64 protein-coding genes and 1 pseudogene (1 of these 65 only partly in view) are annotated in these 54,721 nt (G+C 55.1%); 30 read left to right on the top strand and 35 right to left on the bottom strand.

What is annotated here, in order from left to right; all coding sequences use genetic code 11:
- Positions 1-3 precede the first annotated feature (3 nt).
- The 5 genes and pseudogenes from ACESQ2_RS08840 to ACESQ2_RS08820 all read left to right on the top strand — a co-directional run.
- Positions 4-1,083, top strand: a complete 1,080-nt coding sequence (locus ACESQ2_RS08840; protein WP_224293820.1) for a phosphotriesterase — start codon at positions 4-6, stop codon at positions 1,081-1,083.
- Positions 1,084-1,096: 13 nt separating this feature from the next.
- Positions 1,097-1,852, top strand: a complete 756-nt coding sequence (locus ACESQ2_RS08835) for a glutamine amidotransferase (RefSeq protein ID WP_014838512.1) — start codon at positions 1,097-1,099, stop codon at positions 1,850-1,852.
- Positions 1,852-2,964, top strand: coding sequence for a M20 family metallopeptidase (locus tag ACESQ2_RS08830; RefSeq protein ID WP_048252245.1), 1,113 nt, complete (start codon positions 1,852-1,854; stop codon positions 2,962-2,964). The genes ACESQ2_RS08835 and ACESQ2_RS08830 overlap by 1 nt, the downstream gene beginning before the upstream one ends.
- 144 nt (positions 2,965-3,108) lie before the next feature.
- On the top strand, positions 3,109-3,537 hold the full coding sequence (gene tolA / locus ACESQ2_RS08825) for a cell envelope integrity protein TolA (RefSeq protein ID WP_046877944.1): 429 nt from the start codon (positions 3,109-3,111) through the stop codon (positions 3,535-3,537).
- Positions 3,538-3,686: 149 nt separating this feature from the next.
- Positions 3,687-3,764: pseudogene (locus ACESQ2_RS08820) on the top strand (hypothetical protein); the annotation flags it as partial.
- A 59-nt stretch (positions 3,765-3,823) separates the two neighbouring features.
- Here ACESQ2_RS08820 and ACESQ2_RS08815 read toward each other — a convergent pair.
- The 14 genes from ACESQ2_RS08815 to ACESQ2_RS08750 form a co-directional block, all read right to left on the bottom strand.
- A complete protein-coding gene (locus ACESQ2_RS08815) occupies positions 3,824-4,678 on the bottom strand; it encodes a hypothetical protein (RefSeq protein ID WP_025106315.1) in 855 nt (284 codons plus the stop codon).
- A gap of 27 nt (positions 4,679-4,705) precedes the next feature.
- Positions 4,706-5,206, bottom strand: a complete 501-nt coding sequence (locus ACESQ2_RS08810) for a fimbrial protein (RefSeq protein ID WP_025106314.1) — start codon at positions 5,204-5,206, stop codon at positions 4,706-4,708.
- Between the two features lie 18 nt (positions 5,207-5,224).
- Complete coding sequence (locus tag ACESQ2_RS08805; protein WP_046877951.1) at positions 5,225-5,710, bottom strand: fimbrial protein; 486 nt, start codon at positions 5,708-5,710, stop codon at positions 5,225-5,227.
- Between the two features lie 20 nt (positions 5,711-5,730).
- Complete coding sequence (locus tag ACESQ2_RS08800) at positions 5,731-6,258, bottom strand: fimbrial protein (RefSeq protein WP_025106312.1); 528 nt, start codon at positions 6,256-6,258, stop codon at positions 5,731-5,733.
- 1 nt (position 6,259) lies between these two features.
- Positions 6,260-7,015: a molecular chaperone gene (locus ACESQ2_RS08795; protein WP_046877952.1), complete on the bottom strand. Its 756-nt coding sequence runs from the start codon at positions 7,013-7,015 to the stop codon at positions 6,260-6,262.
- Between the two features lie 209 nt (positions 7,016-7,224).
- On the bottom strand, positions 7,225-8,199 hold the full coding sequence (locus tag ACESQ2_RS08790) for a LuxR C-terminal-related transcriptional regulator (RefSeq protein ID WP_064404990.1): 975 nt from the start codon (positions 8,197-8,199) through the stop codon (positions 7,225-7,227).
- 136 nt (positions 8,200-8,335) lie between these two features.
- The gene (locus ACESQ2_RS08785) at positions 8,336-9,658 is read right to left on the bottom strand and encodes an FKBP-type peptidyl-prolyl cis-trans isomerase N-terminal domain-containing protein (RefSeq protein WP_227634423.1); all 1,323 of its coding nucleotides are present in this window, start codon (positions 9,656-9,658) and stop codon (positions 8,336-8,338) included.
- A 32-nt stretch (positions 9,659-9,690) separates the two neighbouring features.
- Positions 9,691-10,080: a hypothetical protein gene (locus ACESQ2_RS08780; protein WP_025106308.1), complete on the bottom strand. Its 390-nt coding sequence runs from the start codon at positions 10,078-10,080 to the stop codon at positions 9,691-9,693.
- Between the two features lie 183 nt (positions 10,081-10,263).
- Positions 10,264-10,791, bottom strand: coding sequence for a fimbrial protein (locus ACESQ2_RS08775; protein ID WP_046877955.1), 528 nt, complete (start codon positions 10,789-10,791; stop codon positions 10,264-10,266).
- Positions 10,791-11,339 (bottom strand): fimbrial protein, encoded by a 549-nt coding sequence (locus tag ACESQ2_RS08770; RefSeq protein ID WP_373170306.1) that lies wholly within the window; start codon positions 11,337-11,339, stop codon positions 10,791-10,793. The genes ACESQ2_RS08775 and ACESQ2_RS08770 overlap by 1 nt, the downstream gene beginning before the upstream one ends.
- 77 nt (positions 11,340-11,416) lie before the next feature.
- Entirely contained in the window at positions 11,417-12,151 is a 735-nt protein-coding gene (locus tag ACESQ2_RS08765) for a fimbria/pilus periplasmic chaperone (RefSeq protein WP_025106305.1), read from the bottom strand.
- Positions 12,152-12,170: 19 nt separating this feature from the next.
- Positions 12,171-14,672: a fimbria/pilus outer membrane usher protein gene (locus ACESQ2_RS08760; RefSeq protein WP_373170305.1), complete on the bottom strand. Its 2,502-nt coding sequence runs from the start codon at positions 14,670-14,672 to the stop codon at positions 12,171-12,173.
- Between the two features lie 106 nt (positions 14,673-14,778).
- Entirely contained in the window at positions 14,779-15,312 is a 534-nt protein-coding gene (locus ACESQ2_RS08755; RefSeq protein WP_046877959.1) for a fimbrial protein, read from the bottom strand.
- Between the two features lie 67 nt (positions 15,313-15,379).
- Positions 15,380-15,925: a fimbrial protein gene (locus ACESQ2_RS08750; RefSeq protein WP_025106302.1), complete on the bottom strand. Its 546-nt coding sequence runs from the start codon at positions 15,923-15,925 to the stop codon at positions 15,380-15,382.
- 892 nt (positions 15,926-16,817) lie between these two features.
- Here ACESQ2_RS08750 and ACESQ2_RS08745 point away from each other — a divergent pair.
- On the top strand, positions 16,818-18,140 hold the full coding sequence (locus ACESQ2_RS08745; RefSeq protein WP_373170304.1) for an NAD(P)/FAD-dependent oxidoreductase: 1,323 nt from the start codon (positions 16,818-16,820) through the stop codon (positions 18,138-18,140).
- A gap of 49 nt (positions 18,141-18,189) precedes the next feature.
- Here the strand turns inward: ACESQ2_RS08745 and map are convergent, their stop codons facing one another.
- From map to ACESQ2_RS08730, 3 genes are all read right to left on the bottom strand, one after another.
- Positions 18,190-18,969, bottom strand: a complete 780-nt coding sequence (gene map / locus ACESQ2_RS08740; RefSeq protein WP_046877961.1) for a type I methionyl aminopeptidase — start codon at positions 18,967-18,969, stop codon at positions 18,190-18,192.
- Positions 18,950-19,168: a ParD-like family protein gene (locus ACESQ2_RS08735; RefSeq protein ID WP_004102160.1), complete on the bottom strand. Its 219-nt coding sequence runs from the start codon at positions 19,166-19,168 to the stop codon at positions 18,950-18,952. Before ACESQ2_RS08735 ends, map begins: the two co-directional genes overlap by 20 nt.
- A gap of 113 nt (positions 19,169-19,281) precedes the next feature.
- A complete protein-coding gene (locus tag ACESQ2_RS08730) occupies positions 19,282-19,749 on the bottom strand; it encodes a helix-turn-helix domain-containing protein (protein ID WP_014229412.1) in 468 nt (155 codons plus the stop codon).
- A 61-nt stretch (positions 19,750-19,810) separates the two neighbouring features.
- Here ACESQ2_RS08730 and ACESQ2_RS08725 point away from each other — a divergent pair, with 61 nt between their 5' ends.
- Positions 19,811-20,041, top strand: a complete 231-nt coding sequence (locus ACESQ2_RS08725; protein ID WP_014229413.1) for a tautomerase family protein — start codon at positions 19,811-19,813, stop codon at positions 20,039-20,041.
- 72 nt (positions 20,042-20,113) lie between these two features.
- On the opposite strand, the gene ACESQ2_RS08720 is transcribed toward ACESQ2_RS08725, so the two are convergent.
- A complete protein-coding gene (locus ACESQ2_RS08720; protein ID WP_047723800.1) occupies positions 20,114-20,992 on the bottom strand; it encodes a LysR family transcriptional regulator in 879 nt (292 codons plus the stop codon).
- Positions 20,993-21,100: 108 nt separating this feature from the next.
- On the opposite strand from ACESQ2_RS08720, the gene ACESQ2_RS08715 reads away from it, so the two are divergent.
- The gene (locus ACESQ2_RS08715; protein WP_286116322.1) at positions 21,101-22,408 is read left to right on the top strand and encodes a serine hydrolase; all 1,308 of its coding nucleotides are present in this window, start codon (positions 21,101-21,103) and stop codon (positions 22,406-22,408) included.
- A gap of 53 nt (positions 22,409-22,461) precedes the next feature.
- Here the strand turns inward: ACESQ2_RS08715 and ACESQ2_RS08710 are convergent, their stop codons facing one another.
- Entirely contained in the window at positions 22,462-23,130 is a 669-nt protein-coding gene (locus ACESQ2_RS08710; RefSeq protein WP_275050869.1) for a class I SAM-dependent methyltransferase, read from the bottom strand.
- 71 nt (positions 23,131-23,201) lie between these two features.
- Entirely contained in the window at positions 23,202-24,089 is an 888-nt protein-coding gene (locus ACESQ2_RS08705) for a LysR family transcriptional regulator (protein WP_025106296.1), read from the bottom strand.
- A gap of 97 nt (positions 24,090-24,186) precedes the next feature.
- Here ACESQ2_RS08705 and ACESQ2_RS08700 point away from each other — a divergent pair, with 97 nt between their 5' ends.
- Both ACESQ2_RS08700 and ACESQ2_RS08695 read left to right on the top strand, forming a co-directional pair.
- Positions 24,187-25,242, top strand: coding sequence for an SDR family oxidoreductase (locus tag ACESQ2_RS08700; RefSeq protein WP_049070554.1), 1,056 nt, complete (start codon positions 24,187-24,189; stop codon positions 25,240-25,242).
- A gap of 195 nt (positions 25,243-25,437) precedes the next feature.
- Complete coding sequence (locus ACESQ2_RS08695; protein WP_345911260.1) at positions 25,438-25,563, top strand: helix-turn-helix domain-containing protein; 126 nt, start codon at positions 25,438-25,440, stop codon at positions 25,561-25,563.
- On the opposite strand, the gene ACESQ2_RS08690 is transcribed toward ACESQ2_RS08695, so the two are convergent.
- Genes ACESQ2_RS08690 through ACESQ2_RS08660 form a run of 7 tightly spaced genes read right to left on the bottom strand, consistent with a single transcriptional unit; the run spans position 25,560 to position 30,864 of the window.
- Complete coding sequence (locus ACESQ2_RS08690) at positions 25,560-26,315, bottom strand: GntR family transcriptional regulator (RefSeq protein WP_373170303.1); 756 nt, start codon at positions 26,313-26,315, stop codon at positions 25,560-25,562. The genes ACESQ2_RS08695 and ACESQ2_RS08690 overlap by 4 nt on opposite strands.
- Before the next feature lie 14 nt (positions 26,316-26,329).
- Complete coding sequence (locus tag ACESQ2_RS08685; protein ID WP_025106291.1) at positions 26,330-27,070, bottom strand: sugar isomerase domain-containing protein; 741 nt, start codon at positions 27,068-27,070, stop codon at positions 26,330-26,332.
- A gap of 16 nt (positions 27,071-27,086) precedes the next feature.
- Positions 27,087-28,397, bottom strand: coding sequence for a PTS ascorbate transporter subunit IIC (locus ACESQ2_RS08680; RefSeq protein WP_004851013.1), 1,311 nt, complete (start codon positions 28,395-28,397; stop codon positions 27,087-27,089).
- Positions 28,394-28,681: a PTS sugar transporter subunit IIB gene (locus tag ACESQ2_RS08675; protein ID WP_004851015.1), complete on the bottom strand. Its 288-nt coding sequence runs from the start codon at positions 28,679-28,681 to the stop codon at positions 28,394-28,396. The genes ACESQ2_RS08680 and ACESQ2_RS08675 overlap by 4 nt, the downstream gene beginning before the upstream one ends.
- 25 nt (positions 28,682-28,706) lie before the next feature.
- A complete protein-coding gene (locus ACESQ2_RS08670; protein WP_046877970.1) occupies positions 28,707-29,150 on the bottom strand; it encodes a PTS sugar transporter subunit IIA in 444 nt (147 codons plus the stop codon).
- Positions 29,143-29,883: a creatininase family protein gene (locus ACESQ2_RS08665; RefSeq protein WP_373170302.1), complete on the bottom strand. Its 741-nt coding sequence runs from the start codon at positions 29,881-29,883 to the stop codon at positions 29,143-29,145. The genes ACESQ2_RS08670 and ACESQ2_RS08665 overlap by 8 nt, the downstream gene beginning before the upstream one ends.
- 9 nt (positions 29,884-29,892) lie before the next feature.
- Positions 29,893-30,864, bottom strand: a complete 972-nt coding sequence (locus ACESQ2_RS08660; RefSeq protein WP_373170301.1) for a phosphotriesterase — start codon at positions 30,862-30,864, stop codon at positions 29,893-29,895.
- Positions 30,865-31,305: 441 nt separating this feature from the next.
- Here ACESQ2_RS08660 and ACESQ2_RS08655 point away from each other — a divergent pair, with 441 nt between their 5' ends.
- The 4 genes from ACESQ2_RS08655 (at position 31,306) to ACESQ2_RS08640 (ending at position 33,337) form a co-directional block, all read left to right on the top strand.
- Entirely contained in the window at positions 31,306-31,998 is a 693-nt protein-coding gene (locus ACESQ2_RS08655) for a hypothetical protein (protein ID WP_373170300.1), read from the top strand.
- Between the two features lie 2 nt (positions 31,999-32,000).
- Entirely contained in the window at positions 32,001-32,171 is a 171-nt protein-coding gene (locus ACESQ2_RS08650; protein ID WP_311776537.1) for a hypothetical protein, read from the top strand.
- A gap of 60 nt (positions 32,172-32,231) precedes the next feature.
- Positions 32,232-32,711, top strand: a complete 480-nt coding sequence (locus ACESQ2_RS08645) for a type VI secretion system tube protein TssD (protein ID WP_046877975.1) — start codon at positions 32,232-32,234, stop codon at positions 32,709-32,711.
- A 377-nt stretch (positions 32,712-33,088) separates the two neighbouring features.
- Positions 33,089-33,337, top strand: a complete 249-nt coding sequence (locus tag ACESQ2_RS08640) for a hypothetical protein (RefSeq protein ID WP_004120166.1) — start codon at positions 33,089-33,091, stop codon at positions 33,335-33,337.
- A gap of 36 nt (positions 33,338-33,373) precedes the next feature.
- Here the strand turns inward: ACESQ2_RS08640 and ACESQ2_RS08635 are convergent, their stop codons facing one another.
- Positions 33,374-34,267: an oxidoreductase gene (locus tag ACESQ2_RS08635; protein ID WP_373170299.1), complete on the bottom strand. Its 894-nt coding sequence runs from the start codon at positions 34,265-34,267 to the stop codon at positions 33,374-33,376.
- 146 nt (positions 34,268-34,413) lie between these two features.
- Here ACESQ2_RS08635 and ACESQ2_RS08630 point away from each other — a divergent pair, with 146 nt between their 5' ends.
- Positions 34,414-34,632: a YdcH family protein gene (locus ACESQ2_RS08630; RefSeq protein ID WP_004102179.1), complete on the top strand. Its 219-nt coding sequence runs from the start codon at positions 34,414-34,416 to the stop codon at positions 34,630-34,632.
- 41 nt (positions 34,633-34,673) lie between these two features.
- Here ACESQ2_RS08630 and ACESQ2_RS08625 read toward each other — a convergent pair whose 3' ends face one another.
- The 5 genes from ACESQ2_RS08625 to ACESQ2_RS08605 all read right to left on the bottom strand — a co-directional run bounded on the left by ACESQ2_RS08625 (position 34,674) and on the right by ACESQ2_RS08605 (position 38,603).
- Positions 34,674-35,510, bottom strand: coding sequence for an alpha/beta fold hydrolase (locus ACESQ2_RS08625; RefSeq protein WP_014838530.1), 837 nt, complete (start codon positions 35,508-35,510; stop codon positions 34,674-34,676).
- Positions 35,511-35,744: 234 nt separating this feature from the next.
- Entirely contained in the window at positions 35,745-36,173 is a 429-nt protein-coding gene (locus ACESQ2_RS08620; protein WP_046877976.1) for a cyclophilin-like fold protein, read from the bottom strand.
- A 4-nt stretch (positions 36,174-36,177) separates the two neighbouring features.
- Complete coding sequence (locus ACESQ2_RS08615) at positions 36,178-36,978, bottom strand: carboxymuconolactone decarboxylase family protein (RefSeq protein ID WP_046877977.1); 801 nt, start codon at positions 36,976-36,978, stop codon at positions 36,178-36,180.
- 21 nt (positions 36,979-36,999) lie between these two features.
- On the bottom strand, positions 37,000-37,596 hold the full coding sequence (locus ACESQ2_RS08610; RefSeq protein WP_046877978.1) for an NAD(P)H-dependent oxidoreductase: 597 nt from the start codon (positions 37,594-37,596) through the stop codon (positions 37,000-37,002).
- Between the two features lie 98 nt (positions 37,597-37,694).
- Positions 37,695-38,603 (bottom strand): LysR family transcriptional regulator, encoded by a 909-nt coding sequence (locus ACESQ2_RS08605; RefSeq protein WP_046877979.1) that lies wholly within the window; start codon positions 38,601-38,603, stop codon positions 37,695-37,697.
- Between the two features lie 209 nt (positions 38,604-38,812).
- Between ACESQ2_RS08605 and ACESQ2_RS08600 the strand changes: the two genes are divergently transcribed.
- The 3 genes from ACESQ2_RS08600 (at position 38,813) to ACESQ2_RS08590 (ending at position 40,514) form a co-directional block, all read left to right on the top strand.
- A complete protein-coding gene (locus ACESQ2_RS08600) occupies positions 38,813-39,412 on the top strand; it encodes a dienelactone hydrolase family protein (protein ID WP_154919130.1) in 600 nt (199 codons plus the stop codon).
- Positions 39,412-39,984: a DUF1349 domain-containing protein gene (locus ACESQ2_RS08595; RefSeq protein WP_004851043.1), complete on the top strand. Its 573-nt coding sequence runs from the start codon at positions 39,412-39,414 to the stop codon at positions 39,982-39,984. Before ACESQ2_RS08600 ends, ACESQ2_RS08595 begins: the two co-directional genes overlap by 1 nt.
- 137 nt (positions 39,985-40,121) lie before the next feature.
- On the top strand, positions 40,122-40,514 hold the full coding sequence (locus ACESQ2_RS08590; RefSeq protein WP_014229433.1) for a VOC family protein: 393 nt from the start codon (positions 40,122-40,124) through the stop codon (positions 40,512-40,514).
- 133 nt (positions 40,515-40,647) lie between these two features.
- On the opposite strand, the gene ACESQ2_RS08585 is transcribed toward ACESQ2_RS08590, so the two are convergent.
- Positions 40,648-41,256 carry a DJ-1/PfpI family protein gene (locus tag ACESQ2_RS08585; RefSeq protein ID WP_048252267.1) on the bottom strand — a complete coding sequence of 203 codons (609 nt, stop codon included), beginning with the start codon at positions 41,254-41,256 and terminating at the stop codon, positions 40,648-40,650.
- Positions 41,257-41,445: 189 nt separating this feature from the next.
- Positions 41,446-42,072: a DUF1062 domain-containing protein gene (locus tag ACESQ2_RS08580; protein ID WP_064374665.1), complete on the bottom strand. Its 627-nt coding sequence runs from the start codon at positions 42,070-42,072 to the stop codon at positions 41,446-41,448.
- A 366-nt stretch (positions 42,073-42,438) separates the two neighbouring features.
- Here ACESQ2_RS08580 and ACESQ2_RS08575 point away from each other — a divergent pair, with 366 nt between their 5' ends.
- The 12 genes from ACESQ2_RS08575 to ACESQ2_RS08520 form a co-directional block, all read left to right on the top strand.
- Positions 42,439-43,458 (top strand): LacI family DNA-binding transcriptional regulator, encoded by a 1,020-nt coding sequence (locus ACESQ2_RS08575; protein ID WP_046877982.1) that lies wholly within the window; start codon positions 42,439-42,441, stop codon positions 43,456-43,458.
- 286 nt (positions 43,459-43,744) lie between these two features.
- A complete protein-coding gene (locus ACESQ2_RS08570) occupies positions 43,745-44,698 on the top strand; it encodes an ABC transporter substrate-binding protein (protein WP_014229437.1) in 954 nt (317 codons plus the stop codon).
- A gap of 65 nt (positions 44,699-44,763) precedes the next feature.
- Positions 44,764-46,296 carry a sugar ABC transporter ATP-binding protein gene (locus ACESQ2_RS08565; protein WP_049070539.1) on the top strand — a complete coding sequence of 511 codons (1,533 nt, stop codon included), beginning with the start codon at positions 44,764-44,766 and terminating at the stop codon, positions 46,294-46,296.
- The gene (locus ACESQ2_RS08560; RefSeq protein WP_004851056.1) at positions 46,283-47,302 is read left to right on the top strand and encodes a ribose ABC transporter permease; all 1,020 of its coding nucleotides are present in this window, start codon (positions 46,283-46,285) and stop codon (positions 47,300-47,302) included. The genes ACESQ2_RS08565 and ACESQ2_RS08560 overlap by 14 nt, the downstream gene beginning before the upstream one ends.
- Before the next feature lie 77 nt (positions 47,303-47,379).
- Entirely contained in the window at positions 47,380-48,750 is a 1,371-nt protein-coding gene (locus tag ACESQ2_RS08555) for a hypothetical protein (protein ID WP_373170298.1), read from the top strand.
- Positions 48,747-49,667 carry a carbohydrate kinase gene (locus tag ACESQ2_RS08550; RefSeq protein ID WP_025106272.1) on the top strand — a complete coding sequence of 307 codons (921 nt, stop codon included), beginning with the start codon at positions 48,747-48,749 and terminating at the stop codon, positions 49,665-49,667. Before ACESQ2_RS08555 ends, ACESQ2_RS08550 begins: the two co-directional genes overlap by 4 nt.
- 239 nt (positions 49,668-49,906) lie before the next feature.
- Positions 49,907-50,047 carry a hypothetical protein gene (locus ACESQ2_RS08545; protein ID WP_004851064.1) on the top strand — a complete coding sequence of 47 codons (141 nt, stop codon included), beginning with the start codon at positions 49,907-49,909 and terminating at the stop codon, positions 50,045-50,047.
- A 314-nt stretch (positions 50,048-50,361) separates the two neighbouring features.
- Entirely contained in the window at positions 50,362-51,153 is a 792-nt protein-coding gene (locus tag ACESQ2_RS08540; protein ID WP_004851066.1) for a class I fructose-bisphosphate aldolase, read from the top strand.
- A 14-nt stretch (positions 51,154-51,167) separates the two neighbouring features.
- Positions 51,168-51,719 carry a glycerol-3-phosphate responsive antiterminator gene (locus tag ACESQ2_RS08535; RefSeq protein WP_004851068.1) on the top strand — a complete coding sequence of 184 codons (552 nt, stop codon included), beginning with the start codon at positions 51,168-51,170 and terminating at the stop codon, positions 51,717-51,719.
- Between the two features lie 20 nt (positions 51,720-51,739).
- The gene (locus tag ACESQ2_RS08530; protein ID WP_046877985.1) at positions 51,740-53,278 is read left to right on the top strand and encodes an FGGY-family carbohydrate kinase; all 1,539 of its coding nucleotides are present in this window, start codon (positions 51,740-51,742) and stop codon (positions 53,276-53,278) included.
- Positions 53,279-53,289: 11 nt separating this feature from the next.
- The gene (locus ACESQ2_RS08525) at positions 53,290-54,051 is read left to right on the top strand and encodes an SDR family NAD(P)-dependent oxidoreductase (protein ID WP_046877986.1); all 762 of its coding nucleotides are present in this window, start codon (positions 53,290-53,292) and stop codon (positions 54,049-54,051) included.
- A gap of 16 nt (positions 54,052-54,067) precedes the next feature.
- A protein-coding gene (locus ACESQ2_RS08520; RefSeq protein ID WP_285925052.1) for a 2-hydroxyacid dehydrogenase crosses the window boundary here: on the top strand, positions 54,068-54,721 show its 5' portion. 342 nt of this gene lie beyond the right edge of the window; the window shows 654 of its 996 coding nt (coding positions 1-654); the start codon lies at positions 54,068-54,070; the stop codon falls past the right edge of the window.

Genomic DNA, 54,721 nt, shown 5'->3' with positions numbered 1-54,721 from the left:
CTGATGAAAGGATCAATTTTTCGCCACCCCACTCCGCTGCCGCTTGGCGTCAGCAGCGGTTACGTGATGACGGTGCTTGGCCCGCTGCCGATTAGCGAAATGGGGGTTACCCTGATGCATGAGCATATACTGCTGGATGCCTCCGGGAAATGGGTACCGCCCTGCTGCTGTAGCGATCGCCATCTTGCCGAAATGCCGGTGAAAATGGAAAACCTCGGCGAACTGTCGCTGAATCCGCTGATGAGCCGCGATAACTGCCAGCTGTTTGACGTCGACGTCGCGATTGAAGAGCTGACGAAATATCGCGCCCTTGGCGGAGAAACGGTGGTCGACCCGACCAATATCGGTATCGGCCGCGATCCCAACGCGCTGGCGCGCATCGCGCGCCTGACCGGTCTGAACGTTATTATGGGCACCGGCCTCTATCTGGAACCTTCGCACCCCGAGTGGGTAAGAACCAGCAGCGTCGAACAGCTGACCGAACGGCTGATTTACGATCTGGGCGGCGCGGAGGAGAAACCGGAGGTTCTCGCCGGGCTCATCGGCGAAATCGGGATCTCGAGCCGCTTTACCCCGGATGAGGAGAAATCGCTGCGCGCTGCGGGCCGGGCCAGCGCCGCGACCGGCGTGCCGATCGAGGTCCATCTGCCCGGCTGGGAACGGCTGGGCCATCGGGTGCTGGATATTCTCGAACAGGAAGGCGCCGATTTACGCCATACCGTCCTGTGCCATATGAATCCCAGCTTTGCCGATAAGCGCTACCAGCGGGAGCTGACGCAGCGCGGGGCGTTTCTCGAATACGACATGATCGGCATGAGCTATTACTACGCCGACGAGTCGGCGCAGTCGCCCTCCGACGAGGAGAACGCCCGCGCGATTCGCGAACTGATTGACGACGGCTATATCCAGCAAATACTGCTGTCGCAGGACGTCTTCCTGAAAACCATGCTCACCCGCTACGGCGGCCACGGTTACGGCTACATACTCAAGCATTTTGTTCCCCGCCTGCGGCGCCACGGCGTCAGCGGCGAACAGCTTGAAACCTTGATGATTGGAAATCCCCAACGGGTCTTTGGCGGATAAAAGGAAAGTCATAATGCAGAAAAAAATCTTACTGGTCGGTGAATCCTGGACCAGCACCTCAACGCACGTTAAAGGCTTCGACCAGTTTGCCACCGCCACCTGGCACACCGGCGCAACGGATTTTCTGGCCGCGCTCGCGGACAGTGCCTACGCCATTACCTATATGCCCGCCCACGCGGCGGCGACAGACTTTCCGCTGACGCTGGAAGCGCTGCAGCAGTGGGATGCGATTATTCTTTCGGATATTGGCGCCAATACGCTGCTGCTGCATCCGGACACCTGGCTGAAAAGCCGCCGAACCGCCAACCGTCTGACGCTGCTGCATGACTACGTGGCCGGCGGCGGCTCGCTGATGATGATTGGTGGCTATTACAGCTTCCAGGGGATTAACGGCGGCGCGCGCTATCGCCATACCGCGGTGGAGAAAGTTCTGCCGGTCCGCTGTCTGGCGTGGGACGATCGCATTGAAACCCCGGAGGGTTGCTATGCCGAAGTGACGGAATCCCACGCCCTGTTCAATGATATTCCGGGCGAATGGCCGTGGCTGCTGGGCTATAACGAAGTAGAAATGCATCCGGAAGGTAAACTGCTGGCGACCGTGGCCGGTACCGGTCATCCGCTGCTGGCTATTCGCGAATATCAGCAGGGTCGCTCGCTGGTGTGGACCAGCGATATGTCGGCACACTGGCTGCCGGAAGAGTTTGCTCAATGGCCCGGCTATCGCCAGCTGTGGATTAACTGCCTTGACTGGCTGACGGAACGTCGCTGATGGCCGCCACCCTTGAGCTCGCCCGGCAGCTGCTGGGCTTTAACACCATCAACCCGCCGGGCAGCGAAGCAGACTGCATGCGGTTCTTCGCCGACTGGCTTAACGATCGCGGTTTTGCGGTTTCGCTGTCGTCGTTCGGCGAGGGACGCTGCAATCTTATCGCCAGGCTGCCCGGGGCGAAGACCGGTAAACCGCTGGCCTTTACCGGTCATCTGGATACCGTGCCGCTGGGAAATGCCCGGTGGCAGTACGATCCTTTCGGCTCGCAGATAGAAGACGGGCGTCTTTATGGCCGCGGGTCCAGCGATATGAAAGCGGCGATAGCGGCGTTTGCCGTCGCCTGCGTTCATCAGCGGGAAACGATCCTCTCCGGACGCGGCGCGGTATTGCTGATTACCGGCGGAGAAGAGACCGGCTGCGACGGCGCACGGGCGCTGATCGCCTCCGCGACGTTGCCGGACGTGGGCGCGCTGATCGTCGGTGAGCCCACCGCCAACTATCCGGCGATCGGCCATAAAGGCGCGCTCTGGCTACGCTGCGAAACGCGGGGAAAAACCGCCCACGGCGCGATGCCGGAGCTGGGGATAAATGCTATCTATCTTGCGGCGGATGCGCTGGGTAAGATTCAGCATTTTTCCCCTGGCGCGGCGCACCCGCTGATGAAGCAGCCCACCCTCAACGTCGGACGCATCGAAGGTGGACTCAATATTAATTCCGTGCCGGACCGCACGCGTTTTGATGTCGATATCCGCAGCGCGCCCAATTTACAGCACGCCACTATCCGGCAGCGCTTGACCACGCTGCTTGGCGAAAGCGTCACGGTATCCACGCTGGTCGACCTGCCCGCCGTACTGAGCCGGGAGGATCATGCGTGGATTAAACAGGTTTATCAGCGCTGCCAGCCGCTGCACGCTAAGCCGATTGAACCGCGCGTGGTGCCCTACTTTACCGACGCCTCGCTGCTGCTGCCTGCATTGGCCGATCCACCCTGTATTATTCTCGGTCCCGGCGAGCCGTCTATGGCCCATCAGACCGACGAGTACTGCCTGCTCAGCCGGCTGGAGGAGGCTGAGCAGCTATACGGAGACATTATCCGCGACTGGATGGCGTAGCCGCCCGCGGCGAAGGCAAAGAATGAGTGACAGTGTCACTTTAAAGCGCATACCAGGCGATCGGCGTTTGAATAATATCGCGGAATAACAGAGGATAACCGTCTCGCGTCAGAAACGCATCATCACCAGCAAGGAGGCATTACCATGTCCGTGAAAATCCGCCCGGTGCTCATTTGCACTCTCTCTTTACTTCTTTCCGCCTGCTCGGGTAGTGCTTCTGCGCCGGATAGCGCCGAAGACGCGAAAGTATCGGCAGAAGTGGATAAGATGTTGCGCGATTATCAAACGGGTTCAGATCAATCACCGCAGGCCAACGTCTCACGCTATCTGACGCAGGTTCAGAGGGCTATCTTCGCGAAAATAGACCAGCCGGCGTCCTGGCAGGGGCAAAAATGCTCGGTGCGCTTAACGCTACAGCGTGACGGGACGGTGCATAATCCAGCGGTCGAGAGCGGCGATCCGGCGTTATGCGCGGCGGTAATGTCCGCGCTGAAAGAAGCCAAAATTCCGCCCGCGCCAGATGAAAAAACCTATCAGACATTCAGTCATGTGGTTCTGGACTTCAGGCCCTGAGAGCTTTTTTTGCATTTTATCGCAGGGGCTATTCGGCCCCTGCACGATTTTCAGAACTCCACGCGGCCGCCGAAATTATAGCGTCGCCCTTCCAGCATCGCCTTCGTCCACAGCGCCTCCAATACTATGGCCAGCTCCTCGACGGTGAGGTCAGCAATACCTGGCTGGACTGGGTCTCCGGCGCGGCGGTGCGTCAGGGGCTGCCGGCAAGGATTGAGCGGGTGTAGACCGCTTCGGTACGTACAGGGTTGTGCTCCTTAGCGTACCGGTATCGAGGCGGCCATGATTAGTTATAAACCACCATCATCACGCCGGTTCCGTTGAAGGCGCCGGTCGAGGTTGGCGTCCCAGCCAGCGTTCCTCTTAACCGTAGCGAGGACTGAGAGCCGGAGTAGGTGGTATTACCCGGCGCTGAGTTAGCTGCCCCAAGTCCCAGATTGGCACGCATGCCGTTGCTGAGCGGGATATAGGTATTGCCTGTTTGTAGCTTTAACACATAGCTAACCGAGGAAGACGTGCAGGAAACGCCCACCGTACTATCAGCCGTTTTGCCCGCCGCCTGGTCAAGCATTAGCGTACCGAAACTTAGCGTTACCTGAGGCACAGACATGGCGCACCACTCGTTTAGCGGTGGCGCCGTCATGCAGTTTATACCGCTACCGGCTCCCGGCGGATAAACAAGGTCGGAAAAATTAAAGTTACCATTAGCTTCACGAAGCGTGTATCCAAAGCAGACGGTGGAAGAGCCTCCCACGACACTGTAATTTCGGATGGAAATTTGATTTCTGACGCTATCGACGCTCGCGTTAAGCACTTCTCGCCAGGTTCCCTTATACGGGACGCCGGGCGGAGGATAACTCGTGGCAACATCCGATGTCCCCCAAAAGTCGCCATTCGCAGTCAGCGCGTTTGCAACCAAAAGCCCGCCATTACTGCCTAAGTTCGCTGGTGTATCCAGGCTGACGCTACCTGAACTCACGGTAATATCACCTGTGGTGATAATCCACTCAGTACCCGTACCGAAAGGGACCAACCTTACTGCGGTGACCGTTTTCCACCGATAGTTTTCACCGTACACGGGTACAGAAACCGGCACGATCATGGCTGCCGCTAAGACTGCCTGAAATAGCTTTTTCTTCACCTGCACTCTCCTGTGCATAAAATAGCGTTACTGGTATTCGGCCCGCAGGGTTGCGGTGGCGCTAAATAATCCTTCCACCAACTCCACCCCGTTGCGCTGAACAAGGAGAGCTTCAATACTCGGCAGCGTCACGCTATTGATGTTGATGGCCTCGCCCAGCTTAAACGGCTGGCCGTTCTGGTAGATTTTCACGCCAAGATTGGCCTGCTCAGGGGTCACCACGGTGGCATTGTCGGCATCAAACCCGGCCGCGTTACCGCGTACGCTAAGCCGCAGCTGCCATGCAAGGGTGCTGTCTTCACATTTCAGGGTTAGTGGAACGGTTTCACGGTATTTTCCCTCCACGATTTTTTTTATTCGGACATCACCGAAATCCACATACACAGGGCCGCCTTCGCTTATTGAGCAAGCCGGCGGCGTCACCAGAGTGCCGATAAACTCGAGGTTTTCCGGGTCTGCCGCCTGAAGAGATGACGTCATCATCAGGCCGACCAACAGCAAGGGGGCATATCCGCTCAATTTCATCATGTTGTTTCCCTGCGCCATTTACTGATACTCCACGACAAGCGAAGCCATGACCCTGAACGGCCCACCGCTCAGAGTCACTCCGCTTTGTTTGATGGGGGCGGCGTAAAGCTTGGGGATATTGGGGTCGGTGAAATTTAGCCAGGTGCCAACGTTAAGGCGGGTATCACCATTGTACAGGGCGATGCCCAGCCCGCTTTGACCTCCCGCCAGCGCCGTGTTGTCAAAGCTTGCCGCTGTCCCCGTTATGCGCACTTTCTGTTTCGACGATACCGCCATGGAGCAATCTAAATCGAAATCAATCAGCTTCCGGTATTGCGTCCCGTCGATACGGGTGGTCATCACCTCGTTGCCAAAGTTGACGGTGATAACGTTATTGTTATGTACCACGCACGGAGGCGCTTCTATTAAGGTGCCGCTAAAGTTAACCGTTGCGTCGGCCAGCGCGCTGGTGCCAAAGCACAACGTAAGGGGAAGCACCAGGCCACGCAGATTTATGGGGGTCACTATGTCTCTCTCCTCTCGCGTCACTGGTAGTCAATGACCATGGTGCCTGTGCCGAAAAACGGACCTGCGGTAAGCGTGGCGTTATTCTGAGCCACGGGTACGGCCCACAGCCTGGGTTTATTGGCTGTGCCATTGAAGTTGACATAATTGCCGGGAGTCATGAGCGTGGTGCCGGCACTTCCGCTGTACAGCCGTATGCCCAGGCCCCCTTTACTGGTCAACAAAAGACCGCTGCCAAAACTCGCCAGAGACCCTCGAATCGTCAGTTTGAGGGCATTACTGTTCAGGCCAGTACAGGTGAGGCCATATTGAATCTCTTTCTTATAATTCACTCCGTCTACCAGACGAGTAATCAGATCATCACCAAACTTCACGTCTACGGTGTTGTTACCGTCAATAACGCACTGCGGCCCATCGATCAGGGTGCCGTTGACGGTGATAGTGGTGGTATCTCCTTCAGCGGCCTTCGCCTGTCCGCCGGAAAAAAGCAGTAAGGCTCCAGCCATCATCAGATACGCTCGGGATGTTATTGAGTGTTGGCGCGTCATATCAGCCTTCCTTTGGTAGTGCCACTTTTCCCGCCCGGCACAGCGTCCCGGTGCAGGTAAACGGTAATAATCGCGCGCTGCCATAATCATTAATAAACATCAGCGTCGGATTATTTCCCAACCGCAAGGTGGGTAGCGTCAGCGCCGCTTTATCTTTTGGAGAAACCATCACGGGCTCGAAATCGTCCAGCGCTTTTCCGTTCAGGCTGTCACGCGCTTCAACAAATGAAAAATGGTACGGTGTCGGATTATTAACCTCATAGCGGTCCCCCTTACGAGCGAGGGTCAGCGTTTCTACGCCGGGCACCGCATCAAGCAGGGGATCCACCTTAATCCCCTTTGGTCGCCAGAACACTTTCATTCGCGTCTGCATAGCCAGCATCAGAACGTTAGGCTTGTCGGATTTTGGCGGGATCTCGCGTAAGTTAAGCCAGAATACGCTTTCTCTGTCGTTGGGCAGTGAAGAGGCATCCGCAACCTGCTGTACCCTGATCATCGTTCTACCGTCGGGCTCAATACGCTGTACGGGCGGTAAAATCATCAGAGGGCCGTTTATTTTTTCTTCTTTCTCATTTTCCATCCACCCCTGGGCGAGATAGGGATCCTGCGTATTATTATTTTTCACGCTCAATCCGACAGATTTCTCCCCTTCATTGAAAATAACCCGGGAGCGTTCCACAGATAATGCAGCCTGAGCTGAATGCTGGCTTCCGGTAAACAGTAGAATACCCAGAAAAGACGTTAATTTAAGTTTCATACTTTCACCTGTCGTATCACTTACAGGACCAGAGTTATTTCATCTAGCAGATAATTTACATTTTATGTCTATCTGTACATATGCGTTTTTAAGGGGGAGATCCATTTTCAGAAATGGCATGATGAACATTCCTAAATTTGCACCCCACCCATTATTAATATTCATTTTCGTCCCTGCTTATTAGCCGAGACAGTTGTCCTGGACAAGAATTAACTTGCCAGCTTCCAGCGGAGAGTATGACTTCTCCCTTTTCCGGTTTTGATACTGATCACTTTACCGTTTGATTCCATCTGGCATAATAAATAACGCATGCTGTAGATACTGATATCCATCTCATTGGCTATTTCTCGCGTTGTCAGCCATACCTCATCATCCAGTTCGCTTTTTCGTAACCGTTTTTTGGTCAAGCGTTTTATACTTTGTAAAGCTCGCTCTTTATCATCGAGCTGTCTCTCCATATCACCGGACAACGTGGTTTTCCATATTAGCTGATCTTCATCCGCATCACGTTCGTGATTATTAACAACCTCAGCATATTTATCAGAAACCGATTTGGTACCCAGCCACGAAACGAAATCACTGTATCTGGTGATATTGACTTTCCGCATAATCGAGCGTCGATAGCCACTGAGCGCCTTAATACTACAGCCCATTTTGCGAGAAATTTCATCGTGGCCTAAGCCCTGGCTCAAATAGCCTAGCATTAGCTGTTCACGCCATGTCAACTGGTAGGGACCAGGACATTTATTACAATTTGGTTTACGTAAGTCCGGAGGCCCGCACATGAGATCGGCGAAAAACAGCATGAACAGTTTGCGCCGGATGGTCGCCACTGAGTTCCTCATCGCGAGAACTGAACTAACAACCGGGCAATGAAAGTTTTTATCATAGTGTTCACTACGTGGATAAACGCTTAACCACTTTTTCTTGAGGAGCTTAAATTTATAGTCATTGTGGGCGCGAAATCGTTGACAATCGACCCAGTCAAAGGCTTTTTCCCCAGGAGATTGCACTTGCACAATGAGATCGGCTTCCTGCGATTTTTTGACTAAGGATACGGTAATATTGCCGCTAAACTCATCCTCAAATAACTCCTCAAGGAGAAAGACCACCCCCTGAGAAAAATAATTATTCTCAGTTGCCACATAAACCGGCAAATAGGTACCTCTGGTGTCATCCATCATATTTTCTCCTCTTTCCCGAACAATTAATATCTCTACATAAATAAACACTAAAATAATTATACAATTGATGCCCCACTCACTCTCTCGGCCATGCGAGCTATATTTTAAAAGTAACGTAAATTTTGCCTGAAATTATTTACATTGCATGCGATTCAATTACCCGAATGCGCCAATGTTCAATATAATTCCCGTGTTTTCGAGGATCGCCATACTCATCAACCTTAACGGCTAACTCTGCTTCACCATGAAGACGAATATCCTTCACCACAATCTGAAGCCATCCAGGAAGATCGGACAACTTTTCCTGTAATACCAGGCCCGTCAGATCGGTGTCCGCAATCACGGTACCATCTGACAGACGGCGATTGACCGAAATGGTTAGCGCCGCTTCAGAGTGCTCATCCTCGAACAGCGGCTCACCCGCATGGATGACTTTATACCAGGCCTGCTCACCCGCAGTTTGTATGCCCTCCTCCTGGCGAAATTTCGCCAGCCATGCGTTATCCCGCGCTTCCTTTTGCTGCTTGATCTTGTGCATCGCATCCTCGACTCGCTGATTGGCGCGGTTAAGATGGCGCTCAAACTCCTCCTGAGATAACCGGCGTTCGCCGCGTATCGTTTCGCTAATGCCGGCCAGAAAGGCCGCCTTATCAACATGAACATCTTGTTCATTCCGCTGTTCGAGTACGCCCAAAATGTCAAACCCCATCGCCATCCCGGCGGCAAAATCGGCCAGTTCATCATCGGTTGCCGGCAGTGCGGGATGCTGTGCTTGCTTAAGGCTCGATTGCAATTTTCTGGTTACTACTTGCCACTGCGCATTTTTCTCTTCCAGCTGATTGGCACGCACGGTGAGCGCCTGGAGCTCCTGTTGTTGCTTGCCATTGTTCTCCATTGCCGCGGCGAGCTGTCCAGAAGCCGCCTGGAGGGCAACGAACTGCTGCTGTACTTCCCGGTGTCGCAAAGCGAGTTGAGCCTTCAATCTCTCTACCTCATTGCGCGATAGCTGGAAATTTTTGCGTAAATCAATCTCTGCGGGACTCAGTGACGCATGTTGCCTTAACGCCTTAAACCAGCGCCCCAAAATCTGGGGATCGGGTAAAGAGGGATTCTTACTGGCCCCAGCCACTAACTTGTCCCGGTCTTCCGCTACCGTTGGCGCCTGCTTATCCGTCGGTTTAGAAGGCGTAATCGCAGGTGATGTCATTCGCTTATCGGCGGCAACAGCCGGTGGTACTCTTTTTTTTCTTGTTGCCGCCGGAGGCGGAGCTTTAGATTTCTCACCGGGCAGCGATCGCTGTACAGCAGATTTTTGACGTGGCGCAGAAGATTTGTCTTCCTCCGCTTGTGGCTGAGACGGGGATGTAATGGCTTTATTTTCATCATTGCGTGACGTCCATTCACGAGCATAGTTCAACACATCCGCCCGTGAAGATGAAATCAAAACGATACCCATCATCAGGACCAAAACGTTCCCTGCTCTACGATCCATTAAATATTCTCACCCGTTGGCTTCACGGCGAGGCTATTGAGCATTTCGGCGCGGACCTCCGAGCATAATTTTACCGCCTGAAACTTATACAAAGCGTCAATGGCATTACGCGTTTCAGGATTAACGGAACTTCGTACGTTGGTATAGCCGGAAGCGCCGAGCATCACTCGCTCAAAGCGAGACTTGAGCTCGACATGTTTAATAGGGTTAATCGACTCCAGCGCCCTGAGTTCTTTTTCGCACTGCACCATATCCAACTCCCCGTCTGAAGTCGTGGGGGGATCCACGGATTCCATGGAAGAGGTAACCTGTGACGGAATGTTTTTTGCGACGCAACCCGTTAAAAATGTACCTGCGATGATCGCTGCTATACATCCTGATTTAAACATTATTTAATGCACTCCAGTATATGACTTATTAATGCCTCTTTCCTGAAAATAAAGCAACAGGAAGCAAGCAGATTCTTATAAAGAACATTCAAATGGTTATTTGATCCATGAATAAATAGCAGCCCAGAAAAGTTAACCAACTGACATTTTGCGTAAAGCAGTAATAACTCATCAGCCCGGATTTTAATCATATTCCAGAAGAAAAGTGGTGACGCATTCAAAATCTCCTTCTCTGACCAGATGATGTACTGGTGCGGAAATAAAGGTCTGAAAATTTAAAAAAGTATCTCCCGCCTTCAATGCTGCCGGCCGCATAGGGACATTGGGTTTTACCGGCGTACCGTTCTCATCTTCCAGCGCAATGGCAATACCACTCGCCGTTCCGCTGACGGCGAATAGCCCTGGCTGAGCGCTATCCTCAGTTCCCATAAAGGTTACGGTCACCGTGTCGCCCAGCGAGAGATCGCACTCCGTCAACCAGATTGAAAAACGCTCGCGTTCGCTGCGGGGATATTTCATAAATGTCTTAGAAGGCACGTTACGAAAATCGACAATCTGATCTTCCGAATCCACGTGTAATTCACAAGGGTCGGCAATCAGATTCCCGGAGAAATGAACGTCAGTATCGGCATGAGTGACCGACACACCAGCCAGCAAAAGCAGCAGAGGAAAGCTTGCCAGGCTGAGTACGCGCACGATATTTTTTTTCATTATTCGTACTCCAGGCCGATATTCACCACGCTGCGCCATTCATTAGCCATCAGCGGCGCGGGAAGACGCCATAGCTGTGCCTGCACCACCAAATCGTTGCGTCCCGGATAGAGAATCTGCGGTCGACTCTGGATCGCGGGTTGTAAGAGTTCTCCCTGTCGGTCGCTAAGGCGCAACGCGACCCCTTCTACGCCACCATGCACCCGGAAAAAGCGGTCATCCATCGGTTCTGCTTCCCCATAGATAGTCAGTCTTACCGCAGACTGTCCGTTTAACATCGTGGCGCCGCGCATCATTTGGCGATCGCGCATAAACGAGTATTCTCCCGGGCAACGATCTAATTTGATGTACACCAGTACTGATGGCGTAACGCTACCCGGCCGTTCCAGTCCCCAGGCAACGGTGCTGCCCAAATCGATCTCTTGTTCTGCCGACTCAGGCAGCAGCGCGCACGGTGACGCAACAAGCGTTCCGCTTGCGCGAATGCCGCCATTCAGGCCATCGGTATCCCAGTTAGCGGCGCTCGCCGCGGAAACGACTCCAGCCATCAAAAGCCACAACATGAGGGTGGTATGACCAAATCCTTGTTTCATCAGGCTTCTCCTGTGTTCAGCTTCGGCGTCCATCAGCTTGCCGGGGTATCCGCAGCCCGGCAGATGTTACCGCTGCAGCTAAACCGCAGGGTTGGCTTACCGCCGAAGTCGTTAATCGTGGTGACATGCGGCACGGTATAGTGCGCGCTATTGACCATCGAGGTGGACTTCGGCGGTACCATCACCGTTTGAAATCCGCTGGCCACCGCCACTTTCGGCGCAGCGGTAATCCCGATCACCGTCATGTAATAGGGCGTCGGGTTTTCTACCCGATAACCGCCGTTCACTTTATGCAGCACCAGTTGGTTATCCCAGCGGCTATACTTCTCCGGCAGAATGGCTTTGGGGCGATAGAACAATTTTATTTTGGTGTGTAACGCCAGCTGCATCACGTTGGGTCGCTCGCTTTTTGGCGGCACCTCGCGCACGTTGAAATAAAAAATGCTCTCTCTGTCCTGAGGTAACATCGCGGCATCCGGCATGGCGTTGATACGCATCATGCTCTTCCCTTTCGCTTCAAGACGCTGCAGCGGCGGAACAACCACCAGAGGACCGCTGATTTTTTTCCCGTGTTCATCCTCAATCCATCCCTGCGCCAGGTACGGCATTGACGTACTGTCGTTAGTAATACTCAGGGAAATGCTCTTTTCCGAACCGGGGAAAATCGCCCGCGTTCTGTCCAGCGCAATCGCTGCCCCGGCTTCGTTAACCAGACCTGCCGCCAGGCTTGCCAGCACTATCGTCATCGCTATCTTTTTGCTTTTCATTACATCACCATTCACTTTCTCAGCCGCGAGTGACCGGCTTGCACGGCAGCAATAGCTGCTGTGCAGGGATAACCCGTGGCAGTACGACTTCACACTGAGCGGAACCACTCCAGTGCACGGTTAAGCGTTCATCCGGATTTACGCCGGTCAACCAGGCCAGTCCGCTGTCGCTGACCATCCCCAGTTCGCGATCTTTTGCGTTATGTACCGTGGCGCCGAATGGCGGATGGCGCCCATCTTCCTGGCTGAGGATGGCCACGACCTTAGAGCCTTTCAGCACATCAAAACGACGGAACCCGATGGCCCCTTCAGTCAGGGCGAGTTCAACAACCGGCGTTCCGCCAGACTCGACATCGTCTGGCAGACGATTAACGTCAATCTCAGCGCGGGTTCGATAGTAATTTGGCACCCCAGGGATTACCGCGATGCCAAAAGCATTGGTATGGCCCTGAAAGCCCACCGGAACACCGCTTACCCCATCAGTACTGACCATCAGACGAGTCCCACCCTGTACCCCACCAGGGTGCAGCGCCACACCTTCAGCGGTCGCGGTCATACCGCCGCTGGCGGAAATACCAAACGAGGAGTACTGGCTTTGCGCCCAGTTAAAGTTGGTGGTGACATCCGCCATATTGCCCAGGTGCGAGTAGTACCCGCTCATCTGGCTGCGAGTTCCTTCCCCACCGCCGACGCTGTTGCCGGCGTTGATGCTGTAATAGTCGTTGTTATCCAGCCTTTGGCTCCAGCTGGCATTTTGTGTATAGCGGTCGCGGCTCATGCTGCCGTTATAGCCAACGGTTCCCGATCCAAACGGCATCGTCAGTGAGATATAGGCGCTGTCGTCCTTACGCCCGTTAAATTCACTGCGGGCGGCGTTGAGGGACAACGACAGATGCCGCCAGTCGCCGAGGTCAAAATATTTATTCAGCGACACGCTGTAGCGATCGGTCGCCGGGCGGTTCCAGTAAGTCTGATGCGACCAGTTGATGTGCGTCGACAGGCGCAGGTCTGAGAAATTTTTGGTCGCCTGGAGGGTATAAAGCTCTTTGCTATTCCCGACGTAGCCTTCCCGATAGCGCATATCCAGATATTCACCCATGGTGAGATAGTTGCGCTCAGAAAAACGGTAGCCGGCAAACGTCACTTCACTATTGATTTCATCAAAACGTTTGGAGTAGCTCAGGCGCCAGGATCGCCCTTGCCTGTTTTTATCATCCGGGAAACGCGCGCTGGCATGAGTCACGTCAGCAGAAAGTGTCCCGAAGGCGTTCATATCACGACCCGCCCCCACCGCCAGGCTGTTGTAGTCCTGGGAAAAAATGCCACCTCCGTACAGCGACCACGCGTTGGTAAGCCCCCACGAGAGCTCACCTGTGGCGAAGTATGGTCCCTGAGTGCTGTGGTTATAATCGCGTGGACGACCGGTGGTCATTTTATAACGCAGCTGGCCGGGGCGCGTCAGATAAGGAACCTGAGCCGTTTCAACCGAGAATGTCTGCACGGAGCCATCCTGCTCTTCAACGCGAACATCCAGACGTCCGGTCAGGGCGCTGTTGAGTTCCTGAATACGAAACGGGCCAGCGGCAACCGTCGTTTCATAGATGACTCGACCCTGTTGGCTGACCGTCACTTTGGCGTTGGTACGGGCAATGCCGGAGACTTCAGGCGCGTAGCCTCGAAGTTTAGGCGGCAGCTGGCTTTCATCGCTCGCCAGCGACAAACCGGTATAGCGCCAGGAGTCAAAGAGATCGGAAGAGAGATAATCCTCACCAACGGTGAGTTTCGACATCATTCCAGGTAACGCGCGATAGGCGTAGAAACGACTCCAGTCAAAATTACGTGAATTTTTATCCGCGCGTCCGGTCGTATTGTAATAGCTCCCCTGATAATCCCCCCTCAGGCGCCAGGCACCCAAGTTAACGCCTGTTGTACCGCTGATACTGGCACTCTGGCTCTGATTACCCTGACGAGGCCAGGTGACGTTGGTATTCAGGTTATAGTCAACCAACATCCCGGGGATGCCCTCTTCCCAGCGGGAAACAGGCAGCCACGAAGCATCCTGATATTCCAGCCAGGCCTGGGGGACCGCAATTTGCAGGGAAGATTCTGACAGATCGCCGCGCAGGACGACGCCTTCAAGAGCGGAAAAATCAGCGCAACGCCCCTCGTCGAGCCATTGAATCATGTTGAGCGCGTCATCCCGCAGACCGAGAAGTTCGACCTGCGCAGGCGTCAGACAGGTTTCTACAACCACCCCATCGTCACGGGTTCTTTCAATAAAAGAAATTTCCTGGTCAGAAATACCGTGCTCATTTAAACGCATGCTGAGCGTATAGGTTCCGGGCATAATATAACCGGCCCGGGAAAAGCGCGATAAGTCGATATTTTCCCGGTCTTCCGAGTCCAGAATATCAATATTAAATTCTACCGCCACTACCGGTGATGTAGAACCCAAAATGGCAATAGCAATGTAAATACCCAGACGTCGCAGGTAAAAAGCTGGTGGTCTGCTTTTTTTCATTTTTTAAAATCCGTTTATTGCCTGGTAGAATTCACCGGCGGGAAGCGTCAATCCCGGAAATAATTTAGATGAGAGGCTCATCTGTTTTTATCATTCATATTTCCCGCTACTGATAGGTCACCATGAAACGAATAATTCCGTACCAGTCGCCTTCTGACAACGTTTTTCCACCGCGCACTAACGATAATAAATAACGTAATTCATTATTTTCATTTTGGATCATGACGGCAGGCATCGGTATTCCATCACGCGCCACATCGCCAGCCTGATTGTGGATACGCAGTCCAAGCCCCTGCGCCTCGCCATTGACTTTAAAAATATCCGGGCGGAATATCTCCGTTTCGCCACTAAAGGTAATATTCACGCTTTGCCATAAACCGCCGCGACTCCGTTCCAGTGAGCAATTCACCAGCCGAACCGCAAAAGGTTTGATGACCGCTTTGCCTTCCTGATTAAGATCGCTATACGAGATCACGCCGAATGGAATCTCCTGCCAGATATCGTCGGTATGAATAGAACAGGCCGACTCCTGAATTTGACCATTCATTGTAACCAGGCCCCGCCCCTGGTCGGATGCCTGAGACAGCGGTGATATGCCTAATAACAAACTCAACATCAGAGAACGCGATATATTTACCATGACTGTGCTCCTGAATATCGGGCTGCAAATGCAGCCCGAATAAAGCTACATGAGAACAGGACTCACCTTATTCATAAGCCAGGGTAAAGTTGGTCACCGCTTCAAAATCACCCGGAGTGACGTTGGTTACGGTAGAGATTTTTTCGAGGTAAGCGCTGAAGTTTAGGGTATTGTCGCCAATGCCCAGGCCGCGACCGCTAGTAGGTACCAATAAAGTCACGGGTTGGCCAGAACCATCTTCAATACGCACGCCGGCGCCAGCGGCCTGACCGGAAATAGCCAACATGGTCATATCTCCTGGGACGTTACCGCCAGCAAAGGTCACTTTAACGGTGTTATACATCGGGTCGCCGTTTGAATCCTTCTCGAAGGAGCAGTTTTCCAGCTCGATGTCGAACGGACGAGGAGTGGATATACCGCCGTTATCTAAATGAGTATTGGAAATCTGACCCAGTTCAATACGCTGATCGCCGTAACCATTTTTGATTGAGCATGGTGCATCAATAATGGAACCCCAGAAAGTCACCTTGCCGCTTCCCTGATCGGCCTGAGCTGCGAAAGAGGCGACACCCATAGTGAGAACAACAGCAGATGCAATTTTGCTAATTTTCATAATACATTCCGTTATATTAAAAGTTACTGGATAACCATCCTGAAAATAACATCAGAAGATAATAACGCATATTTATGCTGACAAAATACCGCTATATCCTCTTGAGTTATGTGTATTCCTGATAGCGAAATTATACTAACTTGAAAAAGCTTACAATTGAACATAAGCATCTACCACATGGGGAATTACGAGCTAATAATTTCATTAAAAAATAATTTACAGGATAAAATCTCGCAAAAGAAGTTTAATACGACAATGTATGTAAAAATATTACCAATAATTTAAAAAAATATATGCGCAACCTAAAAAAATTTCATCGACAGCATCACGCAATTAAAAAAACCATGTATTTCATGCAATTGCAAAAGTTCGATGCGCTTGTGGAATATTAGGACTCATCCGTAAGAAAATTCCTAATACATATTGTAGAAAGCGAAGTTTAAAAGCTGAAAAATCCTATGAAAGGGCAGGATTTCTTTATAGAGAGGAGCGCGCAGAGGCTATATTTTACCAGTTGGTCAAAATCCCCTCTGCGGAAGAAATAACCATATAGGGATGTTGGTCATGCGATCATGATCCACAGCAATATCTTATGCGGTATCTTGCAGGGTTAGAGGAAAGGAATAACCAGGTACCCGACTCGCTGCCGTAGTGAACCGTCAGGGTGATATCGCAGGCCAGAGAAAACCGCATACCCCTACAGCAAGAGGTGTTATTTTGCCTGTTCCTTGTTATTCTGCTGAATTGTTGTCCAGGTGATTATCATTCAGCGTGGTGATTCTTCAGACGCTGCCCTGGCGCTTGCCGACTCACACTCCAGACCAAAAACGCGGAGAGCGGCAACCCCATTCACACCTGCCCTGCAGGTGTTTTTTCCACAGGGAGATTAACCGTGAGATTTGCATCAGTGCCTTTCAATCAAAATCAGGTGGGATGGCCGCTTAATGAAGAAGATCTTTATCGACAGCCCTCGCTGAGCGGCGACATTAAAGCTGACTGGGTGATTATCGGCTCCGGCTATGCCGGCGTAAGCTTTGCCCGCAGGCTGGCCAGCCTCAATCCGCAGCTGAACATCGTGCTCATCGACGCCGAATGCGCCGCGACCAGCTCCTCGGCGCGAAATTCTGGCTTTATCATCGGCCTGCCGCACAATATCGGCAGCTCTACCGCCGAGCTGAAAAAAGCGCAGGATTACCGCGCCCTGCTCCAGGAGGGGATCCGCCTGCTCGATGAAACGGTGACCGAGCACCAGATTGCCTGCGAATGGGAAAACGTCGGGAAATACCACTGCCAGATAGATCCGTCCAGCGAAGCCATTATGCAGGAGTATGTGGATAACCTGCAGCTGATGCAGGAGCCTTACAGCCTGCTGGACGGCGAAGCGCTGTACCAGAAGCTGGGAACCCGCCTTTACAGCAAAGGAATTTACACCCCCGGCTGTATTCTGGTGAACCCGGCGAAACTGATTGCGGGCCTCTCGCGTCATCTGCCGGAAAACGTCACGGTTTACCATCAAACCCCGGCGCTGGCTATGCGCCAGGAAAACGGCGGCGTCAGGGTGACGACGCTGCAGGGCACGATCCGCGCCGACCAGGCGATGCTGGCGACCAACGCGCTCTCGCGCGAACTCTCGCCCACCGTGAGCCGCCAGGCGTCAATGGCGACCTACGCCAGCATTACCGCCCCGCTCACCCCTGAACAGCGCCAGCGTCTGCCGGCAATGGAAAGCTGGGGATTAACGCCGGTCAACGCGATCGCCGGCGCCACGCTACGCTATACCCACGATCATCGTTTTCTGGTCCGCCAGCATGTCGATCCGGCATTGCGGGGAGTGATTACCGCCGGACAGACCGCCAGCGCCGCGCGCCAGCATCTGGCGCTGTTCCATACGGCCTATCCGCAGCTGCAGGATGTGCCGCTGGAGCGAACCTGGTCCGGGACCATCAGCGTCACCCGCAACGGCGCGCCGGTCTGGGGGCGTCTTGCGCCGCAGATCTGGACCGCCGGGGGCTGTAACGGCGCCGGCGTATCTAAACAGACTATCGCCGGGACGCTGCTTGCCGATCTGGCGATGGGCCAGGACAACCCGCTGATCGCCGCGATGCAGTCGCTCGGCCAGGCGAACGTTATGCCGCCTTCGCCATTCCTCGATATCGGGGTGGCGGGCGCATTATGGAAAGAGCGTTATGTGGGGCGCAAAGAGATGCCCGCGTAGTCGCTGTCTGACAGGTTTCACTGCCCGGGCGTGAAACCTGTTGTTTGGGCTACTCCGGGATCGCTTCCTCTTTACGCAGGGTCAGGACCTCGAATCCATCCGCGGTGACGGCGATGGTGTGCTCCCACTGCGCGGACAGTTTTTTATCGCGGGTGACCACCGTCCAGCCATCTTTTTTGGTTTTTATCCGGCTATCGCCCTGATTCACCATAGGTTCAATGGTAAACACCATCCCCTCCTTGAGCACGGCGCCGGTTCCGGGTATGCCGTAATGCAGCACCTGGGGATCTTCGTGCATCTCTCTGCCGACGCCGTGGCCGCAGTACTCCCTGACCACGCTGTAGCCGTTACCTTCGACATAAGTCTGGATCGCATGGCCGATATCGCCCAGCGTCGCGCCCGGCCTGACGACCTTGATCCCTTTCCACATCGCTTCGTAGGTTTTCTGCACCAGCCGACGGGCCAGCGGTGAAACCTCGCCAATCAGATACATTTTGCTGGAATCGGCAATCAGCCCCTCTTTTTCCAGCGTAATATCCACATTCACGATCATGCCGGATTTCAGATGCTCGCTCTCCTTTGGCATACCGTGACAAACCACTTCGTTGATCGACGTATTCAGCACGTAGGGGAAATCATATTGCCCTTTGCTGGCCGGGCGCGAATGCAGATCGTTGACGATAAAATCCTCCACCCGGTTGTTGATGGCCATGGTGGAGATACCGGGCTGAATAAAGGTATCCAGCATGTCGAAAACCGAGGCCAGCAGCTCACCTGCGCGGCGCTGTCTGGCCAGCTCGTCCGCGGTCTTAATGGGAATTGATAGCATTGATCACCTCCAGCAAGCGGTCAGAGCCGGACTTGAGCATCATCAGCTTAATTTGCTGATGGTTAAGTTCGGGATAGAGCTCGCTCATCATACCCAGACGGATCCAGTACTCCGCCTGCGCGTTGACCGAACGCGACATCGCCTTGCTGGCGTCACGAATATCGTCGTGCAGCAGGTCGGAAATTTTTACAATGCCCATTTATACGTACCGTAACAATTTATATATGTTTCGTATATTACGCCTCCCCGCTCAAGCAGACAACGTTTGCCGTCAGAAAGCAGAAAATGGGGTTGCGGTTTATGTCGCCCGCGCTACGGCTGGTTAAGGTTCAGAGCCACTATCTGGATGTTACGAGGTTCCACAACGGTGCCTTTCGTCGTCACAAATGCATTGTGGACGACGTCCCCGCTCTCTTTATCCACCAGCGCAATATGCGGTTCATCATGCAGGATATTTTTATGCCCCCACGCCATCAGGGAAAACAGGATCGGCGCCAGGCTGCGGCTTTTTGGCGTAAGGATATACTCATAACGTTCGCGCACGCCTTCTTCCTGATAAGGCGTTTTGCTCAGTAAACCCAGTTCCGTCATTTTCTTTAACCGGTTTGCCAGCGTCTGCTTAGGCATTTTTGTATGCGAGCGAATCGTTTCAAAGCGCGTCACGCCGTAGAAAGCCTCTCTTAAAATCAACAAAACCCACCTATCTCCCAGGATTTCCGCTGCCGCAGAAAGCCCGCAAAGCTCCGGTAATAGGTAGGCAACTGAATTATTTTTTGACATGTCCGCTTTCGCTCTTTAATCTGAGTATGAATTTTAGACCTAGCTTACCAAGGAGAATACAATGCCCTTCGTCAATGTACAAACCATTAAAGGAATAATGAACCCGGAGCAAAAAAAAGAGCTTTTACGCCGCATGACCGATCTGATTGTCGAAATTGAAGGGAAAGGCGATCCTGAGTTCCGCCGTTCAGTCTGGGTTCGCATTGATGAGCATGAGCCGGAACAGTGGAGCCTGGGCGGCATACAGCCCACGGCTGAAGCGATCGCGGCAAAATTTTCGTCTGCTCAATAGCTCCGCAAGGTCGCGTATTTCTCCATTTACGCCTCGCCCTGTCGCCGAAATGCCAGCAGCGAGGCCCGGCTTTCACCACAATGCCGGCAACAAGTCCAGCGTGTCAGCTACCAGCGCCCGCCTGTCGTTGCCCGGCTTCCAGATAGTGACCATCGTTTGGCCGATCCCCTGATTGCCGACTTCGGTGCGCAAGGTTGTGACGTTTTTCCAGCGCGCCGCATTCATGTGCGTCGGCAAGAATCCCCAGCCGCAGCCCTGTTCAAGCAGGCCGCGCAGCATCTCCAGGTCGTTGGTGAAGATGGTATGCCCTGAAATTTGCAGACGGCGGGCCACGGGCTCGTCAGTATCCGGGTGCATAATCACCTGCGGCGCCAGCGAAAGTTCCAGCAGGGAAAGCGGTTGTTTAGCGCCGGGAAAAAGCGCTTCGGCGGCGTAAAAATCCATCTCGATTGCCCCTAAGGCGCGCCACTCCATAGCGTCTCCCACGCTACGATGGCGCGCCTGGCAGACCCCCAGGTCGGCCTGCCCGCTCGCCAGCAGCTTTTCCGCCTCGTCGCGCGACGCGTTTATCAGACTCAGACGAACGTTGCGCTGGGCCATAGCGCTAATCAGCCCCTGCAGCAGCGTTCTGGGGGTAAAGGGATCGTAGACCAGGGTCATGTCCTGCGTGGCGCTGTTCGGCACCGCCCTGGCAAACGCTTCAAACGCTTTCACCTGGCGCATCAGCAGGTGCGCCTGCCGCTGCAGCTGCTCACCTTCCGGCGTCAGGCGCAGGCTTCGCCCTTCGCGCAGGAACAGCGCATACCCCAGACCATCTTCGAGGAACTCAATTAAATCGCGCAGCGTCGTCCGGTCCTTGCCCAGCTGGCGCGCCGCTTTCGCCAGGCTTTTGCACTCAACCACGGCGGTGAAGGCCTCCAGCTGGGCAAAAGAATATATCAGGCTCGGCATACGGCCCTCCATTCAGTTGTTGTGGGGGATTTTCCCCCATGATGCGTTTTTTATTATAGGCCGCGTTTTTTTAAGCTGAACACCTTCCTGAGCTGAACGAGTAAAAATATGAAAAGCAAAGTGTTTAACCCTGGCCTGCTGTCTGGCGTTGTTATTAGTCTCTGCAGCGTCCTGCTGGCGCCCGCCGCGCAGGCCGCCTGTACCGGCACCGAACTCAGCGTCTGTCCCGCCCCCTTTGATGCGCCGCTTCCGGATCCCCACAACATGCTCACCTGGAGCCAGACCGACCGGGTAATCGGCTTTCGTAACGACTACCGCAATTACGCGGGCGATGTGTTTCATCACGGTAATGCCGTGCCGTTGCAGGCCGCGGCGAAACGCTTAACCGACGCAAGCTATCGGGTGAACGGCCAAACCTGGAATCTGCAGGATTACCTGCGGCGCCAGAACGTCAGCGGCATGCTGGTGCTGAAAAATGGCAAAGTGGCCTGGAAATATCTGGCAGAAGGCAATACCGACACCACTCTCTGGACATCGCGCTCGGTGGGCAAATCCGTGGTTGCCACCCTGGTGGGCGTGGCGATTAAACAGGGCAAAATTCACTCGCTCGACGATCTCATCACCCAGTATGAACCCGACCTGAAAGGCACCGCCTGGGACGGTGTGACCCTGAAGCAGCTGATTAGCCACACCTCCGGGGTGGCGTGGAATGAGGACTACACTAATCCGCAATCGGACTTCGCCCGGCTTACCGAGTGTGAAGCCAGACCCGGCGCCTATGACTGCGTACGTCAGTTGGTGTCCGGCCTGCGCCGCGCGCATCCTGCCGGCGAGAACTGGTCTTACTCCTCCGGCGGCGCATGGCTGCTGGGGGATGTGCTGGAACGCGCCACCGGCATGACGCTGGCGGCATATCTGGAAAAAAGTATCTGGCAACCCTACGGTATGGCGAGCGACGGCGTGTGGCATGCCTACACAAAAGGTGAGCACGATGTGGGCGCGCACGGCTTTAACGCCACGTTAGAGGATTGGGGGCGCTTCGGTGAGTTCATTCTGCATAACGGCGTGCTGCCGGACGGCGAGCAGATCTTGCCGGAAAACTGGGTTGCCGAGTCATCACGCTGGACTCGGGCGGCAGACTCGGTGTCCGCGGCGCATCCACACGGTATTTACGGCTACCAGTGGTGGAACAATGAAGTGCCGGCCAATGCGACCAACGTTGAACCTGCGCCGCAGGCATCCCTTCAACATTCGCTGTGGGCGCTGGGCATTTTTGGTCAGATGATAATGGTTAATCAGGCGGAAAATCTGGTCATCGTCCAGTGGTCGACCTGGCCGCAGGCTGAGCCCGCCTTCAGCGCCCAACCGCTGGAAGCTTCGCTGATGTTTAGCGCGATAGCGAAGGCACTGCGTTAACGCCGATTTGGCTCCCGTCCGCTCCAGGCCCGAGCGGACGGGAGGCGTGAAGGTTAATCGACTCTACATACCACGGTGGCATGATCCCACCATGCGTTCTCATTAATATTCACCTCAAGAACCGTAAATTGCTCCGCACGAATCTCGTCCAGCAGGGCCTGGAGCGGTCGCAACGTACGCCAGGGTTTGCCCTCTTTAAGTAAATGATGGCGGATAGGATCGTACGCGAGAATATCCTCGGCATGACGCGGGGTTCCGCACATGGAGCCGATCACCAGTCGTCCTCCGGGTTTCAGTAATCTTCTGACTTCGGCAAAGCAGAGGTGGCGGGCATCGTCAATCAGGCAATGCACACAGCTGCCATCAACAATGAGCTCAAACGTCGCATCCTGACACTGATGAATATGGCAGACATCTCCGACAAAAAAATTTGCCGGGAGACCCGCTTGCTGAAAACGATTTTGTGCCCATCGGATCGCGGTTTCGGACCAATCTATCCCCCACACCGAGTAGCCTCGTTCCGCAAAATACTGCGCGGCCATCGCGCCATTCCCGCACCCCAGCTCAAGGACAGGCGCGCCGGGTTGGGGGAAATAGTGCTGTAAGTGAAGCCAGCTAAAAACGCGCTCCTGCTGTTCTTTGGCCCGGGAATAACCTTCGCCAGCCCAGGCGATAGCGCCATTTGCCAGCAACTGCCGATACTCTTTTTCATAGCGGTTCATAATCAAGACGCCTTTGTCAGCAGCAACGCTCGTCACTTTACGCGCGGTAGAGGCAGGAGAAAAACCAACCGTCAGACACGCTCCGTCATCTCAGGCAGCAATTGTTCAATCACGTCGATAATACTTCTTACCCGCGGTGGGATAAAGCGGGCGTCAGGATAGACCGCATAGAGAACGCGATCGGGTAATCGCCAGGCGGGTAATACCGGTACCAGCCTGCCGGACTGCAAAGCGTGGGCCGCAAGGGGTAACTGCATGCCGCCGATACCGATGCCGGACTCTAACGCCTGCAGCAGCGCTTCGCTGGTGTTAGCCCGAAACACGGTATTGACTTTCATATCAACCGTTTTATCACCCGAGACCAGCCGCAGCGGCGCGTCCTGCGCGATGCCGCTGAACCGCACGTGCGGATGGGCGGCCAGCTCGCTGACGGCATGCACCGTTTTAAAACCGGGGGCGGCAAAGAGCGCAGTTTCAATACGCGCCAGCACGCGCGCCGCACTCCCCGGCGGCGGTTCACTGCTCAACCGCAGCGCGACATCCACTCCTTCAGCAACCAGATCGGCAATGCGGTCATCAAGAGAAAGCGTCAGACGCAGCTCGGGGTGCATTTTCTGCAGCGCCAGCAGATGCGGCAAAAAGAGCTGCCCCAGGCCGCTCGGCAGCTGCACGTGCACCCGGCCTTGCCACTGGCGATCGGTTGGCTGTAAGCGTCTTTCCGCTTCATGCATCGCTTCCAGCAAAAGCTGCATATCGCGCCGGTAAATTTCTCCCTGCTCGGTCAGCGCCATCGCACGCGTGGTTCGGTGCAGCAACACCACCCCAAGCTCCTCCTCAAGCGCCGCGATCTGCTGACTGACGGCGGATTGTTTCATCCCGCACTGGCGGGCTGCCGCTGAAAAGGATCCCGCTTCTACCACGCGCAGGAAGGTGGCAATGGCGTTGAGCTTATTATTCATTTAATGATTCTACTTATAAGTGCCATCAGTTTTACGGGATATGCGTGAAAAAAATAATATACCACACTGCCTCTGTCACCCACCCTGGAGAAGCAACGTGAATAAGATACTGCAACCCAAAATCGCCCTGGTCGCCGGCGCCAGCGGCATTATTGGCAGAGAACTGGTGAAAACGCTGTTACGCAATCGCTGGGAGGTTATCGGCCTCAGCCGCCATGCATCGTCCCACCCGGAAAACATTCCCTTCATTCACGTCGATTTACTGGATGCGCAGCACAGCGCGCAAAAACTGCATTCGCTCAACGGCGTCACCCACATTTTTTACAGCGCATGGGCCAACGCCGGGAACTGGGCGGAAATGGTTGAACCGAACGTCACCATGCTGCGCAACCTGGTCAGCAACATCGAGCAAACCGCACCGCTACGGACGGTAAGCCTGATGCAGGGATACAAAGTGTACGGCGCGCATCTTGGTCCGTTCAAAACCCCGGCGCGTGAAAGCGATCCCGGCGCACCCGGGGCCGAATTTAACGCCGCTCAGCTCACCTGGCTCAGCCATTTCCAGCGCGGAAAAACGTGGCGCTGGAACGCGATCAGGCCGGGCGTGGTCGGCAGCACGGTGCCCGGCAACGCCATGAATCTCGCACTCAGCATCGCGATCTATGCTTCGCTATGTAAAGCGCAGGATCTACCGCTGCGTTTCCCCGGTTCGGAAAAAACCTGGCACAGCATCGTCGATCATACGGACGCCGGGTTGCTGGCTGATGCCACGCTGTGGGCCGCGACCTCGCCAACGGCGCAAAACCAGGCGTTCAACGTCAATAACGGCGACATCTGGCGCTGGTGCGAGCTGTGGCCGCGCATCGCGAGCTGGTTTGAACTGGCATCCGCCCCGCCGGTCAGACTGTCATTTCACCAGCTGTTTGTGGATTACCGCGCGTACTGGCGCGAACTGGCCGGGCAGAGTCTGGTGGAAGCGAACATCTTACGGCTCAGCGACGGTAAATTTGCTGATTTCGTCTTTGGCTGGAACTACGACATGTTTGGCGATGGCAGCAAACTGCGCCGGGCGGGCTTCACTAAAATGCAGGCCACCGACGACATGTTTTTCCGCCTGTTCGCTCAGCTGAGAGCCGCGCGGATTATCCCCTGAAACAGCATGCTTTAACCGTCAGCCGGCGTCGCGCGAGCAACCCACGATTCAGTTTTTCGCCTCTTCCTCGCGCGCTCTGGTATCCGGGGTAATGATTATTCCAGGACGTAAAAAAGCCGGGTTCTCCCGGCATCATGATTTACCAACCATTTTCTGCGTATAAATACAAAACGTAGTGGATGATATTACTCCAAATTGCAGCATCCTTATGCTTCTGATGATTTCAGAGTACAGAAAGGCATCCGCTTCGATACGCTGGCAAAAATCTGCCAGGCGCTGGAGTGCCAGCCAGGCGATATTCTCGCCTGGCTGGCGGATTAACGCCCTTTCTCGATCGTGCAGGCCCACTGCTGGCTCATGCTGCTCTGGCTGGTGGCGATTTGCAGCGACAGGCTGGCGTCAAGGGTATGCGTGACGCTGTATTCAAGCACCACATCATCCAGATCGCGGGCGACGCGCTCAATGCGAAACAGAGCCTGGCCGGGTTCAATATTGAGCAATCCCGCCGTGCGGCTATCGCAGCACACCGGCGTATAGCGTTCCGTGGCGTTGGCCGGCGAGTAGCCGAACGTTTCCCGCAGCTGCTTATACAGCGATCGGCTGCCGTCCACGTGACTCAGATCGTTATAGATACGCCCATTAAGCCAGGTCAGCACATGGCCAACCGGCCGGTCGCCCTGCACTAACAGCCGCTCCAGACGCATCAGCTGGCAGCCTAAATCCAGCCCCATTTGCTCCGCCACCAGGCGGTCGGCCATAGTTGAAATCAGCGACAGAACTTCCACGGCTATCTCCCCCGGCGGAGCAAAGGTCGTCAGTACGTCCGGGAGGTCGGTGTAGTATTTCTGCAGCGCATCGCGGTTAATAAACGTCCCTTTACCCTGTTCGCGGTACACCATGCCAATACTGGCCAGCGAATCTATCGCCTGTTTAATGGTACCGCGCGCGACCTTAAACTCCCCGGCGAGCAGCAGTTCGCCCGGGAGTTTATCGTCATAGGTAAAAGAGAGGATCCGCTGCAGGATAACGTCTTTTATCCTTAAATAGAGAGGGAGTCCATCCGACTCAAACATACTTGTGCTCCAACTCAGAGGTAGTGTATCTGGCTCCTGTAAGCGCTAAGTATATCCTGATTTATCTCCTGATTACCGTCTATGTTTGCGCTGGCGAGAATGGGCGGCGTGCGCGCATTTTCCAGCATGATTTCGCAAATACGTAATACCAGGCTGTTAGCGATGGTCGCGCCCATGATGGTGGAGAGCGGCGCGGCTTTCTGCGCCATCCCCGGCAGGCTCACCGCCGCATCGCCATACTCGCAGTGGTTATCAATGGTGATATCGGCCACATCCACCAGCAGCTTGCCGCTGGAGTGGCGCGACGTCACGCGCGCCGCCGTCGCCAGGCTGGTAATCGCGATAACCGTTGCGCCGCACGCTTTCGCCGCCAGCGCGACATCAATGGTAATCGCGTTGCGTCCCGACACCGAATGGATCAGCAGCGTATCTTCAGCCCTTAGCGGCGACTGCTCCACCAGTACCCGACCGAGGTGCTCCACATTTTCCACCGCGCTGGTGAGGGTTAACGGCCTGACGTTAAGCATCAGCGCAGGCGTAAAAAGCGGATTGATGATGGCCAGGCCGCCCGCGCGATAGCTCATCTCCTCCGCCAGAATCCCGGCGTGGCTGGCGCCAAAGACGAAGATGTTGCGCTGCCCCATAATGCTGTGGGACATGATTTCCGCCGCCCGGGTGAGTTCATCGGGGCGCTGCTCAAGAAAAGCCAGCTTCTGGCGGATCTGACTGTAGTACTGTTTCAGGGCCTGACTCATAGACTTCCTCCCGATATCAGAACGCCAGCAGGCGGGTCAAAAGATGAATGACTGGCGCGAGGACAAACATATCGCTGTCGCCTGCCCATAGCGCGGTATCCGGGATCGTATTGTCGATAAAGCCGGTGACGCAGAAATACTGCCCCCAGGCGACCACGGTCGAGGTGATAAACCCCGCCAGCAGAGCGCCTTTATAGCCTCCGGTAATATTGCCGAAGACCCCCGCCGTACCGGCGTGAAAGAAAATCACAATCATACTGGGAATAAAAACGTAGCCGGTATAGCGGCCGATCAGGGTCAGCCACAGCAGCGAGCCGACAAAAGCGCCGACAAACCCCAGCACCACCGCGTTTGGCGCAAAGTTAAACAGTATCGGGCAGTCCAGCGCCGGTTTTGCGCCGGGCACCAGCCGCGATCCGATGCCGTTAAACGCCGGCACCATTTCGCCAATAAACATCCGTACGCCGAGCAGCACGACGGCAATGCCGCCGGTAAACATCAGCGATTGTTTGAGGGCATAGATGTAGAAGCTCAGGTCGCCGGATTGCGCCAGAATCTCCGCCGCTTTCGGCGTACCTTTAATCTGCAGAATAAAGGTGCCAATAAAGAACAGCAGCGCCATGGTCAACGCCGTCACCACGTTGGAGTCGCGCAGGAAACCCAACTTTTTAGGGACTTTGATATCTTCGGAGCTGATTTTGTTGCGGGCGAAAATCTGGCCAAAAATCGCCCCCAGCAGCGCGACGGAGGCGGAAGTATGCCCCAGCGCCACGTTGTCGTTGCCGGTGATTTTTCGCACCCAGGGCTGAACCAGCGCGGGCTGTAGGGTCCAGTAGAGCCCCATAATCACCGTTAGCATCAGCGTCAGCTGCACCGCTGAAATAGCGGGCTCGGTGTTCACCATCACCCCGGCAAAGATCATCGTCGTCCAGAACATCATATGTCCTGTCAGGTAGATGTATTTAAAGCGCGTCAGCCGGGCCAGCAGCAAATTGATGGCGAATCCGCCGGCAATGGCGATGGTCACGCTGCTTCCGTAGCGTTCGCTGAAGCGCGCCTGGCCGATAATATTGGTCAGGTTCATGGAGCTGAGACCGAAAACTTCGGTCCAGATCGGCTGAAATATCAGCAGCGCGGAGACGATAATCCCGGCCCCCGCACCGATGATCAGAAAGCCCAGAATACCTTTCAGGGTGCCGGACACAATGTCCGCCAGCGATTTCTTTTGCAGCACTAGCCCCAGCAGCACAATCAGGCCAATTAAGATCGACGCTTCACCAAATATATTGATGGTGATCCAGCGCAGCACGCCAAGAAACTCGCTCATGACGGCTCTCCTGCGGGCAGAATTTTCGCCTGGGTCAGAGCCGCGGTGATTTCGGCGTTATCGATATAGTTGTTCACCACCACCACCGGACAGGACAGATGCTTAAGGTTGTCCACCAGCTCCGCGTTGGTTATCACCACATCGGCGTTGGCCGAAGCGGCGGAAGAGACATCCATATGTTCCACGGAGGCCTGAATCCCGTGCTGTTTTAACACCGCCTCAACGTTCATTTTTAAAATCAGGCTGGAGCCCATACCTAAACCACAGACTGTCAGAATTTTCATCGCTATTCACTCCGTGTTCATCACGCTACAAACGCTGCGAGCCGCTGGCTAACAGCCGATAAAGTTGTTCTGGATCGTTCGAATGCAACAGGGTATGCAGGTTATTTTCATCGCTGAGTACGGTCACGATATGCTGGATAAGGTGGATATGCGCATCGCTGCTGGTTGCCGAAAGCCCCAGCACCACCTGCACCGGGTCGTTTTCCGCATGACCAAACGCCAGCGGTTCACGCAGCCTGACCGCGCTGATCTGCGCTTTCATCGCCCCCTGCTCCGGGCGGGCATGCGGCAGCGCCAGCCCGGGGGCAATGACAAAATAGGGGCCCAGCTCGCGGTAGCTATCGACCATTGCCTGGACGTATTGCGGGCTACAGGCTCCCGCGCGGCACAGCGCATTCCCCGCCTCGCGGATGGCCTCCTCAGGGGTAGCGGCCGGGCAGTCAACGCGTATCGCCTGACGCTCAATCATCGAAGGCTCCTTGGGTTAAGTGATGACGGATAGAGGCAAGCGTGGTCGCCAGCGCCCGCTGGACGAACGCGCGCCCTTTCTCTTCGCTGGCGGCAGTCGGATCGCCCAGCACCGCATAGTCAGAAAACTCGGTCCAGGGTATCGGCTGATAGCGAAAATTGTTCGGGAAAGCCGGATAGTGCGCGCGGGCGTTGGTCATGGTGACGAACTCTGGCGCCAGCGCCAGCATCAGCGAGGTTTCGACCTCATCAGCATGCATATAGCCGGGGTAAGCCACCGCGGTGGTTTGCCGTTTTTTTACCTCTTCATCCATCCCCACCCAGCTATAGCTAAGCAAGGTAATACCCTGCTCTTTTAGCTGCCGGGAGGCCGCTTTCATCGCATCAAAATTGCCGTAATGCGCGTTAATCACCGCCGTGGTGGTGATACCGTAGCTGGCCATGTTTTCCGCCAGCGACACCAGCAGCGACGTCAGCCGTTCATGACCGATATCAATCGCGCCCGCGTGGCCGCGCAGGGACCAGACCTGGCTGTAGGAAACGACCGGCAGGCTCAGGGCGCACTCGCCCAGCTGCTCGTCAAGCAGCGCACAAAACCGCTCGGCCAGCAGGTTATCGGTATCCAGCGGCAGGTGGTCGCCGTGCGGCTCGACGGCGCCGAGCGGCAATAAGGCGATCCGCGCCTTTTGTAACGCCCGCCGGGCCTCGCTTTCGTTTAAACGATGCAGCTTCATAACATCTCCTCAGGCAAAAGCGAGGTAACGCGCCGGGTTGTCGACGAAGAAATCATGCAGCAGCGCTTCGCCGTCAAACCCGGCTTCCCGGGCCTCGTCAATGAATCTTGGCCGCCAGTCGCTAAGGATAAATTTCAGCCCCAGCCCCCCTTTGCCGTAATGCGCGCTCATGGATTTACGGGCAAAATCGCCGCCGATTAAGATCTGCTTTTGATAACCGCGCTGGCAGAGCGCCAGGATGGCCTGGGTACGGATGTGCTCGGGGTGATATTTTATGCGGCTGATACCGTCGAAAGAGAGAAACGCCCCGGTGTTGGCGATCTGACGGTGCAGCCAGGGATCGGGGTTACGATCCATATGAGCAAAACATAAGCGGGAGAGATCCAGCCCCCATTTTTTGAAGAGCTGCGCCTGCTCGAGTCCCATCGTCCCCATTTCCGTATGGCTGTGCATCGGCGCCCCGGTGCGCTGCTGGGCGCGAACGATAACCTCCATGGTTTTTTGTTCCAGAGGGGAAATGGCGTTATAGCCGGTACCGCACTTCACCACGCCGGCCCGATGTTCGGTGCCCTCTATCCCCTCAGTGACCTCGCGACAGACATGTTCAACCAGTTCATCAACGTCTGAATGTGCAATCCACTCGGCGAAAGTCTGCGCGGAGCCCGGCCGCTTGCTGCTCCACAGAAAGCCTTTGTTAAAACCCGCAGTGGCGATAATGTGCAGCTGCTGGCGCTGCGCCATGGCGGCGACGGCTGCGGCCTGACGGCCATAATCCGGCGCGGTGGCGTCGTATATGGCGTTACCACCCTCCCGGCGGAAGTCGCTTAATTCACGCTCTGAAGCCTGCGGATCGTCGAGTAACAGATCGTCATCCTGACGCTCGGCCCAATAGGGCGGAATACAGTAAATATGGTCGTGGCTGTAGGTGACGCCCAGCTGATTAGCGGAAATATCCCCGTTTAACGTTCGAATGATGCCCATGTTTCTTGCTCCCCGGAACGGATAAGAAGGTGCTTTCAACATAGGCGCGCCCCACTTGACCAGTCAAGTGATCAAGTTCGCATCTGTCATATAAAATTTCTATCTGTGAGGCCGGTAGATATTTAAAACGCAATAACGGCACAGTACGCGGCTGACTTCCAGGAAACAGAAATTATATCTGTAAGAGGATCGTGCCGGGGACGGTATAAAGCTTTTTATACTTCAGTGAAAATTACGGCTGACGCTGGCTGCTATAAAGGGAATGGTAAAAATACCTTTCATGCCCCCGAACGTTCCCGTAATAAAGCAGAACCTACAGGTTATGCCAGTGACTTCACGGACAAACAGGATGGGACTGTATTATTTTCCCTTTAACCATCGGATGCTTTCGCTGGATAAAATTCAAAAACGGGATTTAATGAACACGAGCAAGGAGCAGTGATGTTCTACAGGAATGAAGTGATCAGTTATTTACAGACGAATAAAATTCTTGCGTTAAAACTCGACCGTGTCTTAACGGGCGTCGAAAAAGCGGTATCAAATCAGATTGAAAGCATAGGCGCAGGCGCGATGCGTATGCTGTATTATACCTCCTGCTTTACTGATGAGTATCAGGATGTATGCCAGCAACAAAAAAACGAAGACCTTCGATTTAAACAAGGTGTTATTTATTTGTTGCGACATGGTAATCTCGTGTACGACTTGCTAAAAATATATTTTGAACAAATATTCAAATTTAAAACCAACGATCAATTGGAATACATTAAAAAAAAGCTTATGGCGGTTAATATCCATATTGCCGCCAGTTCACTGACAAGCGCGGGATTTGCTTTAGCAACAGCATCATTTGTCGCAGTAGGCACAAGACTCAGTCTTGAGTTCAGCGCACTGGCAGGGCAAAAAGCAGGTGGGATTGTAGGCGCTATTGCCATATACGGCGTTGTCCAGAAAGCGGTTAATAGTGCACATCGTCTTCACATGACTTATCCTGCTTACTACTCAGCGCTATACGCGAAAGAGCTGGAAATGATGTATTTTCTGATAGAACCCTTGTTTGAACGCGCCGAGGCGTTTAAAGCACAATGGGTATCGGATGATGAAATTGCAGATATCATCAGGAGGATGATCCAATAATTATGATGAATTTGATTAAAAGATTGCTCAGGCGAATATTTAGATCCCTGGTGTCGTATTATGGCCCCGCCGCGCTAACAATAGTATTTGCTTTAATTCAAGGCCTATGGTTTCCGGAGAGTCCTGCCTGGCTTATCCCCGTTTTTTTCTTATTTGTAATTTTTATTTTTTAACGATACGTAACATGGTAATTCCTGAAAATTATTATCCTCCTGAATATATAAGGAAATAGTATGTCTACACCCGCACATTTATGGCTTGAGGACGAAAATGGTTCTCCAATTATGGGTAGCTGTTTAATGCCGCTACGAATGGGATCTATCGAGTTAAAATCCTTCTCCCACGGTATCACTATCCCGGTAGATCCCAGCTGGGGAAAACTTACGGGTACCCGCGTTCACCGCCCTATCACGGTAGTAAAAGAATTTGATCAGACAACACCGCTTCTATATCGCGCAGTCTGCGAAGGCCGAACCATGAAGACGGCGACAATCAAAATGTATCGTATTCTCGAATCAGGTATTGAAGCCGAATATTTCAATATCATTCTGGAAAACGTCAAGTTTACAACGGTTGCACCGTACCTCTCTCCAAACGGTATAAGTAGTACTCATCTTGAAACGCTCGAATTGCGTTATGAGGCGATCACCTGGAAGTATACGGAAGGAAATATTATCTATCGTGATAGCTGGAACGATCGTTGCTGTGCGTGATGACAAAGGGTTTCACAGGAGGTCAAGGCTTCCTGTGAGCCTCACGAGGACATCAACCGCCGGCGGGAAATCTGGTGGATAATTTAGCACCAACACCGTGGCAATGCTCTACCTTAGCGCTCCAACTGGGGGAGAATGTTCAGCATAAAAGTGACGTTGTCACATAGGAATTTTTCAAAGAGAATACCGCTGCTCATGGAAAAATCGCTTTCACCACCAAGGAGGTGAATAATTTTATTATTTATAAACAACATGTTACAGAATCCTTCAGTACATTTAATCTCAGACTAATAATCAACATCATTGATTAAAATGTTTAATTGAATGAATCGATAAAGAGAGTATTGTTAAAAACAATGATGAGCGGAGATAAATAAATGTTACGTGATTTTTTGAAGGTAGAAAAAGAGGATCGTCTGGTCGAACAACAGGACGCCAGCAGCGGTAAAGCGAATTCAACGGACGTCACCGAATGGATTATTGTGAATAAAAATGGTGATAAAAAAGGCCGGGTGGCGTTATTCAATCAATTTACCACCCGCCGTTCCTATTGCGTGAATTACCGCATCACCCAGTTTGATAATAGCGGCAAAGTGGTTGTCGACCGGCTGGCGGAATCAATCTGATCCCGGGGAACGTGATCACGCCGGCGTCCCGCGCCTTTAGCCCGGCCCGTCGCTGGCAGCGGCCAGCAGCGGCACAATCACATCGCTTAACGGCGTGGGGATATGGTGAATACGGCCATATCGCTGAACGACCCCGTTGCGAATATCCCACTCCAGCGGCAGCCCGGCCTCGCGATCCGTCAGTATTGAAGTGCTTAAATCCGGAGGCGCACGGTGAAAACCGGCGAGAATTTCCTGCGGCACGCCGTCGTCCAGGCTGGCGCCTCCGGCGCGCGCCACCGTCAGCCCCTCCTGCAAATAGGCTAAAGCAAGCGCCGTGATATCGTCGCGGGCAAACATCCCTGCCCGCCTCCCCGCCAGCACCATCAGACCGGCGACCGCATTCTGCAGCAGTTTACGCCACGCAACGGAGAGAAAATCCGCGCTGATATCCACTTCACAGCGCGTGTCCCGTAGCGCGTGCCGCACCCGCTCGGCCCCCTCAACATCCGGCAGCGTCAGGCGCGGTTTCGCCCGCAGCCAGACTGACGCTTCAGGTTCACGCTGCGCGGGGAACCAGACGACCGATGGCAACACGGCCGCTTCCGCCACGTACGGCGCGAACAGCGTTTTTTGTTCAACGCCGTTTTGAAGCACGCAGACTACCGTTCGATCGTGACACAGCGCTTGCAGCCACGGTGCAATAGCCGCAATTTGTGTCGCTTTTACCGCCACAAATACCAGGTCGTACGGCGCGGCGACCGATGCCGGTTCCGTCAAGACCGGCCCCGGCACCACAATATTTCCACCATCAAAACGCAGCGAAAGCTGCGGGTGCGCACGGCGGCCGCATACCAGAGGCGTACGGCCAACCTCGTGCAGCGCCGCGGCGATGGTGGTACCAATTGCGCCCGGACCGATCAGCGCAACGGTGGGTTCTTCAACTGTCATCTATGCCTCCAGGCCGCTTCCGGCCCCTGAGATTTCATTAGTACGTAACATAAACGCGACTTCGTTCGCATTACCATTTTATTCATATGGGTAATCTGAATGTGTGTGTCAGCGTACACACTTTTCACCATCAACAAGGAAGGTACATGTTTCCAGAATACAGAGAGCTGATTTCTCGATTAAAAACCACGCATCCGCGCTTTCAGTCGCTATTCGAAAAACATAATGCACTCGATCACGACATTTCCCGCATAGAAGGAGTCGATGGCAAAGGATACAGTCTCGAGCTTGTACAGATGAAGAAAGAAAAACTTATGTTGAAGGACGAAATGCTCAAAATCCTCCAGCATGAAAGCCTGATGTAAACGAGAAGGCCGCCGGATGGCGGCCTTCTTATAGCACCAGGCTACGAGCGAATAAACGCCAGCAGATCGGCGTTAATCACATCGGCGTGCGAGGTATGCATACCGTGCGGAAAGCCGGGATAAATTTTTAGCTGGCTGTTCGGCAGCAGCTTATCCTGCAGTATCGCGGCGTTTTGATAAGGCACAACCTGATCATCATCGCCCTGCATCACCAGCACCGGCAGCGTAATGGCTTTTAAATCTTCGGTCTGGTCGGTTTCCGAAAACGCCTTAATCCCCTCATAGTGCGCTTTTGCGCTACCGGTCATGCCCTGCCGCCACCAGTTCTGAATCGTGCCCTGGGACACCTCCGCGCCTTCACGGTTAAAGCCGTAGAACGGCCCGGACGCCACGTCGAGATAAAACTGCGAGCGGTTGGCGGCCAGCGCTTTGCGAAAACCATCAAACACCTCGATTGGCGTACCGCCCGGATTACTCTCCGTTTTTACCATCAATGGCGGAACCGCGCTGATCAGCACCGCTTTGGCCACGCGCCCCTGCGGCTGACCATACTGCGCAACGTAGCGCGCAACCTGCCCACCGCCGGTAGAATGCCCGATATGCACGGCATTATGCAGATCCAGATGCTCCGCCACCGCTGAGGCATCGGCGGCATAATGATCCATATCGTGACCGTCACTCACCTGATCTGAACGGCCATGACCGCGTCGGTCAATCGCAATAACCCGGAACCCTTCTGCCAGGAAAAACAGCATCTGGTTATCCCAATCATCGGCACTTAAAGGCCAGCCATGATGAAATACGATCGGCTGCGCCTCCTTCGGGCCCCAGTCTTTAAAGAAGATATTGACGCCGTCTTTGGTTGTCACAAATGCCATGTTACAAACTCCTCTCGTGAGAAAACAAGGCTGCGGGCCTGACGCCTGCAGTGGGTCGGGTCTTAAGGCGGGATGCTATGTCTGGACGATAGCGTCTCGTTAGGTGTGAAAATGACCTGGCTGGAAAAGTGTAGATGATTTTTGCCGATACTGAGCGTTCGCTTTGTATCCGATAAATGGGCTGTAAACAGCCCATTTAAGCATGCAGGAAGGAAAATTTAACGCAGGACGAACTTAATAACGCCGGATGGTTACCGTTTCGGCTCCCGCCTGGTCGAGCGCGGCGAGTCCCTCCTCTATCCGCCCGAGGCTTATCAGCCCGGGGGAGTGGCGAAAATCCTCGCGAAAAATGGCCAGATTGCCCCACGGCGCGTAATAGGCGATGTCGCCGCGCCGTGGGGTCATTGAGGCGCCAGAGTCCGCGCGGCGCAGTTTCGTCGGCAGCCAGGCGATTTTTTCCGTGGAACCATAATCCTCGAGCTTCACCGTCATCGGCAGCTGTGCCAGGAACTCATTAGCCGCTGCGCTCTCATCCAGCGAGCCGACAACCGCGGCGCCATTGAACTCAAACTGAATCTTCACCGCGTTCTCCCGCCCGGCGGCAAATGCCGCCCCCGTCGTAGCAATAAAAATCAATAGCGTGGCGCTAAGAGAGTTGAACATCCCCTCACCCTGCCAGGCCACGAGCGCGCAGGACTTCACTCACCACCGCTACCGCTGAAAAGGCATTTGGCCAGCCGGCATAGAAAGCGGCATGCGCAACGATCTCCCCCGCCTCTTGCGCGGTGAGGCCGTTATCCATCGCCCGGTTAAGGTGGTAGCCAATTTGCGCGCTTTGCCCGGCGGCAATCAACGCGCTGACCGTGACCAGGCTGCGGTCGCGCGGCTTCAGCCCCGGTCGCTGCCACAGGTCAAGAAACAGCGGTTGAGTCGTAAACTTCACCAGTCCAGGGGAAATCGCGCCGAAGTTCTGTTCTACGGTTGTTGAACGCTGGTTCTCCACCGCCTGATTAAGAGGGAGCAGCTCCGGGGAGGCAGCAGCCAGCTGCTCGCGGCCAATGCCGCGAGCGACAAAAATATCTTTCGTCACCGCAACGGCGGCCATCGCGTTGGGCCAGCCGGAATAAAAAGCCAGATGCGTGATGATCTCTGAGATTTCAGCCGCCGTGACGTCGTTATCCAGAGCAACTTCAACGTTATGTTTTAGCTCCGCCGGCTGATTACGGGCGATAAGAATCGCCACGGTCACGATGCTGCGGTCGCGACGCGAGAGTTCTGTTCTCTGCCAGAGATCCCCTATCAGCACCTCGCTGCCGAAACGGGCAAGCGCCGGCGCGACGGATTGAATATCCTCAGCGGACAATACGGATGGACTACGTGGAGCCATTTTTTCACCTCTTTTTTCTTCTGCCAGGGCTGGCGCGCCCAGCATTAACGACATTGCAGCTACGGCAATAAAAGCTTTCATCCTGAACACCTTTCCGACACGTTAATTCTTCAGCCTTTCCACCAGTTGACGCTGGTATTCAGGCAGTTGATCGCGGCTGGCACGCTGAAAAACCAGCGGAGGCAGCCAGGTCATTCCCGCATGCAGCGCGCTGGCCTTCATTGGCGTAAAGACGTCGGCCAGGCTGACACCCGTTCGCCCGGTCTCGCCGTATGTCGCGTCACCGCCTGCGGCCGTCGTGACAATCAGCATCTCTTTGCCCTGCCATACTCCCGGCCCTACGCTGCCCCAGGTATCGTTCAGCCAGGCCTTCATCATCGGAGTGATGTTGAACCAGTGGGTCGGGAAGATAAAAACGATGCGCGAGTGTTCCCGCATGAGCCGTCGCTCTTCATCGGCATTGATATTTCGGGTGTCAAAACCGTAAAGCGCCTCGAGATTGCGCACGTTCACGCCGGGTACGCTTTGCGCTGCGGCCTCAAGACCTTTGGTCATGACCGATTGCTCAGGATACGGATGAGAGACGATAACCAGCGTGTTCACCTCTGCGGCACAGCTGGTAGAGGTAAAGCTAAACAGAAATGCGCTGACGGCCAAAAGCCAGAACAGACCGGGAATACAGCGGTGCGAATAGTTCATCAAGCTCTCCTTCTCTTTTGCCACAGGGTAAGGCGCGGAATAAGAAGGAGCCAGCCCTCGCTATCGAATGGGGCTGTGAGTTATTTTCATCAATCGGGCTACAGACCGAGCGGCTTCATTTCCCGCACAAGGGAGATTAACAGGCGCAGCCCGGTGGGAACCTGATGACGGCTGGAGTAATAGATATAGAATCCCGGTCCGTATGAGGCCCAGTCGGTCAGCACCAGACGCAGGCGCCCTGCGCTGACGTGCTCTGCTATCAGCGGTTCCGGCAGGTACATCAGGCCAAACCCCTGCAGAATGGCCACCACGCCCGTCTCGGCCAGATCGACCGTTAACAGCGGCGGTACTTTGACGGTGAGCTGCTCTTCGCCACGTTCAAACTCCCATTTATAAATACGGTTGTTTCCCAGACGATTGCTGACGCAGCGGTGCTGTTGAAGATCGTGAGGATGCCGGGGCTCGCCAAAGCGGGCAAGATATTCCGGGGATGCGGCGACCACCCAACGCACATCGGCGGACAGCCGCTGCGCCACCATATCTTCAGGCACGGTTCCGCCATAGCGGATCCCTGCGTCAAACCGCGCTTCCGTTACATCAACAATGCGGTTGCTGGCCACGATATCCAGCTCAATATCGGGGTAACGTTCAGCAAAAACAGGCAGGACCGGGGCCAGCAGCAGCGTGGCCGCTTCAACGGCGACGTTGAGCCGAATATGTCCCGCAGGCGAGTCGCGAAACTGGTTGAGCTGTTCAATCGCGCCATCTATGGCGGCCACCGGCTCGCTCACCGCGCTGGCCAGACTCTCGCCTGCCGCCGTCAGGGTTACGCTTTTGGTCGTACGGTTCAGCAGACGCACGCCCAGCCGCGCCTCAAATCCCTTGATCGCGTGGCTCAGCGTCGATGCGCTCACCCCAAGTTCAACGGCAGCTTTACTAAAACTCTGATGGCGGGCAATGGCGAAAAAATAGACAAGATCGGCCATGTCGGCACGGGTTACATTCATACGGTCTCGCTAACTGGATAGACTTTAAGCTGAAAAAACAACGTTACTTTGATGTGATGGCGTATCGTGACGTTGATCCGACCAGGAAAATCAAAGACCTGGATGCACGAGCAATCTTCCGGGCGGTATGTTTATACTACAGGCGTCAGCCTTGATAAACTGACCTTCCGACCGGAGATAAACCCATTTTATCCGCCAGAGGCGCATGTATGTTACCTGATTGCGATAAAGCCATCGTCCTGCTGCATGAAATCTACGGCATCAACGCGCATATTCAGCGATCCGCCGCGACCTGGCGCAGCCGCGGCTTCGATGCGTACACGCCAGCGCTTTTCCCTCACTCTGCGCCGTTCGCCTATGAGCAGCAGGAGCAGGCCTGGCACCACTTTTCCGATAACGTCGGATTTGATACCGCCGCCATCGTGTCGCTGCTGGCCGAGCTAAGAGCGAAATACGGCACGCTAATCCTTATCGGCTACAGCGTAGGCGCCACCTTAGCCTGGCTGGCTGCCAGGAGCGGACTCTGCGACGGTGCGGTTTGCCACTACGGTTCACGGATCCGCCAGTACTGCGATGCGGCGCCTCCGTGCCCAACGCAGGTGATTCTCGCCCGCCATGAACCGGCGTTCGATCCCCGCGCCCTGCAAAACGAGCTGGAGAAATATCCCTCCGTAACCTGCCGGATGTTCAATGCGCAGCACGGCTTTTGCGATGCCGACAGTCCGGCGTGGGATGCGCGCCTTGCGCAGCAGGCGGACGAAGACACGCTGCGGTTTTTAACGCTTATTCAGCAAAGACAGGAGGCCTGATGCATCAGATATTTCAATGGATTAACGAACCCGCGACATGGTCGGAAGAGGACGGCGAACTGCGCGTAGTGACCGACGCGCAAACCGACTTCTGGCGCGAAACCTGGTACGGGTTTGAGCGTTTTTCCGGGCATATCTACGCCACGGAAGCCGCGGGGGACTTCACCTTTCAGGTAAGGGTGCGAGCAGATTTCAGTACGCTGTATGACCAGGCAGGGATCATGTTAATGCAGGACGCCAGGCGCTGGATTAAGGCCGGTATCGAGTACAACGACGGCGCGCCCGCTATCGGTAGCGTACTGACGCAGGGGACATCAGACTGGGCAACCGGTATTTTCCCGGGCGACCCCGGTGAATTCTGGCTGCGTCTGACCCGCCGCGGAGAAGCGCTGCGCCTGCAGTATTCAACGGATGGCCAACTGTGGCCGCTGCTGCGGCTGTGCCCTTTTCCGGGCGGCGCGGCGAAGGTCGGCATCATGTGCTGCACGCCGCAGCGCAGCGGCCTGCGGGTTACTTTCGACCAGATATCACTGCTGCCGCCGAATGATAAAGATTTGCACGATCTGAGCTGAGCAGTCGGCTCGCGCGCGGGCAAAATCGCTGAAGAATCGCGACGGAGGTATGATTTCTGGCTCCTCGGGCTGCCCGTGCTCGCGCCTTGCTGCTAGATTGGCAGCAGCAACCTTCAGGCGAAAAATGAGGAGGAGTCATGTTTTCCTACATCATGCTCGGCACTAACGATCTGCCGCGCGCGATTCGTTTTTACGACCCGTTGATGGAGATGCTGGGGCAGCCCCGGAGCGGCCGCAGCGAGCAAGGCGCATCGTGGGGGACATTCAGCGGAAACCGCACCATCGGGCTGTGCGTTGGCAAACCGTTCAACCAGCAGCAGGCAACAGCGGGCAACGGCGCTATGGTGGCCCTGAACGCACGTTCGGTTGAGCATATTCAGCAGTTGCATCAGCTGGCGCTACGCCTGGGAGGAAGTGATGAAGGCGCCCCAGGACATCGCCCGCAGTACGGTGAAGGTTTCCACAGCGCCTACGTCAGAGATCCGGACGGCAATAAGCTGGCGTTTGTTTATTACGCAAACGCAGACTAAGCCCCACGCCGGAAAGTTAAGGCAGGGTTAGCGCATGGCGAAACCCTGCGCATCTCTCAATATCGCGACGGATGCTCTCAGCCAGATGATTCGATTTCGGCAAATGGCCATGCAAATCGCGGCCTTGTCTGCATCAGCCTTCCGTAAACATTCCCGACCTGAACGTCTCCCTCATGGCTTCGATCTCTTGCTGGCGGGCCGCCTTTAAGGCAGAAAGCATATTGCAGGTAAAATCCACAAAGCCAACGCCGTTGGCGGTCACCAGGTTACCGTCGCGTACCGAAGGCTCGTTTCTGTACCGCGCGGCGCCGCTGTAGGCTGACCCCGCCCGGCTCTGCAGGTAGGTCAGCCCGTTCGAGGTGTGGTCGACATCATTGAGAAAGCCATGCGCGCCAAGGAATGCCGAAGCGTCGCATATCGCGCCTACCACGATCTGCCGGGCCTGCGCTTGTTCTACCAAAGGTACAACCCGCCGGGCCTCCTCTCCCCACCAGTTCATTCCGCCCACCAGCACCAGCGCGGCGTAATCATCGGGTATCGTCTCGAAGGTATAATCCGGCAGGCAGCGCACCCCGCCAATTGACCTCACCGGCCCCTCATCGGCAGCCACGGTTCTGACTTCGTATCGCGGTTCCCATACGCCAAACCCGCGGCGCAGCCCCGGTGCCAGCAGCGCGAACTCCCAGTCGGCGTACTCCTGGATGAGGACAAACAGCACTTCTTTACGCGTATCCATAGACATCGCACTCTCCTTTTATTAACAGAATTTGCCGTCGCAGCATCCGGGGTACCGATGGACACTATCGCCGTACTGCCGCCAAAAACTGTATAAATTCACAGTATAAAAGGCAAGGCTATTTTGCCCCTTGCGGCAACCCGAATCGATTTTTGCGAGTCAGCTCCCCGGATAGAAAACTATCCGGGGCAATAGCTATCGTCTCCCGCGCGCTGAGCCCGCGTTTAATGAAATAGGCCTGCGCGCCAGGAGAACCTCCCTCGTGATGTACAGCGTATATCCCTCCGGCCGCAGCCTGGGCGCCCGCAGTTCTTTCAGCGTAATACCGACGATATCTCCCGATTGAAGACGTTGACGGATCGCGCTACCGCTAAGCCGCAGCGCTCGTTTCAGGACCGACAGCAGGCTGGTCTGAAAGGCTCGCGTGACTCTGACATCCACCCTCACCTGAGAAGCGCGAACAAGGTTGATGCGCCAGCGTTCCTGAACCACAAAGTCAGGCGTACCCGATAGCGCCGCGCGATTACGCCGCAGAACGACCGGATCGTGAGAGTAAGCCTCGACGGCAGATTTGTCGTTAGCGATAAGTCGCGCGTAGAGCTGCGGATTGATTTTGCTGACGGGCAAACGCGAGAACAGGCTGATGTTCCAGGTATACGCGCAGCGCACGCACTTATAGATACTCCAGACATCGAGCACTTTTTTTTGCGAGTTGACCCGGAAGGCGCCGGATGGGGTGAAATCCTGCTGCCCATGACAGGCGGGGCAGCGCTTGCTAATCAGCTGATAGCCAACTGGCCTGACGTTCCATGTAATTTTCATGGTGAACCTTTTTTTAACCCATACAAAAGCGGATCCGTCGAAAACGGACCGTGATTTTTGCGATGTGAAAAATATTTAGAGAATACTTTTCAGTGGGTTAAAAAAAGATTTCCAACGCGACGACCCTGTCTGACCGTGAATGAATGCGTTCAAGAGTAGCAAAGCGGCAAGCGGGCTAAATATGCATTAAATCAATAAATACATAGAAATCATTCACAAACGACGTTGTTTACCTTCTGTTCACAAAACGAGAAGCGGCTCACTGATCAAACAAACCTAAACGTTTATGTTTAGTCTCATAAACGTTTAGGTCAAGGAAATAGCCGTCTGTATCGCGGGTAATTTCATAAATGCAGAGAGCGAAATATGCGTAAAGCAACGATGCGGGATGTGAGTGAAGCGACGGGATTTTCTATGTTTACCGTTTCACGCGCGCTAAACGGTGGCGATGGCGTTGCTGACGACAGCCGGGAGCTGATTTTAAAAGTGGCGCGAGAACTCGGCTACGTACCTAACCGCGCGGCCCAGGCGCTACGCCGCTCAAGCAGAGACTCGGTGGCGGTGATTACCGCCCATGCCTCGAACTCTTACTACCTTAATCTGATGTCCGGTATTCAGCAGATGCTGCAGCCGTCGCAGTGGACCGTAGTGCTTGGCGATATCGCGGTCAACGGTATCTACGACCGCGCGCAGGAGGATCGCATGATTAACCGCCTGATCGAGTCGCGAATGGCCGGGATCATTTCGACGGTGACGCTTCAGCCGGAAAGCCTGAGCCTGCTGGCGAAATGGGATATTCCGGTCGTCTTCGTTGACTCACCTCCCCGCGGCGAGCACAACTTTCCCAGCGTCACGACCGACAATTATCAGGCCAGCCTGCTGGTGGGGAACCATCTGGCGCAGCACGGCTATAAAAGCTGGCTGCTCCTCATCTACCCGGACCGCTGGACCACGCGTTTTGAACGCGAGCGCGGTATTCGCGAGGCCGCAGAGCGCTGCGGCGCAACGCTTGAAGTTGTCGAAACGGAGAACGACGCGCAGTCGGCTGCGGACACCCTGAGCCGATACCTGGACCGCCAGACATCGCTGCCGGACGCGCTTATTGCCGGTAACAACCCTATTCTGCTGGGTTCACTTAAACAGCTTCAGCAGCGCCAGATAGCCATCCCCGACGATATGGCGCTTATCGCCTACGATGAATTCGACTGGGCGCCGCTATTAAATCCGCCGCTAACGGTGCTCAATGAAAACAGCGAAGAGATTGGCAGGCAGTCGGCTGAAATGCTTATCCAGTTAATTAATCCGGAAGGAAAAGGAGAAATTAATACCCAGCGTAAAGTTCCCGCCGAACTGGTTATTCGCCAGTCCTGCGGCTGTAGAAAATGAATAACTATTAAAAAGATTGCTGACAACGTACCGCCCGGACGGCATTGCCCGGCGGCGCTTCCCCTGCACGGGCCGACAGAAACGGCGCTTGCGGTTTTCGTCGGCCGGGTAAGGCGCCACCCGACAAAAAAGCGGGCTACGGCGTGCTATACGCGCTCATCATTTTAGCGATGTAAATAACGGCTGAATTTCAGTCGCTACCGAAAAACAACATCAGGGGATTATTTCTGAGGCTTCCCCACACCTGGCCGTACCTTATACCACACGATAATGAAAGGAGCAGAATATGACCAAACTTCGCAAAGCATGGCTGGCTGTCGCGGTTAGCGCGGTAATCACCACCATGACAGGGTTTATTCCCGCAGCCAGCGCCGCGCCGCAGGATGGCAAAAAAATCTCCCGCATCGGCTTAATGGTGCAGGACATGTCCAACCCCTTCTTCTCGGCAATGGAAAGGAACGCTAAGCAGGCCGCGGCGCAAATCGGCGCAACCCTTAACGTACAGGATGCGCAGGTCGATCTGGCAAACCAGAACACGCAGATTGACGCGTTTATTCAGCAGAAAGTGGATCTCATTATTATTTCCGCCGTCGATGAGTCCGGGATCGAGCCGGCCATTCAGCGGGCAAAAGCCGCCGGAATTATCGTTATCGCGGTCGATACGCCCGCGAAAGGCGCAGACGCGGCGATCATGACCAACGCCATCCAGGCCGGGGAAACCTCCTGCGAATACCTGTTCAGCCAGATGGGCGGCAAAGGCAAAGTGCTGCTGGTGGATGGCACGCCGATTCAGACCATTATCGACCGCATCAAAGGCTGTAAAAACGTCGCGCAAAAATACCCGGATATCAAAATCGTCGGCCAGCAGGCATCGCGCAACGACCGCGCTTCCGGCCTGATGGTGACCACCGACATGCTCACGGCCAATCCGGACGTCGCCGGTATTTTCGGCATGAACGATCCTTCCGCGCTCGGTGCGGTACTGGCCGTTGAACAGGCGGGCAAAGCGGGCGCGATCAAAGTTACCGGCGTCGACGGTAGCCCGGAAGCGGTTGAAGAACTTAAGCGCAGCGGCTCGCCGTTTATCGGTACCGCAACGCAAAATCCGGGCGAAATGGTGCGCCAGGCCATCACGCTTGCTCAGGATATGGTCGACGGCAAACCGATCGCCTCCCATACCGTCCTGATCCCCAGCGTACTGGTCACCCGCGATAACGTCGACAGCTATCCGGGCTGGTAATCACTTCGTCACTTTAAGAGGCAAAAACGGGATGACGCTCAGGTTCATCCCGGAGGGCAAAGACAATGGCCGATACAACATCACCTCCCTTGCTCAGGCTGGAAGGGATTTCAAAACGCTACGGCGCGACCCTGGCGCTGAACAACGTACGCTTTGATTTATTCGCCGGAGAGGTCCATGCCCTGATGGGGGAAAACGGCGCGGGCAAATCCACGCTGATGAAGATCCTCTCCGGTAACGAGCAGCGCGATAGCGGCGTTATTTTTATCGACGGGCAGGAGATTGATATTCGCACGCCCAGGGATGCCCGCAAATATGGCATCGCCATTATCCACCAGGAGCTGAATACGGTTCCCGATATGACGGTGGCGGAAAACCTGTTTCTCGGCCAGGAACCGACCGCTTTCGCCGGTATTCTCGATCGCAAACGGATGCACCGGGAGGCCCGGGAGAAGCTGGACCGGATTAACGCGGACATCGACCCGCAGGCGCCGCTCGGCTCGTTGAGCATCGGACGTCAGCAAATGGTCGAGATCGCCCGCGCCGTCAGTGAAAACGCCAAAGTGCTGGTGCTTGATGAGCCGACCGCCGCCCTGTCACGGGCGGAGACTCTCCAGCTATACCGGCTGATCGAGCAGATGCGTCAGGATGGCGTCGGGATGGTCTATATCTCGCACCGCATGGAAGAGGTATGGCAGCTGGCAAACCGGGTCACGGTCTTCAGGGACGGCACGTGGATCGGCACGGAAATCCTCGGCAACGTCTCAACCACCGATATCGTCCGCATGATGGTCGGCCGGCAAATCGTCGATCTCTATCAGCACGAGCCGCGTGCGCCCGGCAAGGTACTGCTGGAAGTCAGGGACCTGGCAGGCAGTGCGACCGGCCCGGTCTCCTTTGAGGTCAACGCGGGCGAAGTGGTCAGCATGTCCGGTCTGGTGGGCTCCGGGCGAACCGAAGTCGCTCGCCTGCTCTTCGGCGCCGACCCGCGCACCCGGGGAAGCGTGCGCATTGACGGCCGGACGAGCAATCCGGTAGACCCCACCGCCGCTATCGCCGACGGTATCGGGATGGTGACCGAAGACCGCAAAACTCAGGGACTGTTTCTCGGGCATTCGGTTGAGCACAACATTGATATCAGCTCGCTGGATAACTTTGTCGCCGGCGGCGTGGTGAAACGCAAGACGATTCGCGCCGCCGTCCTTGAGCAGATGCGCAGGCTGCGGCTGCGGGAAAATGCGGTTGAACTGCCCGTCAGCGCCCTGTCCGGCGGAAACCAGCAGAAAGCGGCGCTGGCGCGCTGGCTGCTGCGCGATTCGAGGCTGCTTATTCTCGATGAACCGACCCGCGGCGTGGATATCGGCGCCAAAAGGGAAATCTACGAACTGATCGACAAGCTCGCCCGCGCCGGGAAAGCCATTTTGGTGATCTCCTCCGATTTACCGGAGGCCATCGGCATTAGCGACCGCGTGCTGGTCATGCGCGGCGGGCGAATCGTTCATCAGTTACCCTCGTTTTCAGCCACGGAAGAAGAAGTGATGCTGCACGCAACAGGAACCTTTACCAGTCAATCCGGAGAATGCCATGGACAACAATAAACCTGTGACGGAACTGCCGGTCAAAGCGCCGTTTGATTTTGCGAAATGGTGGGATCGGGTGGGGATCTTAATCGTTCTGCTGGTGCTGCTGATCCTGATGTCCACCTTCGCGCCAAACTTTAACCGCGTCGATAATCTGCTGAATATCGCCCGCTCGATTTCCGTCAACGCTATTCTGGCGGCGGGCATGACCTTCGTTATTTTAACCAGCGGCATTGATTTATCCGTCGGGTCAATCGTCGCCGTTTCCGGCGTAGTCTCAGTGGTCGCGGCGATGGCCGGGCTCCCTGCGCCGCTGGCGATTCTGGCCGGCGTTGGCGTGGGCGCGCTGTGCGGTCTGCTTAACGGCGTGCTCACCGCCTATCTCGCTCTCGCGCCCTTTATCGTCACTCTCGGCACCATGACCTTCCTGCGCGGTATGGCCTACACCATTACCGAAGGGCAGCCTATTGTGTCGAGCAGCCTGAGCTTCCGCGAGCTGGGAAATGGCTATCTTGCCGGTATCCCCGTGCCGGTCATTATTATGCTGATTGTTTATCTGCTGGCGTGGTTCATTCTTGAGCGCACGCGGTTCGGCCGTCATATCTATGCCGTCGGCGGCAACGCCCAGGCCGCGCGCCTGGCCGGCGTACGGGTCAAACGCGTGCTGGCGGCGGTCTACATGATTGCCGGCGTCTGCGCGGGTCTGGCGGGAATTATCTTCGCCGCCAGGGTGATTTCCGCCCAGCCCACGGCGGGTACGGGATATGAGCTGGACGCCATTGCGGCGGTGGTGCTGGGAGGCACCAGCCTCGCCGGTGGACGCGGGCGGATTATCGGCACCCTGATTGGGTCAATTATTCTTGGCGTACTCAGCACCGGCCTGATTCTGCTGAGCGTGCCCTTTTTCACCCAGCTATTGATTAAAGGCATCGTCATCATTCTTGCCGTGGCGATTGACGGGCTGAAGCAGCATCCGGAGCTGTTTACCTTTTGGCGGAAAAAAGAGATCGCCCGTACCCGCTAGCTTTCCCTGACGCTTTGTTTATCCGCCGCGCTGGCGGCGGGTCTTCGCACGCTTAAATTTTAATGGAGTATACCCTCATGACATATCACATTACGCTGACGGACCCGATGAACGGTACCCGGGATCGCGAACCGATTACGTTTACTCTCCCGGAGAAACTGCAGGAGCCCCTGTGGTGGGCAATCACCAGCGAGGACCAGCGGATCCTTTGCCAGCGCCTCACCCATGAGTCGACGCAAAACAGTACCGCCTTTATCGCTACGGTCAGCTTCAGCGGGACCCTGAAGATGCGGCTTGACCGCCCGCTCACGGCGGCTGAAGTCGGTGAAATCGCCGGTATCCACCGGCTGCCTGGCCGGGAAAAGGACTGTTTTGTCCGTCTCAATACCGGCTGTTTCGATCTGGAAATGTGTCGGGGAACCGCCCAGGGCGTCGGTGCATCCAAGTGGGGGCTGCGCCATTTTCGCTCGCTGCAGGACAACGTCGAGCTGCTTCCTTCCGGAAATAACGCCATTGGCGGGTTTTACGGCCCGTTTTTCACCCCGGAAAATGGGCTGATAAACCCGCCGGAGCATACCCTCGTTGATATTGAGATCCTCGAGGAAGGCCCGGTCTATCATCACTACCGCATGCGCGGCGCGATCCCCGACGGATTATTACCGGAGCTGCGCGGTAAACGTTTCTCCATCGACTGGAAATTTAGCTGGAACACGCCCTGGTTTCAGCGGCGCTACTGCGTAGATGATTTTTCAACGGTGATTAACGGCCGTTCGGTGACCAACAAGATCACCGTCGGCGACGAATTTGAGAGCGGCCCGGGAAAACTGCTGTTCGATCGCTTCGCGGCGTACGGCGGCACCCGCTATCGCGCGGGCGACCCCTATGCCGAAGAGCTGGTCGCCATGGTGGCCAATACCGTCACCACCTCGGAAAACCAGAGTCCGAAATTTACCGAATTCCGCGAACAGCTCGCCGATATGGCCTCCGCCCACTGGGATCTCTACTGGCGGATGTTCTGCCGCTGGGAGAGCGTGCTCGATGAGGCGGAGATTCGCGAACGGCTGAGCCAGGTTCGCGCCCGGGCGCATCGCAGAGCCGATCTCACCGAGCGGGAATGGCTGCTGACCGATTCGCCCGTTGACGTTTCCGCCGTCGCGGATGAAACCATCTTTCCCGGGCCGGCCAGTAAAACCGTCGAGTATGATTCAGCGAGCGGCCGGGCGATGATCTGGTGGACCTCCCGCCCCTCCGGCGCGTTTCAGATAGTCCAGCGCCGCCAGTCCGGATGGGTTAACTGGGGCAGCAACGGCGAAAACGAGTGTCCGGAGCTCCCCGTCGGCGTCGATATCAAGACCGCCTGCGGACGTTTTGCCGAAAACTGGATGCAGGTAGCCGATCGGCTGGAAACCCCGCCGGTGGTCGCGGTGAGCCGGGGAGAAAAGCCATGATCCTCTGCTGCGGAGAAGCCCTCATCGATATGCTGCCCTGTCGGAGCCGCGAGAACGCCCCCGCCTTTACTCCCTGCGTTGGCGGGGCGGCGTTCAATACCGCCGTCGCCCTGGGTCGCCAGGGGATGGCGGTCGCGCTGTTTTCCGGTTTATCGGACGATTTTATGGGTGACATGCTGCGCCACACGCTTGACGCCTCCGGCGTGGATTATTCGCCCTCAACCCGCGCGCCGCTGCCCACCACCCTCGCCTTCGTCAGGCTGGTAGGCGGTCAGGCCCGCTATACCTTTTACGATGAGAATAGCGCCGGTCGAATGCTGACTGAAAACGACCTGCCGACGCTCGGGGATGACGTCTCCGCCGTTCTGTTCGGCTGCATCAGCCTGATCGCCGAACCGTGCGGCAGCGTTTATGAAGCGCTGATGGTAAGGGAAGCGCCGCGTCGGGTGATGTTCCTCGACCCTAATATTCGTGAAATTTTCATCCCGGACCGGCAGAAACACCTGGCGCGCATGAGGCGCATGATTGCGCTGGCGGATATCGTCAAGCTTTCCGATGAGGACCTCGCGTGGTTTGCCGAACCCGGCGAAGAGCATGAGGTGATAGGCCGCTGGCTGGCGCGGGGGCCGAAGCTCATCGTGGTCACCCGCGGCGCTGACGGCGCTGATGCCTGGACCGCTGATTTTCATCTGCATGTGCCCGCTATTCGCGTAGCGGTGGCCGATACCGTCGGCGCGGGCGATACGGTGAATGCCGGTATTCTCGCCAGCCTCTCGCAGGCCGGGCTCCTGGAGAAGGAGAAACTAGTGACACTGTCACGTGAGCAGGTTCGCCAGGCGGTGGATCTGGGGATGCGCGCCGCAGCGGTGACGGTTTCCAGGCCGGGCGCTAACCCGCCCTGGGATCATGAACTCTGAAGACAGCGGACGCCCTGTCAGCAACCGACAGCCAGATGAGGGTCTGAAACAGCGTTTATTGACGGACCCTTATCCTGATTTATGTTGTATATGATTTGAGTCCCAATTATTGAATGAAAGCTAAACCAGCTTCATTTATTCATGGGTTATTGCCGACTAATCCATTAATATCAGCTAATTAGATCGTCATTCAGTTTCTGTCGATCCCGTTAACAGACATCAGGGACAGGACGTCAATAATGAAAAACAATCCATGGTTCGTGCGTTTGCGTAATACCTCTATTCCGCAGCATAAGCTGCGTCCGGCGAAATGGCTGGCGCTGATTGCCCTGCTGCTGCTGCTGGCGCAGTTGACGATAGAGTTTTTACTCTTAGCATAAGCACAATAAAATCGGCTGTTGGTGTTCAAATTCGCAAGCGCCGATAAGATTAAACTCAAGTTTAATTCGTGATAAGCATCTCAGTTTATCAATAACGGCTAGACAAAAAGAACGCAGGCATGCTAGTAATTAATTCAAGCAAGGGAACGGATTTAAATTAAACAGCATTTAAACCCTACCCGTCAGGCTGAAAAATTAATTGATAATGGTTTGGATTGCTGAACGATTATCAAAAGGGTAAGTGAATCGAAGGCCCTCAGAGACGAAAGTCTCTGAGGGCCTTTTTTGTTTTTTTCTATCTCAGGAGTCAAAAAATGTCTAAAGAACGTCGTCTCTCTCGCATTTTCGCAAAAGATGGTAAATCCGTCACGCTGGCGCTGGATGGCTACTATTTTTCAAGCAAAACAAATGGTATTGATAATACGATAAATCAGCTTCCGGCCCTTGTTGAAAGCGGCCTGGACTGCGCGCTGGTCACTTATGGCATGTTGAAAAATTTCCGCGAAGTTTTCAATTGCGTTCCCGTTGTATTACGCGTCGATAGCACAGTGAATATTTTTGATAATACCGTTCCCGATACGACTCCCGTCTTTTCCATTGAGGATGCGCTGAAAGTGGCTGCGGAAGGCGTGGTGTGCATGACCTTCCCCGGCGCGTTCAATGAAGAGAAAACGCACATCATGGCGATGCAGCTGGCGCAGGCCGCCGATCGCTGGAACGTGCCGCTGATCGTGGAATCCCTGCCGTACGGCTATCCCGTGACCAGCGACGACTCCAACAACCCGGCCGTTATCGCCGCCTCGGCCCGCATCGCCGTAGAGCTGGGGGCTGACGTGATCAAAACCCGCTTTACCGGTACCGAAGATGATCGGCTTATCGTCGAAGCGGCCGGCGTGCCGGTACTCGCGCTGGGCGGCCCGAAAACCGGCATCGACGGTTATTTTAAATTTGTGCAGCACTGTATGCAGGTGGGTGCAAAAGGCGTGGCGGTGGGCCGCAATATTACTCAGGACCCACAGCCGGCAAAAGTAGTAGCAGGTCTGAACGCCATCATCCATGAAAATGCCACAGCGGAAGATGCCTACAGCCTCTACATGGCTAAATAACATCGGATATTAATATGTTCTTAAATAACACCATCATTCCTTCCGTCAGAAAATATAAACATTTTGAACAGGCGCTGGCCTGCGCATCAGAATACGTACTGCTATCCGAAGCAAATATCGGCAACCTGCAATCGCTGATTGGCAAATGCCATCAGCGCGGCAAAAAAGTGCTTATTCACCTGGAGCTACTGGGCGGTTTTAAACCCGACCAGGCGGGGATCAGTCTGCTCAAAAATTACTACAAGGTTGATGGTGTTATTTCGTCCAATCTCTCGGCCCTACGCTATGCCAAAAAAGAGGGATTGTTAACTATCTTCCGGGTATTGCTCATCGACTCGCGTTCGCTGGATCACTCCATCGATATTGTTAAGCATAACCCGCCAGATGCTATTGAAATCTTACCTGCTGAATATGCCTGCCAGTGTCTGGAATTGATTAGCCGGAATTTAAAAGGCTTTGACGTGATATTCATCGCCGGAGGCTTTGTAAAGCGGAAATACCTTGTAGATAAAATTTTCCATGCCGGATTTAAAGGCATTACCACCAGCGAACCCGGTTTATGGTAACGCATAAGGAGTCCACGCCAATGAAACAACACTACGTCATGGGCATTGATAACGGCGGCACCGTCACAAAAGCGGCGATTTACGATCGCGCCGGCAACGTGGTGGCCAGCGCATCGAAGTCTACGCAAATGCTGACCCCGAAGGAATTTCACACCGAGCGAGATATCAACGAACTCTGGGCGGCCAACGTTGAAGTCATTAAAACGGCCCTCGCGCAGTCGGGGATCGACGCCAGCCAGATCAAAGGCGTGGCGGTCACCGGCCACGGCAACGGGCTGTATATGGTGGATGAAACGGGCGCCCCGGTGCGCAACGGGATCATTTCCACCGATAGCCGGGCTAAGGGCTGGGTTGAAAAGTGGTACCGCGACCCGACGTTTGTCAGCGACATTTTGCCCAAAACCATGCAGTCCATCTGGGCAGGCCAGCCCGTCGCCCTCCTCGCCTGGCTGAAAGAGAACGAGCCTGAAGCGCTGAACAACGCGCGCTACATATTCATGGTCAAAGATCTGATTCGTTTTTATCTGACCGGCGAAGCCTTTCTCGAACTTACCGATATCTCAGGGACTAATCTGATCAACGTTCGCGACCGTGACTATGATGCCTCGCTGCTGGCCTGGTGGGGGCTCGGCGATCTGCGCGACAAGCTTCCGCCCATTAAACGCTCCACCGATTGCTGCGGCTACATTACCGACGACGTCGCGCAGCTGACCGGTTTGTGTGCCGGAACGCCGGTCTCGGGCGGCGTGTTTGATATCTCGGCGTCATCCGTCGCTTCCGGCATCAATACGCTGGATAAGCTGGCGATTATTACCGGCACCTGGAGCATCAATGAATACGTGACCGACCATCCGGTTATCGACCGGGATCTCTTTATGACCTCGATTTATCCGATTGAGGGCAAATGGTTAATTACCGAGGCCAGCCCCACATCCGCCAGTAATCTGGAGTGGTTTATCAATAACTTTATGGAAGGCGATCGCACCGCCGCGGCGGCGCAGGGATCGTCAGTCTACGATCTGTGCAATGAGCTGGTCTCCACGACAACGCCCGCCGAGAGCCACCTGCTGTTCTTCCCGTTTGTCTTCGGCTCCAACACCATCCCGGACGCCTCCGCGGGGTTTATCGGCCTGAATAGCTTCCATAAAAAAGCGCATTTTCTGCGCGCTATCTACGAGGGGGTCGCCTTCAGCCACCTTTATCACACCGAACGTCTGCGCAACATCAACCCTGATCTAAGCCGCACCATTCGGATTGCGGGCGGCGTCACTAACTCTGCGGTCTGGCTGCAGATATTCGCCGATATTTTCCAGTCCACTCTGGAGATTGTCGACGTGAAAGAGCACGGCACCCTGGGCACCGCGATGACCGCCGCGGTCATGGTTGGCTGGTTTGATGACGTCTTTGCCGCCTCAAATGAGATGGTTCACGTTTCGCGAACGGTCACGCCGAACCCGGACAATAACAAGGTCTATCAGGATAAGTATCAGCTCTACAAAAATCTGCTATCGGAAATGCAGTCTCCGTGGAAAAGCTGCAGTAACTACATCACGCATTAAGCGAGGAAAGTATGGATCTGAATTTACACCACCGCACGGCTATCGTCACCGGCGGCGCAACGGGACTGGGCAAAGAGTTTGTCCTTTCCCTCGCCAGAGAAGGAGTCAACATCTGCTTCACCTATATGCGTGATGAGGAGCGCCCGGAGCAGCTGATCGATACGGTAAAAAATAGCGCCAGCGTCGAGATTATTGCGGTGAAAACCGATCTTTCCGATGAGCAAAGCCGGGAGAATCTGTTCGCGACCTGCATTGAGCGGCTGGGGAACGCCGATATTCTGGTCAACAACGCCGGGATCTGGCTAAGCGGCTACGTCACTGAAATCACCCAGCAGGAGTGGGACAGCGTGATGAACGTCAACCTGAAGGCGGTTTTCCACCTGAGCCAGATGTTTGTCAACCACTGCCTGGCGAAAGATCAGGCCGGCAGCATTCTGAATATCACTTCTCAGGCGGCCTTCCACGGTTCGACCACCGGTCATGCACATTACGCGGCCAGTAAAGCGGGCCTGGTGGCATTTTCTATCTCTCTGGCGCGCGAGGTGGCGAAACAGAAAATCAATGTCAACAACATCGCCGTCGGCATTATGGATACCGCGATGATCCGTAAAAACATTGAGCAGAATCCTGACTATTACGTCAGCCGTATTCCGGTGGGCCGGGTAGCCCAGCCGCACGAAATTGCCGACATCGGCGTCTTCATGGTCTCTCCGAAAACCAGCTATATGACGGGAGCGACTCTGGATGTCACCGGCGGTATGTTGATGCGTTAATTTATGGAGAATCATTATGAAATGTCTGGCAATTGCCGATCTGTTTATCAATGCAGCGATGATGGACGCGGGTCTGAAAGCGCTGAAAGATAAAGGTATTACAGTGGAAGTGCGCGAATGGTCGCACGAATCGATTGAAAAACTGCAGGAGGATAATTTACTGGTTGAACAGCAAGGCTCCGAAGCGGTGGCGCTGCCTGCCGCCCTGCTTCAGGGCGCTGAGGAGGTTGAGATCCTGATCGTCCAGTTCGCCCCGGTTAACGCGGCGGTATTCGACAAGCTGCCAAAGCTTAAATACGTTGGCGTGCTGCGCGGCGGCATTGAAAACGTTAATCAGGCGGAGGCCAAAGCGCGCGGAGTTGAGGTAATGAACACGCCGGGGCGTAATGCCCGCAGCGTGGCGGAGTTTACCGTCGGCATGATTCTGGCGGAAATGCGCAACATCGCCCGCTCGCACGATGCGCTGCGCGATAAGTTCTGGCGCAAAGAGAGTCCTAACCACCGGGCCATTCCTGAACTGGGCGGCAAAGTGGTGGGTCTGGTCGGGCTGGGGCATATCGCTCAGCTGGTGGCCGGCTTCCTGCGCGGTTTCGGCAGCGAGATTATCTTTTACGATAAGTACGTCCCCGGCCATGGCAGCTATGAAAAGGTGGACTCTCTCGATGAGCTG

Origin of the sequence: Klebsiella sp. Q11 (assembly GCF_964241505.1) — a bacterium.
In the GTDB taxonomy this organism is placed as follows: domain Bacteria; phylum Pseudomonadota; class Gammaproteobacteria; order Enterobacterales; family Enterobacteriaceae; genus Klebsiella; species Klebsiella michiganensis.
Note: the sequence above shows the minus strand (reverse complement) of the source record. Positions and strands in the feature narration are given on the sequence as shown.

Coding starts and splice junctions, on each gene's coding strand:
- ACESQ2_RS08835 (WP_014838512.1), top strand. CDS start 1,097: ATGCAGAAAAAAATCTTACTGGTCGGTGAATCCTGGACCAGCACCTCA.
- ACESQ2_RS08640 (WP_004120166.1), top strand. CDS start 33,089: ATGTTACGTGATTTTTTGAAGGTAGAAAAAGAGGATCGTCTGGTCGAA.
- ACESQ2_RS08530 (WP_046877985.1), top strand. CDS start 51,740: ATGAAACAACACTACGTCATGGGCATTGATAACGGCGGCACCGTCACA.
- ACESQ2_RS08525 (WP_046877986.1), top strand. CDS start 53,290: ATGGATCTGAATTTACACCACCGCACGGCTATCGTCACCGGCGGCGCA.
- ACESQ2_RS08660 (WP_373170301.1), bottom strand. CDS start 30,864: ATGGGCATCATTCGAACGTTAAACGGGGATATTTCCGCTAATCAGCTG.
- ACESQ2_RS08595 (WP_004851043.1), top strand. CDS start 39,412: ATGCATCAGATATTTCAATGGATTAACGAACCCGCGACATGGTCGGAA.
- ACESQ2_RS08565 (WP_049070539.1), top strand. CDS start 44,764: ATGGCCGATACAACATCACCTCCCTTGCTCAGGCTGGAAGGGATTTCA.
- ACESQ2_RS08705 (WP_025106296.1), bottom strand. CDS start 24,089: ATGAATAATAAGCTCAACGCCATTGCCACCTTCCTGCGCGTGGTAGAA.
- ACESQ2_RS08560 (WP_004851056.1), top strand. CDS start 46,283: ATGGACAACAATAAACCTGTGACGGAACTGCCGGTCAAAGCGCCGTTT.
- ACESQ2_RS08785 (WP_227634423.1), bottom strand. CDS start 9,658: ATGATGGGTATCGTTTTGATTTCATCTTCACGGGCGGATGTGTTGAAC.
- ACESQ2_RS08675 (WP_004851015.1), bottom strand. CDS start 28,681: ATGAAAATTCTGACAGTCTGTGGTTTAGGTATGGGCTCCAGCCTGATT.
- ACESQ2_RS08680 (WP_004851013.1), bottom strand. CDS start 28,397: ATGAGCGAGTTTCTTGGCGTGCTGCGCTGGATCACCATCAATATATTT.
- ACESQ2_RS08760 (WP_373170305.1), bottom strand. CDS start 14,672: ATGAAAAAAAGCAGACCACCAGCTTTTTACCTGCGACGTCTGGGTATT.
- ACESQ2_RS08625 (WP_014838530.1), bottom strand. CDS start 35,510: ATGGCATTTGTGACAACCAAAGACGGCGTCAATATCTTCTTTAAAGAC.
- ACESQ2_RS08840 (WP_224293820.1), top strand. CDS start 4: ATGAAAGGATCAATTTTTCGCCACCCCACTCCGCTGCCGCTTGGCGTC.
- ACESQ2_RS08710 (WP_275050869.1), bottom strand. CDS start 23,130: ATGAACCGCTATGAAAAAGAGTATCGGCAGTTGCTGGCAAATGGCGCT.
- ACESQ2_RS08575 (WP_046877982.1), top strand. CDS start 42,439: ATGCGTAAAGCAACGATGCGGGATGTGAGTGAAGCGACGGGATTTTCT.
- ACESQ2_RS08690 (WP_373170303.1), bottom strand. CDS start 26,315: ATGTTTGAGTCGGATGGACTCCCTCTCTATTTAAGGATAAAAGACGTT.
- ACESQ2_RS08795 (WP_046877952.1), bottom strand. CDS start 7,015: ATGAAACTTAAATTAACGTCTTTTCTGGGTATTCTACTGTTTACCGGA.
- ACESQ2_RS08650 (WP_311776537.1), top strand. CDS start 32,001: ATGATGAATTTGATTAAAAGATTGCTCAGGCGAATATTTAGATCCCTG.
- ACESQ2_RS08645 (WP_046877975.1), top strand. CDS start 32,232: ATGTCTACACCCGCACATTTATGGCTTGAGGACGAAAATGGTTCTCCA.
- ACESQ2_RS08715 (WP_286116322.1), top strand. CDS start 21,101: ATGAAAAGCAAAGTGTTTAACCCTGGCCTGCTGTCTGGCGTTGTTATT.
- ACESQ2_RS08655 (WP_373170300.1), top strand. CDS start 31,306: ATGTTCTACAGGAATGAAGTGATCAGTTATTTACAGACGAATAAAATT.
- ACESQ2_RS08765 (WP_025106305.1), bottom strand. CDS start 12,151: ATGAAAAGCAAAAAGATAGCGATGACGATAGTGCTGGCAAGCCTGGCG.
- ACESQ2_RS08600 (WP_154919130.1), top strand. CDS start 38,813: ATGTTACCTGATTGCGATAAAGCCATCGTCCTGCTGCATGAAATCTAC.
- ACESQ2_RS08630 (WP_004102179.1), top strand. CDS start 34,414: ATGTTTCCAGAATACAGAGAGCTGATTTCTCGATTAAAAACCACGCAT.
- ACESQ2_RS08610 (WP_046877978.1), bottom strand. CDS start 37,596: ATGAACTATTCGCACCGCTGTATTCCCGGTCTGTTCTGGCTTTTGGCC.
- ACESQ2_RS08540 (WP_004851066.1), top strand. CDS start 50,362: ATGTCTAAAGAACGTCGTCTCTCTCGCATTTTCGCAAAAGATGGTAAA.
- ACESQ2_RS08800 (WP_025106312.1), bottom strand. CDS start 6,258: ATGACGCGCCAACACTCAATAACATCCCGAGCGTATCTGATGATGGCT.
- ACESQ2_RS08665 (WP_373170302.1), bottom strand. CDS start 29,883: ATGAAGCTGCATCGTTTAAACGAAAGCGAGGCCCGGCGGGCGTTACAA.
- ACESQ2_RS08545 (WP_004851064.1), top strand. CDS start 49,907: ATGAAAAACAATCCATGGTTCGTGCGTTTGCGTAATACCTCTATTCCG.
- ACESQ2_RS08670 (WP_046877970.1), bottom strand. CDS start 29,150: ATGATTGAGCGTCAGGCGATACGCGTTGACTGCCCGGCCGCTACCCCT.
- ACESQ2_RS08535 (WP_004851068.1), top strand. CDS start 51,168: ATGTTCTTAAATAACACCATCATTCCTTCCGTCAGAAAATATAAACAT.
- ACESQ2_RS08585 (WP_048252267.1), bottom strand. CDS start 41,256: ATGTCTATGGATACGCGTAAAGAAGTGCTGTTTGTCCTCATCCAGGAG.
- ACESQ2_RS08810 (WP_025106314.1), bottom strand. CDS start 5,206: ATGATGAAATTGAGCGGATATGCCCCCTTGCTGTTGGTCGGCCTGATG.
- ACESQ2_RS08755 (WP_046877959.1), bottom strand. CDS start 15,312: ATGGTAAATATATCGCGTTCTCTGATGTTGAGTTTGTTATTAGGCATA.
- ACESQ2_RS08570 (WP_014229437.1), top strand. CDS start 43,745: ATGACCAAACTTCGCAAAGCATGGCTGGCTGTCGCGGTTAGCGCGGTA.
- ACESQ2_RS08685 (WP_025106291.1), bottom strand. CDS start 27,070: ATGAGTCAGGCCCTGAAACAGTACTACAGTCAGATCCGCCAGAAGCTG.
- ACESQ2_RS08750 (WP_025106302.1), bottom strand. CDS start 15,925: ATGAAAATTAGCAAAATTGCATCTGCTGTTGTTCTCACTATGGGTGTC.
- ACESQ2_RS08555 (WP_373170298.1), top strand. CDS start 47,380: ATGACATATCACATTACGCTGACGGACCCGATGAACGGTACCCGGGAT.
- ACESQ2_RS08590 (WP_014229433.1), top strand. CDS start 40,122: ATGTTTTCCTACATCATGCTCGGCACTAACGATCTGCCGCGCGCGATT.
- map (WP_046877961.1), bottom strand. CDS start 18,969: ATGCTATCAATTCCCATTAAGACCGCGGACGAGCTGGCCAGACAGCGC.
- ACESQ2_RS08605 (WP_046877979.1), bottom strand. CDS start 38,603: ATGAATGTAACCCGTGCCGACATGGCCGATCTTGTCTATTTTTTCGCC.
- ACESQ2_RS08730 (WP_014229412.1), bottom strand. CDS start 19,749: ATGTCAAAAAATAATTCAGTTGCCTACCTATTACCGGAGCTTTGCGGG.
- ACESQ2_RS08550 (WP_025106272.1), top strand. CDS start 48,747: ATGATCCTCTGCTGCGGAGAAGCCCTCATCGATATGCTGCCCTGTCGG.
- ACESQ2_RS08580 (WP_064374665.1), bottom strand. CDS start 42,072: ATGAAAATTACATGGAACGTCAGGCCAGTTGGCTATCAGCTGATTAGC.
- ACESQ2_RS08615 (WP_046877977.1), bottom strand. CDS start 36,978: ATGAAAGCTTTTATTGCCGTAGCTGCAATGTCGTTAATGCTGGGCGCG.
- ACESQ2_RS08720 (WP_047723800.1), bottom strand. CDS start 20,992: ATGCCGAGCCTGATATATTCTTTTGCCCAGCTGGAGGCCTTCACCGCC.
- ACESQ2_RS08635 (WP_373170299.1), bottom strand. CDS start 34,267: ATGACAGTTGAAGAACCCACCGTTGCGCTGATCGGTCCGGGCGCAATT.
- ACESQ2_RS08790 (WP_064404990.1), bottom strand. CDS start 8,199: ATGATGGATGACACCAGAGGTACCTATTTGCCGGTTTATGTGGCAACT.
- ACESQ2_RS08725 (WP_014229413.1), top strand. CDS start 19,811: ATGCCCTTCGTCAATGTACAAACCATTAAAGGAATAATGAACCCGGAG.
- ACESQ2_RS08775 (WP_046877955.1), bottom strand. CDS start 10,791: ATGAAAAAAAATATCGTGCGCGTACTCAGCCTGGCAAGCTTTCCTCTG.
- ACESQ2_RS08620 (WP_046877976.1), bottom strand. CDS start 36,173: ATGTTCAACTCTCTTAGCGCCACGCTATTGATTTTTATTGCTACGACG.
- ACESQ2_RS08735 (WP_004102160.1), bottom strand. CDS start 19,168: ATGGGCATTGTAAAAATTTCCGACCTGCTGCACGACGATATTCGTGAC.
- tolA (WP_046877944.1), top strand. CDS start 3,109: ATGTCCGTGAAAATCCGCCCGGTGCTCATTTGCACTCTCTCTTTACTT.
- ACESQ2_RS08780 (WP_025106308.1), bottom strand. CDS start 10,080: ATGTTTAAATCAGGATGTATAGCAGCGATCATCGCAGGTACATTTTTA.
- ACESQ2_RS08830 (WP_048252245.1), top strand. CDS start 1,852: ATGGCCGCCACCCTTGAGCTCGCCCGGCAGCTGCTGGGCTTTAACACC.
- ACESQ2_RS08770 (WP_373170306.1), bottom strand. CDS start 11,339: ATGGCTGGAGTCGTTTCCGCGGCGAGCGCCGCTAACTGGGATACCGAT.